This is a genomic window from Gluconacetobacter diazotrophicus PA1 5 (assembly GCF_000021325.1).
GTDB classification, from domain to species: Bacteria; Pseudomonadota; Alphaproteobacteria; order Acetobacterales; family Acetobacteraceae; genus Gluconacetobacter; species Gluconacetobacter diazotrophicus.
Genome location: NC_011365.1, coordinates 2520004 through 2575459, shown reverse-complemented (window position 1 = coordinate 2575459; position 55456 = coordinate 2520004). Strand labels below are relative to the sequence as shown.

The window sequence follows — 55456 nt, the reverse complement described above, 5'->3', positions numbered from 1 at the left end:
TGGGCCTAGCACTACAGTTGCGTTTTTGCCCTGAGGCGCGAGAGGTATGCTGCGGCCTGATGAGCACGTCGAAAGAACGACCATCGGAGGATATGCTCGATGGAGGCGCGGCTTCGGGTAATTTTCACGGCGAGGCGGCGGATTTCCTGGATTGACCAGCGGATGAGCGGCCGCGTTTGTGCAACTGGCTTTTTTTGAGCGCCATGGCGTTGGCCTGGGACCGCACAGCGGCCATCATGGCGTAAGCCAGCATGACCAACGAGACGTGACGGTGCCAGCCATGCCAGGAACGGGTTTCATTATGGTCGAGTCCGAATTCGTTCTTGGCGGTCTCGAACCCTTCCTCGATTCGCCAGCGCGTGCCCTCGACACGCACCAAGATCTCAAGCGGTGTTCCCTGAGGGCACCAGGTCGTGAAATATGCCAGATCGCCATCGGAGGGATTACGCCGGACCAGCAGCCCACGGGTCCATATCCCGGTTGAGATACCTGAATATTCGGAGGCCTCGAGATCGGCCATCGGGCAATACAGCCAGTCATACAGTCGTTCGCCCTTGGTGCCGCGTCCGGCGGAACAGCGGACCCAGGTCTCGTCCGGCAGGGTCTTGATGATTTCGCGCGCCTCGCCGGACCAGTGGATGTCCGGACGCCAGGAATGGAACCAGTGATTGGCGTTGACGCCAAGGACGAAGCCTTTGCCTGCGCGGCGCAAAGCCATTTCCAGTTCACCGACGCCATAGACGCTGTCGCCAGCCACCCACCGGAACGGCACATCGGCCGCAAGCGCCCGGCCGATCATCGCGGTGGCCAGGGACGGTTTGCTGGCAAACGTGACATCGCCCGGCACATGGGCCGCCGCCAACCGCTCAGGCTTTTCAGTCCAGGCTTTCGGCAGATACAAAGCCCGGTCGAGAAAAGCATGCCCCTTGTCAGAGACATAGGCTGCGAACACGCCAATCTGGCAATTCGTGATCTTGCCGGCAGACCCGGTATATTGCCGTCCCACTCCGCATGATGCAGAGCCCTTCTTGAGGAAACCAGTCTCGTCGACCACCAGTACCGCGTCGGCATCCCCCAGATGCTCGACAACATGATCGCGCACGACGTCCCGCAATGCATCGGCGTCCCAATGCCCGCGTCCAAGCAGGGCCTGCTGTCGCCATGGCCCCGGATCGCCCGCAGCTTCAGCCCGCATCCAGCCGGTCTTGCGCGGCTCGTTGCCCAGTAGTGTTTCCAGAAACCGGCCTGCCGATGCCGCCACCCGCTCCTGGCCGAATACCGGGCGCATTCGCTCCTTGGCGTCCCGCAGCGCCTCCAGCGTCAGAGCCAGAACATCCTCGACCGAAGCTGCGCTATTCATCTCGTTCAGAATCATGGTTACCCATAGATTCAGAACTCTCAGAAAAACGCAACTGTAGTGCTAGCCTATCTGGCCGCGTTCCAGGTCGACGAACATATCGCGGCCGGCAAGCTTGTTCCGGTGCTGGAGGCGTTCCACAGTCCGGCCCTTGTGGATACGCATGCGGTCTATCTGGGCCATCATGGGAAATTGCCCGCGCGGATCAGGGCGGTGCTGGACTTTTTGCAGGAAAACATGCGGATCGGGAACGGCGAAGGAATGGTCGCCGAGCATGGCCGCGTGGCGGCATCATGGATGGCCGACGGGTAGCATCCATCCCCTGTATCATGCCAATGTCATCATTGCGGTATCGATCGGCCGTTTCATTTCGCGCAGCGACTGTTAGGTGACATGGTAAAATATCTCGACGGCATCAGGGTCGCGGGGCGCGTTCCGGCTCTTCTGAAGATTCTCGATGTCGTGCAGCACACGACGTCCCTGCGCTTCGCCGCGGTCGCACGCGTCACGCCGGAATACTGGCTGGCCTGCGCCGTACGGGACGGCGTCGATCTGGGGCTGGAAATCGGGGACGAACTGCCCCTGGAAACGACGATCAGCCATGACGTCCTGCACCGGGGGGAGGCCGTCGTGATCAACCACGTCGATGCCGATCCGGCCTACGCCCGCCATGTATCCCCCCGGCAGTATCATTTTCAAAGCTATATCGTGGTGCCGGTCCGCCTGCCCGACGGCACGTTCTTCGGCACGCTGTGCGCGGCCGATCCGGCGCCGCATGACCTGGACCGGCCCGAAATCCTTGCCATGTTCCGGCTGTTCGCCGACCTGGTGGCCTTCCATGTCGATGCCAGTTCCCGCCTGGCCGAGAACGAGGCGATCCTGTCGCACGAGCGCACCCAGTCCGAACTGCGGGAACAGTTCATCGCCGTCCTGGGTCACGATCTGCGGAACCCGTTGATGTCGATCGAATCCGGGACACGCATGCTGCTTCGCTACCCGGAACGGGCGGCCGAGCTGGTGCCCCATATCCAGAAGAGCACCGCCCGGATGGGGGCGCTGATCAACGACCTGATGGATTTCGCCCGGGGGCGGCTGGGGGGCGGCATTACCCTGCAACTGAAGGTCGAACATGCCTTGCAGGCCATCCTGGAACAGATCGTCCAGGAGGTTAAGACCACCCGGCCGGAACGACGTATCGAGACCCGATTCCAGATGGAGCATGCCGTGACATGCGATACCGTCCGCCTCGCCCAGTTGTTTTCCAACCTGCTGAGCAACGCCGTCACGCATGGAGACCCGGACAAGCCGATTGTCGTCAGGGCGAGCACAAATGAAAAATTCTTTGAATTGTCGGTATCCAACGCGGGGAAACCCATTCCGCCGGAAGCCCATGAGAAGCTTTTTCATCCGTTCTTCCGGGGAGGCGACCGGCCGAGCCAGCAGGGACTGGGTCTCGGCCTCTATATCGTATCCGAAATCGCCAAGGCCCACCGCGGAAGGCTGGCCGTTACATCGGGCAATGACGAAACGTGCTTTACGTTCCGCCTGCCTTATGTATTTTCCGTTACTGATCGGAGCGCTTGAAACAGCATCCGAAGTATCCGTCCTTTCCCGAGAGGCGTGATGGCCCGTTATTCCCCGCACATCCCCCCGCGCATCGTCATTGCCGAAGACGAGGTCCTGACGCGCCTGGCCGTCGCGACCGAATTGCGGGACAATGGCTTCGAGGTGCGCGAGGCGTCCAACGCCGAAGAGGCGCTGACCGTCCTGGAATGCACGACGACGCATATCGATGCCCTCTTTACGGATATCGATATGCCGGGGTCGATGAACGGCCTGGAACTGGCGCTGCGCGCCCGCCAGAGCCGGCCCCGCCTGGGGGTTCTGGTGACATCGGGAAAGCACATGATATCGGACGATTTCGTCCTGACCCGCAGCCGGTTCGTGCCCAAGCCCTACGACATATCGGAAATTCCGCGGATTCTTAACGACCTGATCGAACCCTAGAACGCCCTCAGCCGCCATGTTCCGGCAGGGTCAGCGGTTCGGGCAGGTCCTTCGGCGTGTTGCCCGGCTTGGGGGGCGTTTCCGCGTCCGGGTCGGGCACGGCCTCGGGCGGTGAGCCCAGGCCGGGGGCGGGATGGCGCTTTTCGTCGCCGTCGTCCCGCCGGTCGGCCTGTTCCGGTTCGTGCCTCATGGTCGTGTCCTCCGTCGTCATGAATCTCGGACGAAAACGGACCGCCTGCCATGAGGTTGCAGCGACAACCGCAATCCGCCCGTGCCGGCGGCGGGACCCTCGAAGCGGTGGCTCAGAACACGTAGCCGACCCGGGCATAGTAATATCCGCCTTCGTAGCCGCCCGGGGCGGTCATGGGATAGGCGATCGTTCCCTGGGTCTCGGCCACGGTGCTGCGCTTGACGTGGGTCGGGTATTTGTTGAACAGGTTGTTGGCCCCGACCGTCAGGGTGAAGCCCCTGCCCACCCGGGCGCTGAATTCGACGTTGGTCTGGACCTGCGGACGGATATGCGTCCATGTCGATGCCGGATCGCCGCTGTAGTTGATCCATTCCACGCCGGCATAGCGCTGTTCCTGCACGTATACGCTGTAGCGCCCCCTGGACCAGTCCAGCGCGAAGGATTCCTTGTTCTTGGGCGATGCGCGCAGCAGGTTGTTGCGCGACAGGCTGTCGAAATAGGTCTGCCCCAACTGGCCGAGGATCGCGGGCGTGCTGGCGTAATGCGTGACTTCCGTGTCCGCGGCGTTCGCCATCACGGTGCCGACCAGCTTGCCCCAGGACGGATCGACCGGGAACTGGTAGCTGATCTTGCCGGTAAAGCCGTTCGTCGTCGTATTGCCGATATTGGTCATGTACGTGACGTAGATCTTGTCGGTCGGGCTGGAAGTGATTCCCTGGCTGTAGAGGAACTGGTTCATCAGCGGCCCGGAAAATTCGGTCGTGCTTTCGATCCGGTCGTTGATGTCGATCCGGTAGCCGTCCAGCGACAGGTGCAGCGAATCCAGCGGCGTCCAGTCGAAGCCGATATTGTAGCTGCGCGAGGATTCGCCCTTCACGCCGGTCGCGCCGAGCAGCCTGGCGGTCGGGTCGAAATCGGACAGGTTCTCGGTCACCTCGCCCGGGCCGGTCGAGGTCGCGTTGTAATGGACGGCGCCGAGCGTGGGGGCGCGATAGCCGGTATTGACGTTGGCGCGCAAGGCGAAACGACGGCTGAAATTATACCGCGTTCCGATCGACCCGGTCGGCGCGGCGCCCAGGTCCGAATAGCTGACGGCGCGGCCGCCGATCGTCCATTCCCATTTCTTCGTCACGAAAATGTCCAGGCCGACATGGCCGTCGAAGATGTCGCGCGACCAGTTGCCCGCGTTCACGGGTTCGAAGCCGGCATAGCCGACGGCGCCCGAACTGGGCTGCACGCCGGTCTGGCCGATCAGGACCGGCCCGGTGGCCCAGGATTGATAATCGCCCTGTCCCAGCTGATAGGTATCGTGCCGGTATTCCAGTCCGAAATCCAGGACGGCGGGCTTCGGCAGCGCGGCGCTGCGGAATTCCTTGGAGAATTTGGCGCCGCCGATCAATTCGGACGCGACGATGGTACCCTGGTGGAAATTCGTCTGGCTCTGGGCGCCGAAGGTGGGATTGAGGTCATTCTCCACGTCCTCGTTCACCTGCTCGCGCCCGAACGAGGAATAGGTGTTCCAGCTTACGCCCAGCGGCAGCACGCCCCGCAGGCCGCCATTCACCTGGAAATCGAGTTCATCGAACGTTTCGATCGGGGCGAAGCCGTTCGGGTAGATCGCGCGGACGTTATTGTTGTTGGCCGGGCCGCGTGGGAACCCGACCCGGTCCGTGGTCCGGTGGCCGAGCGTTCCGGTCAGGTAGGCGTCCACGCGATCCGTGACGGGAACATGGCCGTTGAAACTGAAGACTTCCGCAAGGGACTTGCTGAGCCCTTCGACGCGGTTCACGTCCTGCCCGACCTTTTGCTGCAATGCGGCATCCTGCGGCCCATAGAGGGTGGCCGTGTTCAGGCCGTCGCGATGGGTGGGCAACTGGTTCAGGACCTGCCAGGCGATATCGATGCCGCCGCCCCGGTGGCCGATGGTCCGCTCGATGTCGCCGTAGCCTTCGATGGCCTGCCCGTCACCGCGATAATAGCCGCTGTTCATCAGGTTGGCGGTGCCGCCGTTGCGCGCGCCCGATTTCAGGACGATGTTGACCGCGCCGCCCAGCGCGTCCTGCCCGTACAGGGCGGTGGCGCCCTCGGTGATGATCTCGACATGGTCGATCGCGCTGAGCGGGATCAGGCTGAGGTCGGCGGGTTCCGTGCCCTCGGCCGGCCCGTCGCCCCAATTGCCCAGCGCACTGATATGCCGGCGTACCCCATTGACCAGCACCAGGGTTTCGTCCGCGTTGAGGTTGCGAAGGATGACGGTCTGCGTCGGGGTTGTCGAATACGCGCCGCCGCCGCCGCCCGGTGGCGCGTTGATTTCGGGCGACGTCATCTGCAGGGCTGAGATCACGTTGGTCTGGCCGGTCTGCAGCAGTTGCGCGGCCGTGACGACGGCGACGCGGACCGTGCTGTTGGTCAGCGTCGCGACGCGAAAGGCCGGCGAGATCCTGTCGGCGGCACCCGTCGCGACGATTTCCTCGCCGGCGCCGACATGGGCGAGGCCGGAACTGGCGCCGGCCGTCTTCCCCGGCGGTACCGCCACGCCGCGCACCGCCTTGCCCGCCGTGGATTTCGAGGGGGTCTTGGAGGTAGGCTTCGAGGATGCGTCGGGGCCGGCTTCGGTGGTGGCGCCGAATCCCTTGACCGGTGCGACGGACAGCAGCAGGGCCGCCATCAACGTGATGGCATGGTCCGAATAGACCGCCACCGGCCCCCTGGCCGCTGCCGCGTTCCGGGGGAAGAAACCGCTCCGCATCATCTCGATCGCCTCATCAACGGGATTCCAAATCAACGATAATTTTTAGTTGTTTTATTTATTCACAATCATGTCTCTCATGACGTTATCGTTCCGTCAATAAAATACTTTATGTTTGTTTGATTTTTGTAATCACGCTATATAATGTGTATATAGAGGCTTCAGTCGGGGGAGAGGACATGTCTTCGGGACCAATCGTCGATCTGGCGCATGTGCCGGACGTTATCGATCATATCGTGGGAATTCCGAAAGGATCGTGGCTGGACGCCCTGCGGGAGCGGCGGCGCGTGTTGCGCGACAATGCGCAGCGCAGCGCCCTGGTGCTGTTCGCGCCCGAGGATGCGGGCGAGGTCTCGGTGCTGGAACGGCGCGGCCTGGCCGTGTTCGTGGCCGGCCTGCACGGCCATCGGCCGGTCCATGATTTCTATGCCGCCGTGCTGCGCGGCCTGCCCGGGGGCGCGGCCCACCTGGCCGCGATCGAGGCGCTGCTGGACCGGGCCAGGACGCGCGGCCCCTATGGCCATTATCCGGCCGGGACGCTGTCGGCGGAAAACCTGTCGGGCATCGTCTTCGATGCGCCGGCCGAGGGACTGGGCGCGCGGCTGGCCGCCGCCTTCAGCCACGCGCACCTGCTGGTGTTCCACCCGCGCGACGCACGGCAGGCGGCGATCGAGACATTGCGTGATGCGGGCTGGACCGATTCGGGAATCGTCACCCTGTCGCAGCTTGTCTCGTTCCTGGCCTTCCAGATCAGGGTCATTCACGGACTGTCCGTGCTGAAGGATGCCGGCCCGGCGCCGGCTGCCCACAAGGAGAACGCATGATGAGCGACGCACGACACACCCGACGGGCGCAGGGCGTGGGCGAACCGGCGGAATTCACCTTCGCCGAACTCGACTGGACCCCATGGCTGGACCCGCTGCCCGAAAGCGAACTGACCGAGCGGCACCGCGACGGGCTGGTCGATGCCGCGCGTGCCAAATCGCCCTATTTCATGCTGCTGGCGCGCGATCCGGACATTCTTGGTGCGCGGACCCGCAGCGACAAGGACATTTTCTACAATACCGACGGCGGCCTGCCGCGCCGGGAACGGGAACTGGCGGCGGTGGCGGTGTCGCGCTTCAACGGCTGCATCTTCTGCGCGTCGGTCCATGCGCGCTTTTCCGAACTGCAGGGCGGCGACCATGAAACGATCGCCGCCCTTCTGCGCGACGGAACGCTTCCGGCGGACGCGCCGGCGCCATGGCTGCTGACGGCCGAAACCGCGGAACGGCTCTCCGCAACGCCGGTTGAATTTTCCGCAGTGCATGTCGCGGCCCTTCGCGAGGCGGGCTTCGATGACGCCGCCATCCTCGACCTGATCAATTCCGCATCCTTCTTCAACTGGGCCAACCGGCTGATGCTGTCGCTCGGCTTCCCGTCCGGGAAGACGGGGTCCGACCGGGACGCCTGATCGGCGTACCCGGATCGGGGCGGCCCCGCGATTACCGCGCGGGCCGCAGCCCCAGGGCCGGCGCGACCGCGCGCGCGATCAGTTCGATCGACCGCAGCGTTACCGCATGGGGCGGATCGATCGGATGGACCTGGAAGGCGATTTCGCTCGCACGTCCCAGGACCGTGTCGGCCGACAGCGACCGGACGACGTCGTCCGGCGTGCCGACATGCAGGTCCAGCGCCCGGATCAGCGCCTCCGGCGTATCCGGCACCGGGGCGTCCTTCCACGCGGCCGCGCGGGCCTCGGTGGCGAGGAAGCGGCGCGCGCCGGCCAGGGCCAGGTCCAGGGCCGTCTGGCGGTCGTCGGCCACCAGCACGCTGCGCGACGCCAGGACCCGGGGCGCGGTTCCCGACGGCAGGGCGGCGAGGTAGGCATCGACGATCGGGGTCTGGATATCGGACAGCGGGATATGGCCCCCGTCCCCGGCCGCGCCGTCGGGGCGGGGCTGGGTGCGGGACAGCATCAGCCCGTCCCCGGCGCGCGCCGCGCGCGCGCCCCCGTGGGTGGAGAACGTGGCCTGCCAGATGCGCGCGCCGATCGCCTGCCCCGGCGGATACAGCACCGCGCCGCCGCGAAACGGCTGCCCGCGCAGGGCATCGCGCACGATGGCCAGGTTGTCCTCCATGATCGGGGTGCGCCGCGCGCCGTCGAGGCCGAAGGCCTCGAAGCTTTCGGACGTGCCGCCGGGGCCGACCCCGAATTCCAGCCGGTTGTCGCTGAGAAGATCGAGAACGATGGCGTCTTCCGCGACCCGGATCGGGTTTTCCATGGGCAGCGTCACGATGCCGGTACCCAGCCGGATCGTCGCGGTCTTCGCGGCGAGGTTGGCCAGGAAGACGAAGGGGGACGGCAGGCCGCCCTGGTCGGGGTGGAAATGGTGCTGGGCGACCCACGCCGTGGAAAATCCGTACCGTTCGGCATGCATGATCTGTTCCGTCGCCAGCCGGTAGCGCGTCAGGGCGTCGCCGTCGTCCAGAAGACGGGTGAAGAAGGCGAAGGTGGGGGCGCTGGATGCGGTCATCGCGTCATGTCTCCTGCAGATGAAGGGATGCCGCGTTTCCCTGGCCGGGAATGGCGGCGATCAGGATTTTGGTATAGGCGTCGGAGGGGGCACCGAAGACGGTCTCCGCCGGGCCGCTTTCGACCTGCCTGCCGTGGCGGATCACCGATACCGTGTCGGCGATCTGGCGAACCACCGCCAGGTCGTGCGAGACGAAGACGTAGGTCAGGCCGAGATCTTTCCGAAGTTCGACCAGAAGATCCAGAATCCGGGCCTGCACCGTCACGTCGAGCGCGGACACGACCTCGTCCAGGACCAGGATGCGCGGCGCGATCACCAGCGCCCGGGCCAGGGCCACGCGCTGGCACTGGCCGCCGGACAGTTCGGCGGGCCGGCGGTCGAGCAGGGTGCGCGGCAGATGGACGCGGTCCAGCATCGCCGCCGCATGCGCGCGGCGTCCGGCGGGGGCACCGATCGCGAAATTGCGTAGCGGTTCCGCGATGATGTCGCGCACGCTCTGCCGGGGATCGAGGGACGCCCAGGGATTCTGGTAGACGAGCTGGACATGGCGCAGCATGGCGCGCCGGGCCGGCCCGCGCGCATGGGCGATATCCTGGCCCTCGATCAGGATCGTGCCGGATCGGGGCGCGAGCAGGCCGGTCAGGCAGCGCAGGATCGTCGTCTTTCCCGACCCGGATTCACCGACGATGGCGTGGGTCGTGCCGGCCCGCACGCCAAACGAGACCGAATCGACGGCCAGGCGTGCCGGGTGCCGGCCGGCGGGATAGGACACGGACAGGCCCGACACCTGGACCGCGATGGCGGTGTCCGTCGGCGGCGGCGCGGGCGGGGCCGGGCGGCGCGCGAACACCGGCAGGTCGGCCATCAGGCGTTTCGTGTATTCCGACCGGGGGGCGGCGAAGAGGGCCGGCGTGTCGCCGCCCTCGGCGATCCGGCCGTCCTTCAGGACCACGGTGGCGCGGGCGCGGTCCTTCGCGATGGCCAGGTCGTGGGTGATCAGCAGGATGGACGTGCCGTGTTCCGCCCGCAGGCTGTCCAGCAGGTCGAGAATCTGCCGCTGCACCGTCACGTCCAGCGCGCTGGTCGGTTCGTCGGCCACGATCAGGTCCGGGTTCAGCGCGACCGCGGCGGCGATCAGCACCCGCTGGCGCATGCCGCCGGACAGTTCATGCGGATACTGCCCGTAGCGGAGCACGGGGTCCGACAGGCCCACGCGCTCCAGCAGCGCCAGCACGCGTTCGCGGATTTCGCCGCGCGGCAGGGCGGTATGCAGGCGGAACATCTCGCCGATATGGGCGCCGATGGTGGCCACGGGATCGAGCGAGTTGGACGGGTCCTGCGGCACGAAGCCGATGCGCCGCCCGCGCATGGCGTCCAGCGTGCGCGGCGGCCGGCCGGTCAGCGTGTCGCCCAAAAGCCGGATGGCCCCGGATTCCAGGCGGGCGGATCGGGGCATGAGGCCGATGATGGCGCGGGCGATGGTGGATTTTCCCGAGCCCGATTCCCCGATCAGGGCGGTCGTCTCCCCCCTCGCCGCCTGGAACGATACGCCGTGCACCACCGTTTTGCCGTGGTAGGCGATACGCAGGTCCTCGACCTCCAGCACGGTATTCATGGGTATCGGGCTCATGGGCGCGGGCCGGACGGATCGGCCAGGGTGCGGCTGATCCGGTTGACGGCCAGGGCGACCAGCAGCACGGCGAGGCCGGGGAAGGTCGTCATCCACCATGCCGTGGTCAGGTAGTCGCGGCCTTCCGCAATCATCAGCCCCCATTCCGGCGCCGGCGGCGGCGCGCCGTAGCCGAGGAAGCCGAGGGTGGCGATCGACAGGATCGCGGTGCTGTAGCGCAGCACCGACAGGCCCAGGATCGACGCCGCGCAGTTGGGCAGGATGTGCCGCCACAGCAGGCCGGCGAAGGTGGCGCCGCTGCCGCGCGCGGCCTCGACGAACGTCATGGCGCCGACCCGCGTCACGTCGGCCCGCACGATGCGGGCGAAGCCGGCGATCTGGCCGACCCCCACGGCAATGGCGGCATGGAACGTGCCGAACCCAAGCAGGATCACGATGGTCAGCGACATCAGCAGTTCGGGGATCGCCATCAGGACGTCCATCAGGCCGGTCAGCGCGGCATCGATCCGCCCGCCCGCGGCACCCGCCAGGGCGCCGATGAAGGTGCCGCACACCAAGCCCGTCGCCACCGCCAGCAGCGCGGCCGGCAGCGTATGATGGGCGCCGTAGACGATCCGGGCGAACACGTCCCGCCCGAGCTGGTCGGTGCCGAACCAGTGCGCCCCGCCGGGCGCGCGCAGATGTTCGACCGCGGCCCCCGCCGTGGCGCTGTAGCGGGTGAACAGGGCCGGGTCGGCCACCATGGCCAGCAGCAGGCCCAGCAGCAGCCAGGACGCCGCCAGCGCGGCCCCGGGTCGCGCGGGCACCCTCATGGCGCGCGGGTCCGATGGCGCAGGGTCGGGTTCAACACCGGATACAGCAGGTCCACGACCAGGTTGATGCTGACATAGGCCGCCGCCGAGATCATGACCACCGCCTGCAGGACCGCGAGATCCTGCCCGGCGACGGCCTGGCGGGTCAGCTGGCCGATGCCGTCCAGCCCGAAGATCGTCTCGGTCACCACCGCGCCGGCCAGCAGTTCGCCGAAGACGAGGCCGCCCATCGTCAGGAAGGGCAGGATCGCGTTGGGAACGATGTGCCGCCAGAACACCCAGGCCAGGCTGGCCCCCTTGGCGCGGGCGACGGTGGCGAACGGCAGCGCCCCGGCCTCGTCGATGTGCCGCAGCAGGATCTGCGCCAGCGGCGCCGCGATCGGCAGGCTGACGGCCAGGGCGGGCAGGATCATCCCCTTCCACGGTCCCACGCCGATCACCGGGATCAGGTGCAGGCGGAACGACACGACCTGGATGACCAAGATACCCGACCAGTACAGCGGCATCGCGCCCCACAGGCCGGGCACGGCCCGGGCCAGCCGGCGCATCCACGCCCAGGGCAGCAGGTTGGCGGCCACGGCGACGGCGAAGGTCCACAGCACCGCCGCGACGAAGCCGCAGACGGCCAGGCGGAGCGTGACCGGCAGCGCGTTTTCCAGCAGGGACGCGACCGGCACGCCAAGCTGCACCGAATAGCCGAAATTTCCGCGCAGCATCTGCCCCAGCGTGTGGACATATTGCGCCAGCGGCGACGTTCCGACGCCGTAGGATAGGCGGATCGCGTCGATCTGCGCGGGCGACAGGCCGAGTTCGGGGTCCATGAAGCGGATCATGACGGCATCGCCCGGCAGCACCTGCAGCAGGATGAAGGTGAGCGTGAACGCGCCCCACAGCACCAGCAGCGCGTGGCCGACGCGGCCGGCCAGGCGCGCCGCCATGCCCCCGCCCACCAGGCCGGACCACGCCATCGGCAGGACGCGCGTCATCGCCGGTCCAGCCATATGCCGTAGAAGCTGGGGCGGCCCACGGCCTCGAAGCCGACGCCGTGGACGCCGGGCGCCCCGGCATAGACCTGGGGTTCCTCGAAGATCGGGATCGTATAGGCGTTTTGCACGATATACTCCTGAACGTCGCCCAGGTGCCGCAGCCGGTCCTGCCGGTCGGTGTCCGAGGCGACCTGCAGCAGCATCGCGTCCAGCCGGTCGTCACGGAATGCGCGCACCTTGGCGCTCTGGCCGCCCTTTTGCAGAAGCGTGTCCCGGTTGGACGGGAAGAATTCGCTCTTCATCACGTCCGGGTCCGCGCGCCCGACCTCGGACACCGTGACGGGGGTGCGCGTCGGGTCCAGATTGTCGAGGATGACGCCCGCCGCCGAACCGGACATGACGGTCAGCTGGACGCCGACCCTGCGCCATTGCTGGGCCAGCAGTTCCAGCATCGTCCTGTTCTGGGGATGCGGCTGCGAGATGTGGATGCCCAGCGCGAGCGTCTGCCCGTCCCGATGGCGCAGCCCGTCCGGCCCCAGGCGCCAGCCCGCTTCGTCCAGCAATTGGGCGGCGCGCCGCGGATCGAAGCCCAGCCGGTCGGACAGGTCGCGGAAGCCGGCGGCCCGGGCCGACAGCACCGACCGCGCGAGGGGGTAGTTGGCGGAATAGAGCGTGGTGACGATTTCCTGCCGGTCGGTGGCGTGGAGCAGGGCCTCGCGCACCCGGATATCCGCCACCAGGGGATTGTCCGGCCGGAAGGCGATCCCCGTGTTCACCCCGCGCGTCGAGGGGGCATAGAGGCGATAGCCGGCCAGGGTGACCTGTTCCTCGTCATAGGCCTCGACCTGGCGGATCAGGTCGGCCTGGCCCGCCAGCAGCGCGCCGACGCGGATACTGTCCTCGGGCGTTACCAGGATCTTCACGCCGTCCAGCCACGCGCGCGTCTGCCCCGCGCGCGAGGCCGGGGGCCAGGCATAGTCGCGCCGCGCCACCAGATCGACCTCCTTGCCCGGAACGTCGCGGACGATCACGAACGGGCCCGAGCCGACGACCTGCGTGCCGACGCCCAGTTGGTCGAACGGATGCGCCAGGGTGGCGGGCGAGACGATCCCCGAGCCGATGACAGACGTGCCTTGGAGAAAGCCCGGCGACGGACGGGTGAAATGAAACCGGACGGTCAGCGGGTCGAGGATTTCGGCATGGTCGAAATTGTTAATGACCTCGGAAACCGGGAAATGAAGCGCCGGGTTTCCCTTGCCGTAGGTTTCGTAATTCAGGGCGACGGCCCGCGCGTCGAGCGGAGTGCCGTCCGAGAACGTCACCCCCGGGCGCAGGTGGAAGGTGTATTCGGTATCGTCGGCGTTGCTGGACCAGGATTGCGCCAGCCAGGGCTCGATTTCCAGCGTCTGCGGGTTCTGCCAGGTCAGCCGGTCGGTGACCTGGTCCAGGATTCCGCCGTTGGGATAGAAGCCGGCCGCCGGGGGATACAGGTTGGTATGCGCCTGGGGGTCCAGATAGATCAGTTCCCCGCCCCGAAGCGGGCCCTGCGCGTGCGCGGACGGCAGGCCTGCCGCCGCGACGGCCGCAACAGCGAAAAGCACCGGAAAGCAATCGGGTCTCAGCGTCGGCCTCCTGGGCGGGAACGGGGCAGGAACGGGCGTCCGGCGGTCGGCGCGACCGCACATTTCATATTTCACACAAAAAACATGATGGCCAGGATTTTAACGCCAGTAAATGCATAAAAATCATATTTATACATTTTTCATAGTGATATATTCGGCCGCCGGGCCAGCGTTCACCCTTCTTGCGGATCGTCCCACAGGGCGCGTACTGCTTCATGCAAAAAAACCGGCCCCGGATCGATACCGAATTCCCTTTCTATATCCTCGATGCGCTTTTCAAGAACAAAAAGAAAAATCCTGTACTGATGCGCCGCATGCCCTTCATCTCCCTGGTATCCCAGGTCGTTTTCGCAGAACGTTCCTGACTGGCACAGTGCGACGTCGAAACTGTATTAGCCGCGGCAGACCATCGGGCGTTGATCGTATATCGAGCATGCACCATCAAACAGAAAAGGACAGAACGTCACGTCTGTCAGAAGTCTCTGATGCAGCATCTCCAGACGTTCCGGGGTGAAGGTGCGTCGTGCGTAATCCAGTGCGAGTCTCGCGAAAATCGGGTTGACCTGAATGAGGCTTCTGCAGCAGGTGTCGCAGCCACTGCGGCACGCCACGGGGCTGACCTTGCATATACTGTTGAGACCGTCGGAAACTTCGGTGCAAATATCTAGAAGAGTCCTGGAAAGTTTCAGGATATCCGAAGGCTGCGCGGCAGCGGCGAGACCATTCCTGAACATGCTGTCTGCTTCAGCCATCCTGGCCCGCATATAGGCGAGTGCGGAGCTCTCGGATTGGGATGTCGATGGGTGATGCATGAAGTGACCTGTCCCGGAATTTTCATTCAGCCATAAGGAGAATCCTGATGGAGATTATGCCGATGGGCATAACGTCGGGCAACAGGGGCCGCTTCGGCCGGGCGCAAGGCCACGCAGGTTATCCCCCCTGGTGGAGCGCGAGGCGGGACCGACGGGGAAGGGTCGCGGTCGGGCGGAAAGATCCGCTGGACCCTGGGATCGGAAATCGTCACCCAGTTCGCCGCCCATGCGCGCCAGCCGGACCATACGTTCCGCGTCGATGCGAAGACCGGCGCGGTCGAGGCCGTCCTGTCACAGACCGACGTGCCCAGCCCCAACGGCCTGTGCTTTTCGCCGGACCTGCGGACGCTGTACGTCGTATCCAGCTTGCCCGACCCCGGGCAGACGGCGCCGCTCGGGTTCGCGAGAGTGTTCTGCCACAATCCGGCGGGCAGGCTGATCGGGCGTATCCGCCTGCCCGATCGCTGTTCGAACGTGACCTTCGGCGGCCCCAAGCGCAACGAGCTGTACATGTGCTGCGGGCCGCAGCTTTTCCGGCTGCGGCTTGAAACCCAGGGCGCCGGGTTGGCATAACGGATCGGGGATTTTCCTGTTTCGTCCTTTTCAGGACAGGACCTTGCGCAACGATGCCTCGATCTGTCCCCCGCAATAGGCATCGCCGTAATCCTGCCGCGCCCGGGCGGCCAGCCGGGCCAGCGGCGGCAGGTCCGCGACCCGTCGCGCCAGCGCGGCCGTCATGGGCGCGGATGCGTCGAGGATCGCGCCGATCGGGGGGAAGCGGTCCGCCATGGTGGCCCACAGGGTGGCCGTCACGACATCGGCGATGCCCGGCACGTCACCGCCCAGCAGGAAGCCGGATTCGGCCGTCAGGCCGTGCCGCCGTCCGGTTTCCTCCCATAGCGACATCCATTTTTCCAGGCGGGGGATGAAATCCTGCCAGCGTTTTTCGGCCCACATCTGGCGGCCGCCATCCAGCGTGATCTCGTCGATCACGTCGTTGGCGTCCGCGACGACCTTCATCGTCAGGGCGCGCAGCGACGGGCTGGAGGGCAGGAGGTCCAGCGTTTCGCCCAGATAGAGGATGATGGCCGGCGTCTGGGCAAGGGCGACATCCGCCTTTTTGTCGATCAGCAAAGGCGGTCCCATGAAGGGGACCGGCATGTCGCGCACCGTGCCCTCCATCAGGTGCGCGATCGCGGCGTCCCCGCCCTCGGTCCAGCTTCTGCCGGCATGGGCCAGGACGGCGCGCACGAACTGGCCCCGGAACGGCACGGACCAGTAATAGAGGATGTAGTCGGACATGGCGCGGGCTCCGATCAGGCGGCGGGCAGGTACTCCCTGGCCGCCGCCACGATATCCTCGACCCCCAGGCCGACATAGTGCAGGACGTCGTCGGCCGACCGGCCGCTCTTGGGAATCCGCGTCACGGTCAGCGGGTGGATCGGGGGGGCGTCCGGGATCGTGCCCGCGCCTTCGGCCAGTTCGCTGCCCAGGCCGCCGACGTAATTGTCCTCGACGGTCACGACCTGGCCGCCCTTCCCGGCCAGGGCCAGGATGGCGGGCACGTCCGCCGGCAGGGAATAGGCGTCCACCACCGCCGTGCGGACGCCGTCCTGTTCCAGGATCCGCGCCGCCTTCAGGCAGCTATGCACCATGTAGCCCGATGCCACGAACACCAGCGCGGCACCGTCGCCCGCCGGGTCGGCCTGCCGCACGACCTTGTGGCCGCCGAGGGGGAATTTTTCCCCTTCGGGATAGAGGATCGGCAGGTCCCCCCGCACCGCGCGCAGGTAGCAGGCGCCGGAGGATTCGGCCATGGCCAGGACGAGGGCATAGGCGCTGACCCCGTCGCTGGGCGTCAGCACCCTGACCGCCGGGTTGCCGCGCTTGTCACCCACATGGGCGAAGGCGCGCATGAAGGCCACGTCCGCCAGCGCCATCTGGCTGGGACCGTCCGAGGCCAGGGTCACGCCGATATGGGTGCCCACCAGCTTCAGGTCGGCGCCGCCGATGATCGCCATTTCGATCTGGTCGAAGGCCCGTTCCAGGAAGCGGCCGAACGTGCTGACGAACGGGATCTTGCCGCCGCCGGCCAGCCCCGCCGCCGCCGAGACCATGTTCTGTTCGCCGATCCGGGATTCGAAATACCGGTCGGGGAAGGCGTCGGCGAAATCCTGGGCGTAGGTCGAATTCTTCACGTCGGCATCCAGCGCGACGATCTGGGGGTTGGCGGCCCCCAGCGCCTTGAGCGCGGTCCCGAAGGCGCGGCGGGGCGACATCATCTTCTTGTCGCGCAGCGCGGCGGCGATCGTCCCGTTGTCATGCGCCACCGTGCCCAGCGATGCCGGCGCCGCGACGGGGGCAGGCTGGACCGGAACGTCGGGCGGGGGCGTGATCCGCAGCAGTTTTTCAACGTCGTCCGGAAAGACGCTGTCCACGCCGTATTCCCGCGCCATGTGGTCCAGCGCCGCCAGCGCGGCGGTGAGCTGGTCCTGCTTGACCGGCGTTCCGTGGTGGCCCATCCCGCCCAGGTCGGGAACGCCCCAACCCTTGACGGTGCGGGCGACGATACAGAGCGGCCGGCCCTTGGCCAGGGACGCGCGGTTGCGCAACGCGTCGTCGATCCGGGCCGGATCGTGCCCGTCAATGGCCAGGGCGGTCCAGCCGAAGGCCTCGGCCTTGTGCTGCAGGTGCACCCAGTCCTGCGCGGGCGAGACATAGTCGCTCTGCGCCAGGGTGTTGCAGTTGAAGATCGCGACGACGTTGGTCAGGCCGTGGTCGGCGATGAAATCCATCGCTTCCCAGATCTGCCCCTCGCGCGATTCCCCGTCCCCGATGATGCAGTAGATCGTCTTGTCGATCCCATCCAGGCGGGCGGCGGCGGCCAGGCCGGCCGCGACCGACAGCCCCTGCCCCAGCGAGCCGGTGGCCGCGTCGAAGAAGGGAAAACCGATTTCGGGATTGGGATGGCCGTCCACGGGGCTGTCGATGTCGCGCAGCGCCATCAGGTCGTCCTGCGTCATCGGGCGGGCATTGCCGTGGGGCGTGATGGTCACCCCCAGGTCCGCGCAGGCCGCGTAGATGATGGGCACCGCATGACCTTCCGACAGGACCAGCCGATCGGACCCCGGGGCCCGGGGATGGGCCGGGTCCCATCGCATGATGCGATACAACAGTTCCGTCACCAGGTGGGTCAGCGACAAAGCCGTGGTCGGATGGCCGGCTTTTGCGGCGGTGGTGGCGCGAACGGACAGTTTTCCCAACGCGATGGCCTTGGCCTGCACGGCCTGCTCGACTGTCAGCATCTGGTGTCTCCTGTGTGCTGCACACGCGCCGGACCGGGTCCGGACGGCATTCATCGGCCACGGTCGCGTGGCCGGCACGGGGACGGACGCATCCCCCCGGATGTGTCGAGTTGGAACGACAGGCGCCCGCGGAAGGTTTCCCTAAAAATTGGGGAAACGGCGCACGGACACGGGGCCGGCCGAGACCGGCATGCGCCGGAGATCGCCGTCGCGCGATGTTTTTCCCACCGGCGGCAGTTTCAATGTCATTTGCCGCTTTGTCTGTTGACGAGATGAGAGTCCCGGACGTTATCTTTCCACTGTGATAGATATTTTTCGTTGCCCCGGTTTCCCTATCTTCTATTTTATTCCTGATATTCTTCTCTGGAAAAAAGAAACGTTCCATGTTGTCATTTCCAATACGATGATGACGTGGCCTCGACGAGAGGTTTGGAACTCCGCGTCAGTCATGGGGTGGTAACGCGTTACTTTTATGCTGCCGCGAGGAATGAGGAAGGGACAGCGCCCCGTTTTCCCGGCTCATGCGGCTTTTCTCCTCCCGGCGGGGTGGGAGCCCGTCAGTGACGTTACGTCATGACGATTTGTGGCATATATATTCGTGGCTCGCTCGCGGCGGCGGGAGCGGTCAGGCGGCCACGTCGGCCAGCAGGACGACCGCCGGTGCGTCCGCGATGACGGTCACGTCCGTCAGGCCGGTCAGGGCGGCGGCGTCCCCGCCGTGCAGAAGGCTGTCCTGGATGCGCACGTCGCCCGAGACCACCACAAGATAGAGGTCGCGATCGGGATCGGTGCGGTAGGCCGCGCCCTCGCCGGCCGGGATCGCGGCGTGCAGCAGGCGCGCGCAGGCGCTCAGCGCCACCGGGGCGCCGTCCGCGATCGTTTCCACCTCCTCGGGGTCGTCTTCGGGGAAGCCGGAGGCGATGATCCGGAATCCCCCGTCCTCCAGCCTGGGGAACGCGGCGCGGACCTCCTGCGCGGGGGTCGTGCCCTCGATGTCCGAGAGCAGCCAGAACTGGATGAAGGACGCGCCCTGGGGGCCGGCCTGCCAGTCCACGGTCGCGCATCCCCTGCCCGTGCCGGCCAGGTGCAGGCCGCCCGCGCAGACATCCTCGCGCGGGAATCCGTCCATGTGCGCGACGGCCGTTCCGGATTGCAGCCAGGTCAGGATATCCACGCCCTGTTCCGGGCCCAGGCGATACCGGCCGCCGGGCGCCACGGTGCCCAGGTTGACGGCGCGCAGGCGGCCGTCATGCGTCCGGGCCGGGTCCTGCCAGTCGGCGAACGCGAAATGGCACCGGATGGCCAGGCCGTCGGACCGTGCCGTGCCCAGCGTGTCCGACCGTCGGATCGTGATCATGTCCTCGTCCTCTACGCAGGGGGCCGGTGATTCGGCTTTTCCGGATACAGCCCTTCCCATCCCCCGCCGACCGCGCGGTAGAGGTGGGTGACCGACCCGGCCACGGTGGCCGTCGCGTCGGCCAGGGCGCTCTGGGACGACAGGAGCGCGTTCTGCAGGGTCAGGACGTTCAGGAAGTCCGACGATCCCTGGACATATTGCGCCCTGGCCGTGTCCACCGCAATTTCGTTCTCCCGCACCGCTTCGGCCAGTTCGTCGCGCCGCTGCTGCGCGGCCGTGAAATCGGCCATCGCGTCGTCGATTTCCTGCCACGCCTTCAGGACCGTCCGCTGGAACATCGTGGCGGCTTCCTGCTGCTGCGCGCGGCGCAGGCGCAACTGCCCCGTCAGGCGGCCGCCCTCGAAGATCGGCAGCGTCGCGGTGGGGCCGAACCCGTACTGGCGCGACGCCCAGGACCCCAGGCCGCTGAACTGCAGCGCCTGGACGTCGAGGCTGCCGGACAGCGTGATCCGGGGGAAGAAGTCCGCGATCGCGACGCCGATGCTGGCCGTCGCCGCGTGCAGGCGGTCGGCGGCCATGCGGATATCGGGCCGGCGCTCGGCCAGTTCGGACGGCAGCCCGACGGGAATGGTCGCGGGCACCGACGGGATGTCGCGCGCCGGCCCCAGTTCGGCGTCCAGCGCCCCGGGCTGGCGCGCCACGAGGAAGCTCAGGGCATTGAGCAGGTGCGTCGCCTGGGCCTTGAGGGGGGCCAGGCGGGAGGTGAAGGTGTGAAGCTGGCCGGTCGCCTCGGCCACGTCCAGCCGGGTCGCCGCGCCCTGCTGGAAGCGCATGCCGGTCAGCTTCACGCTGTTGGCGGCCACGTCGATATTATGGTTCAGGATGCCGATCTGGGTCTGGACGGCGCGCAGGTCGATATAATCCTGCGCGGTCTCGGCCATCAGGGAGACGAGGATGTCGCGGCGCATCTCCTCGGTCTCGTGCATCGCCGCCGTCGCGGCTTCGACCTGGCGGCGGACATGGCCCCAGAAGTCGACTTCCCACGAGGCGCTCATGCCATATTGCGGCAGGTTGAACGAGGGATTGCCGACGCTTCCCGGCAGGGCGGTCGGTCCGAACCCCTGGGTGCCGGACGCCACGGACCCGGCCCCTTCGCGCTCCATGGTGCCGAGCAGGCCGAGAATGCCGTTGGTGCTGGCGCGCTCGCGGGCATAGGACGCGTTGGCTTCGGCGTGCGGAAACTGGGCCGCGCGGGCGATCCGCCGCTCGGCCTCGCTTTGCATGAACCGCAGGCCCGCCGCCCGGAGGTCGAGGTTGGAGGCCGCGACCTCGGCTTCCAGGCGGGTCAGGATCGGGTCGTTGAAGAGCGTCCACCATGCCGGATCGACCGAGGCCGTCGTCACGCGGCTTTCCGCCGGGGGCTGGGTGGACCGCCATCCGGACGCGGCCGTGACCCGCGGCTTGTGGAAATCCGGCCCGACCGTGCACCCCACGAGCGCCAGGCAGGAGAAGCCTGCGAGAAGACGACGCGTCATGGCGTTACTGCCAGGCATAACGGGCATCATTGGCGTGCGGGCCTTCGGGCTTCGAGGAGGTGTCGATGTTCGCTTCGACCGACATGCCGACCCGCACCTTCGCCGCCAGGGGCTGGCCGGGATCGAAGGTCAGCTTGACGGGGATGCGCTGGACGACCTTGGTGAAGTTGCCGGTCGCGTTGTCCGGCTGGATCGGCGCGAAGGCCACGCCGGTCGCGGGGGCCAGCGAGTCCACGTGCGCCTTCAGGGGCTGGCCGGGGAAGGTATCGACCCAGATGGTCGCGCGCTGGCCGGTCTGGACCCTGGTCAACTGCGTTTCCTGGAAGTTGGCCAGCACATAGGCATCATGCGTCGGCACCACGGCCAGGATGCCCGTGCCGGGATGCACGTAATTGCCCACGCGCACCCCGCGTTCGCCCACCACGCCGTCCATCGGGGCCGGAATGGTGCAGTAGGACAGGTTCAGCTGCGCCTGCCGCTCGTCGCCCTGCGCGCGCAGCAGGGCGCCGCGCGCCCGTTCGATCTGTCCCTTCAGCACCGCGACCTGCCGGATGGCGGCATCCACGCCCGCCTGGTCGCGGGCGATGGCGGCCTCGGCCTCCTTTTCACGCGCGTCGGACGATTGCTGCTGTTCGATCGTGCCGGCGCCGCCCGAGGACAGGTTGCGGTAGCGGACGGCGTTCTGCCGCGCGAACAGCAGGGTGGCCTGGTCGGCCAGCACGGCGGCGCGCGCCTGGGCGATCACGGCGTCCTGGCGGGCCAGTTCCGCTTCCAGGTTGGCGACGTCGCCCTGGGCGGCCTGCACGGTGCCCGTCGCCACCGCCAGGGCGGCGCGGTAGTCGTCGTCCTCGATATGGGCCAGTTCCTCGCCGGCGTGGACCACCTGGTTGTCCTGCGCGATCACCCGGTCGATCCGCCCCGCCACCTTGGGCGCCACGGTCGGGAAATCGGCCGTGACATAGGCGTCGTTGGTATACTGGTTGACGCCGTCGCCGTTGACCAGGCGCGTTCCCCCCCAGGCGGCGAGGGCGAGCACGCAGGCGGTGCATCCCGCGTAGAGAAGCGGTTTCTTGTAGATCATGATCGGTCGTTCCGGATTAGCGGGCGGGAGTGTTCGGCGACGGCGCGCGCGGCGGATAGACCCGGCGCGGCAGGATGAGGTTCATGACCGCGTAGCCGAGGCAGACCCAGATCAGCACGAAGTAGATGTCGGCCAGCGCGAGGACGAGCGACTGCTCGTGCACGAAGGTATGAAAGACCTGGAGCGTGTTGCGCGCGACATGCGCGCTGTCGGGCGACGTGGCGGCAAGCTGCCGGTTGACCGGATCGCCCATCCCCTGCAGCGCCAGGCCGTGCGTGCCGTGATGGTCCAGCAGCATGGTGGAATGATATTGCTCCCGCCGCCGGGTCAGGGCCGCGAACACGGCGTATGCCACCGCGTTGGCCAGGCCCTTGAGCATGTTCACCATGCCCGAGATGAACGGACCGTCGGCGGGCCCCATCGCGAGGGTGGCGAGCATCAGCGTGGGAATGACGGTCATGGGCTGGCCGAAGATCTGCAGGACCTGCAGCGCGTAGAAATTGTCCCGCACCCAGTCCACGGTCAGCCACGTGCCCAGCCAGGCCGCGCCGGCCAGGCAGAGCATTCCGCCCGAGAGCACGTAGCGGCAATCCACCCTGCGGCTGTTGCAGATGGCCGCGATCAGCGGAAGCATCAGGAGCTGCGGCAGCGCCACGACCAGTGAGACGGGGGCCGCCTGGATCGGGCGATAGCCGCGCACGGCCTCCAGGTAGATGCCGGGGATTTCGCCCATCATGGCGCAGATGGCCAGGATGCCGACCAGCGACAGCAGCGAGGCCTGGATGTTGCGCGACCGCCAGTACTGCACGCGGAAATACGGGCTGGGATGGTACGCCTCGTTGATGACGAAGACGATGAACGCCGCCCCGCCCCAGAAGGACAGGTTGGTGATGACGGGCGAGCGGAACCAGTCCAGCCGGTCCCCCTGGTAGAGCACGATGACCAGCGCGCAGATGGCGGGCAGGCCGACCAGCAGGCCGAGCCAGTTGAACTTCTGGAACCGTTCGAAATGCATGGGATCGCGCGGCAGCCCGTACGCGATCATGGCGATCGACAGCGCGGCAAGCGGGATGATTTCCCAATAGAGCCAGTGCCAGCCGACACGTTCGAACCAGAAGGCCTCCAGCGGCAGGCCCAGGTTGGGGCCGAAGGTCGCGCTCATCGCGTAGCCGCCGATGCCGAACACGCGGATTTCCGGCGGCAGGTATTTCAGCATCACCGTCATCAGCACCGGCGGCAGGCACCCGGCCATCAGCCCCTGGAAGGCCCGCAGGATGCACAGCGACGTGACATCGGGCATGAACGGCGCCGGGATCGCCAGCAGCGCCATGACGGCCGTCACGAAGATCGAGAAGCGGTAGATGGAAAACGTCATGTAGAACCACGGCGTGAAGGCCATGGCCGCGATGTTGAAGGATTCGTAGATGGCGATCAGCCACGTTCCCTCATCGTAGCCGATGTGCATGGCGCCGCGGATATCGGTCAGGCCGATCTCGGTCACGTGTTCGTTGAAGCCCGCCACATGCACGGCCAGCAGCATGCCCAGGCAGCCGATCACCGTGCGCACCCCGAAGGGTGGGATATAGGACGGCCGGGGGGGCGAGGCGTGGATGACCGGCTCGCCAGCCGATGGCACAGGAACGACGTTATTCATGAAAACCGATAATCCCGAGCCGGAAGCCGCGGACAACCCCCGTTTCCCGCAAGAGACGACTTCGATTTCCGGAAGCGAGACGCCCGGTTCCCGCAGCGGTTACGGTCCGTTCCGCCCGCACCCGGCCGGGTGACGGACGGCACCGGATCGCCCGTTTGGCGTCGGGATTCGCCACGCCTGGCCGCCGATACTCCTTTCGTGACTGGAATCGGTATTTTCCGGACCGGCCGGCATTCCGATCTGGTCTACGCTATTTACCCTCAGGACTGTTTCGAAGCCCCAGCGCACCGGAGCAAGACCATGATCCCGGCCTGTCCATCCAACAGCCGTTCGGGTTCCGCGCGGCCGTCCCTTGCCGTGAAGGCGCTGCGCATCCTGATCGTGGAAGACGAGATGCTGATCGCGATGCTGATGGCCGAGCTGCTGAGCGGGCTGGGGCATACGGTCATCGGCGTGGAGATGACCCAGTCCGGCACCATCGCCGCCGCCGCGGGCGACCGGCCGGACCTGATGATCGTCGATGCGCGCCTGCGGGAAGGAAGCGGGATCGCGGCGGTCGCGGAAATCCTTCGCGGCGGGTTCATTCCCCATATCTTCGTCAGCGGCGATTCCCTGCGGGACCAGGTCCTGCATCCTTCCGCGATCGTCGTCGAGAAACCCTTCGACGATATCGACCTCGTCACCGCCATCGACCGCGCGGTCGCGACGGGCTGTTCCTGACTGCGCGCCGGACGTCAGCCCGCCCGAACAGTCAGGGAAACAATCAGGGAATAAGCCTGCGCGCGCGCATGGCGTCCAGGTGGGCGATCAGCACCGCGTCCGACCGGCGGTGCATGCCGGAGAAGCCCGCCTGCCGCGCCCTGGTCACGTCGAAGATCGCGTCCGTCTCGACATGAAAGATGAAGTCGCCGAAGCCGCCCGGCGCGAGCCGGTCGGGGTCGGCTTCGGCCAGGCCATGCCGGGCCGCGACCTGCGCCCAGACGGACCGGGCCGCTGGCACCGGCGATCAGGACATGATGAGCGCTCATGGTGTCCCCTCGGAAAGATCCGCTGTCAGTCACCGGATTCGCCCAGCGTGGGATAGTCCGTATATCCCCGCGCGCCCTCGCCATAGAACGTGGAGGCATCGGGCGGCGTCAGGTCCGCACCGATTTTCAGTCGCTCGGGCAGGTCGGGGTTGGCGATGAAAGTCTTCCCGAAGGCCACCGCGTCGGCCCGGCCCTCTTCGATGGCGGCCTCGGCGGATGCACCGGTGAAGGCCTCGTTGGCGATATAGACGCCACCGAATGCCTTCTTCAGTTGCGGGCCCAGGCTGTCCGGCCCCTCGGCCTCGCGCGCGCAGATGAAGGCGATGCCGCGCCGCCCGAGTTCGGTCGCGACATAGCCGAAAGTGGCCGCCGGATTGCTGTCACCCATGTCGTGCGCGTCGCACCGGGGTGCCAGATGCATGCCCACGCGCCCCGGGCCCCAGACGTCGATGGCGGCGTCGGTCACGTCCAGCATCAGGCGCGCCCGGTTCTCGATCGAGCCGCCGTACCGGTCCGTGCGGTGGTTGGTGGAATCCTGCAGGAACTGGTCGAGCAGATAGCCGTTCGCGCCGTGGATCTCGACGCCATCGAAATTTGCTTCCTTCGCCAGTTCGGCCCCGTGCCGGAAGGCCGTGACGATCCCGGGGATCTCGTGCGTTTCCAGCGCGCGGGGCGTCACGTAAGGGCGTTCGGGGCGGAGCTGGCTGACATGACCCCTGGCCGCGATGGCGCTGGGCGCGACGGGCAGGTCGCCATCGAGGAACACGGGGTCGGAAATCCGGCCCACGTGCCAGAGCTGGAGGAAGATGCGCCCCCCGACCGCATGCACGGCGGACGTGACCTTCTTCCAGCCCTCGACATGCTCGGGCAGCCAGATGCCCGGGACCCCGGCATAGCCGATGCCCTGCGGGGACACCGGCGTCGCTTCCGACAGGATCAGGCCCGCCAGCGACCGCTGGACGTAGTAGGTGGCCATCAGGTCGTTGGGGATATGCGTCTCGCCGGCGCGCTGGCGTGTCAGCGGCGCCATGATGACCCGGTTGGGCAATGTCAGGTCACCGACCCGCAGGGGCGTAAACAGAGAAGCCAATAGTCATCTCCCGGACAGATATGAAATCCTGAAAAAGCATGCGCCTGCCCTTCCCGCGCTGCAAGCAGGCGCCCGCCCCTGTCGGGGCGATGCTCAGCTCAACTCAGCGCAGGCCGCCGGAGGCGATCAGCGTTTCGCCGGTCAGCCACCGTGCGTCATCGGACGCCAGGAAAACCGCCAGCGGCGCGATATCCTGCACCTGGCCGGTGCGGCCCAGCGGCGTCTGCGCGATGATGGCCTGCTCCATCTCCGAGCCGACGACGTTCGCGGTCTGCGTCCCTTCGGTCTGGACCAGGCCGGGATTGATGGCGTTGACCCGGATCTGCCTCGGCCCCAGTTCGCGCGCCAGCGAACCGGTGATGGCGTCGATCGCGCCCTTGGTCCCGGTATAGACCGCCGAATGGGGCGGGGTGATGCGCGAGACGACCGAACTGATATTGATGATGCTGCCGCCCGCGCCCAGATGGCCGACCGCGGCCTGGGTCGTCAGCAGCGTGCCCAGCACGTTGACGTTGAACTGCCGGTGGAAATGCTCCTCGGTGATCTCCTCGATCGCGCCGAATTCATAGACGCCGGAATTGTTGACCAGAATGTCCAGACGGCCGAACTGGCCGATCGCGGCGTCGACCAGGCCCTGGGCGTCGGCCTTGCGCGAGACGTCGCCCTGCACCGCCACGGCCTTGCCGCCCGCGTCCGTGATCGCCGCGACGACCGTATCGGCCCCCGACTTGCTGGAGGCATAATTGACGACGACCGCGGCGCCTTCGGCCGCCAGCGCCTTGGCGATGCCCGCGCCGATCCCCTTGGAGGCGCCGGTGACGATCGCGACTTTTCCTGAAAGCTTGCTCATGGTGCTGGACCTGTCTGCTCGGGCGGGAACGACGCGCGTTCCTCATGCCCGGATTGCGGAAACGAAAGGCTTACAATTTGGAGTGACTGCTCCAAGATACGGGATATGAGGGGCGCGAGTCCGCGTTCAAGGATTTATGGAGCGATGACACCAAAAAAAATCGACGGTGAACGGCGTGGCCGCGGCCGGCCGCAATCCTTCGACCGGGACCAGGCCCTGTGCGCGGCCATGCGCCTGTTCTGGGACCGTGGCTATGAAGGCACCAGCTTCGACGACCTGACGGCGGCGATGGGGATCAGCCCGTCGAGCTTCTACAACGCCTTCGGCAGCAAGGAGCAGTTGTACCAGGAGGCGACCGAGGCGTACCTGACCGCCTCGCGCGCGTGGTTCCTGGACATCCTGCAACAGGACGCCGACACGCGGACCGTTTTCCGGCACCTGATGGAAGCGGCGGCGACCGAGTTCACGCGCGAGGACCTGCCGGCGGGGTGCATGATCTCGGTGTCCGGTACCCAGTGCGCGCCCGGCCAGGCCCGCCTGCGCGACCTGATGGCCCGCCAGCGCGCGCTGTCCGAGGCCGCGATGGCCGACCGCCTGCGCCAGGGCGTGGCGGATGGCGACATGCCGGCGGATACGGATGCCGCGGGGCTGGCGGCCTTCTTCAGTTCGCTGGCACGCGGGATGGCGGTGCAGGCGCGCGACGGTGCGTCGCGGGACAGGCTGCTGGACATCGCACGGATCGGCATGCAGGCTTGGCCCACGCGACAGGACACGGTCCTTGTCCCACCCGTGGCGCGTTCATAACTCCATAGGGCAGAGGATCATCCAGCGGGGACGCACATGAAGATCGGCATTATCGGCGCCGGCCACATTGGCGGCGCATTGACCCGGCGCCTGACGGCGCTGGGCCATACCGTTCTGGTCGCCAATTCCCGGGGCCCGGAGACGCTGCGCGACCTGGCGGCGGAAACCGGGGCGACCGCCGTGACGCCGCGCCAGGCGGTGACGGGCGTCGACGTGATCGTGGTGACGATCCCGGAGAAGAATATCCCGGATCTGCCGCACGACCTGTTCACGAACGTGCCCCGCGCGGTGCCGGTCATCGATACCGGGAATTATTACCCGCAACAGCGGGACGGCAGGATCGCGGCGATCGAGGCTGGCGGCCTGGACGAATCCTGGCGGCAGCAGCCTGGCACGCCGGTCTATGCCGCTGATCTGGACGCGGCGGGCGTAAGGCGGGCGCTGTCCGCGGCACGGTCCGAACGCACCGCGCAATGGAAAGCCCGATGACGCCGGTGCCCGAGCCGATCCGGCAGATCGGGACGATCGGCAGCTATCATGCCCATGTCTATTTCGACGGCCCGGACGGGCGCGCGGCCGCCGAGCACCTGCGCGCCGCCATCGCCGACCGCTTCGCCGTGCGGCTGGGGCGCTGGCATGAGGTACCGATCGGCCCGCACACGCTGCCGATGTATCAGATCGCCTTCGACACGGCGCTGTTCGCGACGCTGGTGCCATGGCTGATGCTCAATCACCAGGACCTGAGCATCCTGATCCATCCGAACACCCGGTTCCCACGCCGCGACCATCTCCGCGATGGCATCTGGCTGGGTCAACCCCGCGCCCTGCTGGGCTCGCGGCTGCCGGAAGACGCGGCCGAGGCGGATGGCGCCGGCACTCCCGATACAACGCCAGGCGGGGCGACGCCGATCTGAGCATGGGCAATGGCGATGCCACTGGCCGGCCTGCGCGCATCGCTGCCCCGCGTTCGCGGCCCTGTAATCCGCGTGCCCGCGCCCCCATGTCTGAAACTGGAAATCCATGACCGGAACAGGACGGAATCGACATGACCGACAGGCTTCCCCATGAAACCAGCAGCTTGCACGCCCTCGCCGAACGGGCGGTCAAGGAGCCCAAGCTGCTGACGAAGGCCGAGGTGACGGAACTGGCGGATTTCGTGCTCAAGGGCGGCGAACATGCCTCGGAGCAGGAACGCGAGATCGCGAAGAAGGCGCGGCACAATCCCGAGGGGATGGAGAAATCCGACATCGCAGCACTCGCCCGCCAGATTCTGGAGCGGATATAGGAGCGCGAGCATGACCACGCATCATGAGCCCTCCGCCGCCGCTCTCGCCCAGCGCTGACGGAGCGGTATGTCCAGACCCCTGATCACCCTTGGTATTGTCCTGGTGCTCGCCGGCCTGCTGTGGCCTGTCCTGTCACGGCTGCCGCTCGGGCGGCTGCCGGGCGACATCGTGATCCAGAGGCCGAATTTCACCTTCTACGCGCCGATCGCGACCTGCATCGTGATCAGCGCGGTTCTTTCCCTGATCTTCTGGCTGGTCCGGCGATAGGCGGGACAAGCCCCGGCTTCCGCTTCCTGCGTTCAGGAAGGCCGTCGTCAGGAAGGCAGGCGCAGGGCTGTCGGCTTGTATGGCCGACCTGAATCATTCAACAGAGATGAATGGCTGAATCAGTTGCTGCGCGCGTTGCCTCTCTCCGACGTTTCCTGGGCTCTCCCTCCGGTGGGGCATGCGTCCTGCTGCTCGCGTCCCTTGCAGGCTTTGTCCTGGCAAACTCGCCGTGGGCGGCGGGTTATACCGCCCTTACGACAACGCCCCTGACGCTTTCCGTCCTTGGGAAACGGGGACCGGACACGATCGACGCATGGGTCTCCGACGGGTTCATGACCCTGTTTTTCCTGGTGGTCATTCTCGAAATCAAGACCGAAATCGTCACGGGCCACCTCTCGTCACCACGGCGCGTCGCCCTTCCGCTGATCGGCGCGCTGGGCGGAATGATCGTACCGGCCCTGACATACCTGCTGGTGACATGCGGACATCCGGAAGCGACGCGCGGCTGGGCCATCCCCGTCGCGACCGATGCAGCGTTCACGTTGCCGATCATTCTGGCTCTTGGTCGGCATGTCTCGGCCGGAGCCAGGGCCTGGCTGATGGCGCTCGCGATCTTCGATGATGTGCTGGGCATCGTCGTCATCGCCGTGTTTTACGGGAATGCCCTGTACTGGCCGGCACTGGCGGCGGCCGTGGTTGTCACGGCGGCGCTGATCGGGGCAAACAGGATCGGAATCAGGACAGTGTGGGGTTACGCCACCGGCTGCATCCTGCTGTGGATCGCTCTTCTGGGGTCCGGCCTGCATCCGACCCTTGCCGGGGTCATAACCGGTCTGTGCCTGCCCGCAACGGCCCTGGGACGGAACGTCGGACAGGCGACACCTCTCGACAGAGCGGCATCCGCACTGACACCTGTCGTCACATGGGTAATTCTGCCGCTTTTCGGCTTCATGAACGTGGGTGTCTCACTCAGGGGTATCCATCCCGACATGATGGTGGACGCTGTTCCATTGGGGATCATGTCGGGACTGCTCATCGGCAAACCTGTCGGCGTCTTCAGCGCGACACTGCTTTCGACCCGGCTGAGGATCGCCACGCTTCCGGCAGAAACGTCGATGGGAAAGGTGTTTGGCCTTTCGCTCCTGTGCGGCATCGGATTTACGATCAGCCTGTTTATCGCGAACCTGTCATTTCCCGACTCTGGTCTTGTAATCCCTGCCAAGATGGGAATCTTCGCCGGCTCGGTCCTCTCCGCCCTGGCGGGATGGCTCTGGCTGCGTTTCTCGCCTGAGCAATGATCGCAGATCGATTACTGCGCCGTCTTGAACACATCCTGGAAAATGAGCGGTCCCCAAACGCGGCCGCGTGCATGCACCAGCGCGCCACCTTCATAAAGTTTTCCCAGAGTGACGGGTGCGAACCCGAGTTGTCTGGCCAGGGCCGCCACGGGAGCGGTCGCGTCCGCGTCGTCGCTCGATAGAAAGACGACCCGGTGGCCGCCCTCGACGACCGGATCGGTCGCCAGGGTGGCGGCAATCAGATGATTGAACGCTTTCACGAACCTGGCGCCGGCGAACGCCTTCGCGGCGAAGGCGGAGGACAGGAGGCCATCCATCTCCTCGAGGGGAGCCAGCGAGTTCATCGCGTCGATGACCGTCTTGCCTTTCCAGTCCGGCAGGGCCCTCGCGACCTCGGGGTGCTGCTCGAACGGGACGGCCAGGATGATCATGTCGGCTTCGAGCGCATCCCGCAGCGACCTGGCGACGACCGTGGGACCGATTGCCCGGGCCTGCGGCGCCAATGCTTCGGGCGGCCGACGGCTCGCGACGGTCACGTCGATGTTCCTGCGGGCGAAGGCGTGGGCAAGGGCCTGGCCTATCCTACGTGTTTGGTCCCGGGATTTGGTGGTGCATTATTTTCACATGAGTGGAAGGATGCGCTATGGGCCAGGTTCACCACGGAAGCGCCACGACGACAGCGGCAGTCCGTCGAGCGATACAACATAGTCAAGAGAGCCTGAGGGTTCTGGCGAAACGCTACGGGATCAACCCGAAGACGGTCGCCAAATGGAAGGGGCGGACCGATACGTCGGATCGACGCACCGGTCCGAAGGTCGCATCCTCAACCATCCTGTCGACCGAAGAAGAAGCGATCGTTGTGGCCTTCCGTCGCCATACCCTGCTGCCTCTTGATGATTGCCTTTATGCGCTTCAGGCGACGATCCCGCATCTGACGCGATCTTCCCTGCACCGTTGTTTTCAGCGCCATGGGATCAGCCGCCTGCCCGAGACCGAAGGCGACAAACCGAAACGGTCGAAGTTCAAGAGTTGTCCGATCGGCTATTTTCACATCGACATTGCTGAAGTCCGCACTGAAATGGGGCGCCTTTATCTTCTGGTGGCGATCGACCGGACCTCGAAATTCGCTTTTGTCCAATTGCACGAGAAAGCGACACGTCGCGTTGCCGGTGACTTCCTGCGTGCTCTGGCCGCTGCGGTTCCCTACCGCATCCATACCGTGCTGACCGATAACGGCACGCATTTTACCGATCCGGCCGGCAATGGATGGACACCCGAAGACATCAAGGCCATGCGGGCGGATGGTGTCCTGTTCCGGTGCCACTCTTTTGAACTGGCCTGTGCTGATCTCGATATCGAGCATCGACTGACAAAGCCGCGACATCCCTGGACGAATGGCCAGGTCGAGAGGATGAACCGCACGATCAAGGACGCCACCGTCAAGCGCTTCTACTACGAAACACATGACCAGTTGCGTCAACACCTCGCCGACTTCGTTACCGCCTACAATTTCGCCCGCAGGCTCAAGACCCTGCGCGGCCTCACTCCATATGAATTCATTTGTCAGCAGTGGGAAAAAGAACCATCACGGTTCATACATAATCCGCACCACCAAATCCCGGGACAAAACACCTACCGAATCCTACAATCGCGTAGCGCATTGTGCTTTTCCGATCCATGTTCATATTGATGCTGCGGACAGGCCGACCGTGCAGCGCGGAAGTCGTTCCACCATGGACACGCCCGTCCCCGCCGGTCGGCCGCTTTCCGCGATCCGGCGCGCGTTCAGATGGCCGAGAAGCCGCCATCGACAGACAGTTCCACCCCGTTCACGAAGCTGGAATCGTCCGAAGCCAGAAACAGCGCGGCTGCCGCGATTTCCTCGGGACGACCCATCGTTCCCCGCGGGATCAGGGATTCGAACATCCGCTTCGCGTCCTCGGTCAGAACCTGGTCCTGCATCGGTGTGGCGATCGGCCCCGGGTGCAGCACGTTCACCCGGATGTTCCGGCCCTTCAGTTCGTTGAGCCACCCGCGTGCGAAGGCGTGCAGCGTCGCCTTGCTCGCCGCATACACGCTGTAACCGGGGAAACCTTTGATCGACGCAACCGACCCGGTCATGAAGATCGACCCGCCGTCGTTGAACAGCGGCAACGCCTTCTGGACCGTGAACAGCGTGCCGCGCGCATTCAGGTTGAAGGTTGTATCGAAATGCTGCTCGGTAATCTCGCCCAGCGGCGCGGCTTCGCCCGTGCCGGCGCTTGCATACAGCACGTCGATCCTGCCCTTTTCCCGCCTGACCGTATCGAACAGGCGGTCGAGGTCGTCGAGATTGGCCGCATCGCCGCGCACGCCGGTCACGTTCCGGCCGATCAGCCTGACGGCCTCGTCCAGCACCTCCTGCCTCCGGCCCGTGATGAACACATAGGCGCCTTCTTCAACGAACCGCCTGGCGCTCGCCAGCGCCATGCCGCTCGATCCGCCTGTGATGACTGCAACCTTGCCTTCGAGCTTTCCCATGACTTTTCCTTTCAGGCCCGTCTTCGATCGTTCGGGGAAGTCCCCGAGACCCTCGACATAGGTCTGCCGGCGTCAGGCGTTGAGTGCGGAAGCGCGCACATCGGTGGTGCGAAATCGATCCGGCCGGACGATTGACGTCGGTCGGACGATCGGTAGTCGCCGCTTGAAAGCCGAGGCAAATTCGTCGCTAACCGCTATGATGACGGCGCGTCATGTCGCACGATGTGGCGGATATGGGTTTTGGAAGGCGCACCGTGCGGTGCCGGAGTGCACCATGATCGATTGGGACGATGTTCGCTACTTCCTGGCCGTCGCGCGCGGTGGCTCGGTGCGGGCTGCCGCCGGGCATCTGGGGGTAAACCATTCAACCGTGTTGCGGCGGATCGCTCAGCTTGAAGAGAGGCTCGGGACGCACATGTTCGAAAAGCTGCCTGCGGGCTATCGCCTGACGGCGGCGGGCGAGGAGATCCTCGAGTTCGCGAACCAGATGGAAGCGTCGTCGCACCAACTGGAAACGCGCGTTTTCGGTCGCGACCAGAGCGTGCGCGGGCTTTTGCGCGTGACGCTGCCTCCGTTCCTCGCGACACATCTGCTGATGCCGGATCTTGCTGATTTTTCCCGCATGAATCCGGATATCGAGATGGAGATCCTGCCGACCGGCGCGGTCGCGAACCTGACGAACCGGGAAGCCGACGTTGCGATCCGTATCGTGCTGGACCGGGAAACACTGCCGCCCAATCTTCACGACCTGCCAGGCCCCGAATTGTCCAGCGGCATCTATATGGCACGCGATCGCCTGACCGCGTGGCGTGCCGGTGTTGCCGATCCTGTCCGCTGGATCGTCATAAACACTGATGGACTTCCGGGTTGGGCCCGCGAAGGAGAGATTCACACGACAGGGGCTCCGTTCAGGACGCCGGACGCTGAAACGCAGATCGTCGCAACGCGGCAAGGGATCGGGATGACGAAACTGCCGTGCTTCGTCGGCGATGCCGACCCGCTGCTGGTCAGGGTGCCGGGCACCGAGCTGCACGGGCATGGAACGCTCTGGCTTCTCACGCAGGGGGAGACACGCAAGACGAAGCGCGTGCGGCTCTTCACTGAATTCATATCCCGCCGGCTCGCCGCGTACGCTCCGCTTCTCGGCAGCGAATGATGGAGCGAAGACGGCTTTGAACGCGTGTAGGTGTCGGCCCGGCTATATCCGGGAAGGCGCCCGCACGGTGCGGTCGTTGGTCACATTGCCGGTGTTGAGGGTCGTGTTCGGTTCCAGCAGGACGACATGGCATTCATCGCCCAGGGCCTCGGGACAATGCTCCACACCATGCGGCACGATGATGAATTCCCCGGCTTCGATGTCGATGTCACGGTCCCGGAAATGCATGCGCAAGGTCCCGGAGACGACCAGGAACAGTTCGTCCTCATGCTCGTGATGATGCCAGTCGAACACGCCCTTGAATTTCGCCAGCTTGATCTGGGCCGTGTTGATGTCACCGGCCACACGGGGGCTCCAGTAGTCGGAAAATGTCGCGAAGGCCTGGGCCAGGTTTATCTTTTCCATTGGGCGGTTCTCCATCAGGACGAGAATAAAATGGTCTGGATATGGCCGATCTGTCCCGCCAGATCGGGCGATGCCGGAAAGGCGCCGTCGAATGCCGCCGTGCCGACCGTGAAACCGGCGGCCCCTGCCGAGGCGGCGGCCCGAATCCGTTCCGCCCGATCGAGCGAGCCGGCGACGATGACGGGCTTGTCCGCCACGGCTTCGCAGACCCGTCGCATCAGGTTCGGCACCTCCCCCGCGAACCGATAGGCCAGCAGATCCAGCCCATGCACACCCGGCCGGGAGGCGAGATCGACGGCGCTGCGCACGATTTCGGCCTCGGTTCCCTCAAGGATGCTGGGATGCCCGGTGATTCGGCCGGGAAAGGGGTAATAGCGGATCGTCGTGCCGTCCAGCAGCGGCAACACGTCATCGACATGCGTGCCGCCCAGCAGGTAATCGACGCCCAGGGCGATGCCGGCCCGCACCGAGCGCAGCTCGCTCTCGCGATCGAGCGAGACGACTTCCAGATAGATCTTCGCCCCCGCCTGCCGGATCGTGCGTGCAAGAACCTGGAGCGCCGCGAAGGGCAGGCCGATATCCTTGAACCCGATATGGCGGACCCCCGCGGCTCGGGCGGTCTGCACCAGATCGGCCGCATTCTCCACCGTCCGGTCATGGCGGGTCAGCATGAAGATGAAATCGGGTCGGATCATGTCGCGGCTCCGGTGAGGCGAAGGGCGTAATCGAAAGCCGTCTCCAGGCTGGACGGATCGGCAACGCCGCGTCCCGCGATATCGAAGGCGGTGCCGTGGTCGGGGCTGGTGCGGATGAAGGGCAGGCCGAGCGTGATGTTCACGCCCTGCGCCAGGCCCATATATTTCACCGGAATCAGCCCCTGGTCGTGATATTGCGCCACCACGACATCGAAGCGCCTCTGCCGCGCCTGCATGAACACCGTGTCGCCGGGCCACGGGCCGGACGCATCGATGCCCTCGCTCCGCGCCTGTGCGATGGCGGGCGCGATGATGCGGGTTTCCTCCTCGCCGAACAGGCCGCCTTCCCCGGCATGGGGATTGAGGCCCGCCACGGCGACGCGCGGGCATTCGACGCCCAGCGCGCGTGCGCCCGCGTGGGCGAGGCGGATCGCCGCCATCTGTGCGGATTGATCGGCGCGGCGGATCGCGTCCCGCAGCGAACAATGGATGGTCACCAGCACGACGCGGATATCCTCGTTCGCCAGCATCATGGCGACACGCGCGCCGCCGGCCTGTTCGGCGAGGATTTCCGTATGGCCGGGGTACGGCAATCCGGCGGCGGCGAGCGCTTCCTTGTGGATCGGCGCGGTGACGATGCCCCGGATTGCGCCATCCCTGGCCAACCGTATGGCGGTGCGGATTGCCGCATAGGCGGCGCGGCCGCTTTCGGCGCTGACACGGCCTATGGGCGGCAGGGCCACGCATTCCGATGACGCCAGGACGTTCAGCACCCCGTCATCGAACCGGGCTTCGGCCGGCGTCGCGATGCGGCGCATCCGCGCCGCCGGATCGCGCGCGGCCAGGGCGTGGCGCATCACCAGCGGATCACCGACCACGATCCAGCATCGTTGCGCCGGCCGCCGCAGGAACATCCGGGCCGCGATCTCCGGCCCGATCCCGGCGGGATCGCCCATCGTGACGGCCAGCGGCCGGGTGTGGCAGGAGGAGGGTGCGGTCATGATGGTGAGAATAGCGGAACGGTTCCGGAGGAAAATCGATATGAACTGACCTGTTCCGGTGATAAAAACTGACCAATGAAGCGATCCGACATCCCGTCGCTGGACGATCTGCGCGCCTTCGCGGCGGTAGTGCGCCTGGGCTCGGTCCGGGCGGCGGCCATGGAACTGGCCCTGACGCATGGGGCGGTCAGCCGCCGGGTGTCCAAGCTGGCCGCCGAACTGAAACTGCGATTGCTGGAACCGGACGGGCGCGGCGTGCGGCCGACCCGGGACGGCGAGCGGCTTGCCCGCGCGGCGAGCGACGCGCTGGGCGGGATCGCGGCGGCGCTGGCCGAGATCAGGTCGCCCTCCACCGCGCCGCCGATCGTGCTGTCCTGCGAGCGGTCGCTGGCGATGCGCTGGCTGATCCCGCGCCTGTCGGACTTCCAGGACCGGCATCCCGGCATCGACGTGCATCTTTCGACCGGTGGCGGGGCGCTGGATTTCGCGCGGGAACGGATTACGCTGGCGATCCGGCGCCTCGATTTCCCGCTCGATCCCGACTGGGCCGTCACCACGCTCGTGCCGGAAACGGTCGGGCCGGTCATGCGGCCCGACATGGCGGAGCGGTTCCGCAGGGGCGACTACCTGGCGCTGGGATCGCGCACCCGGCCCGAGGCATGGAGGCACTGGCTGGCCTCCCGGCCCGACAGTGCGGCGCCCCGCGATACACGCCTGTTCGACCATCATTTCATGATGCTGGAAGCCGCCGCCAGCGGCCTGGGTGTCGCCCTGTCACCCCGGATCATCGCGGCGGACGATGTCGCGACCGGTCGATTGCTGGCGCCGGCCGGATTCGATGCGGACGGAACGTCCTACGGGCTGATCCGGCCCAGGGGGATGGACGTGACGGAACAGGTCGAGGCGCTGGAACAATGGATCGTGCAGCAGGCGGGATAATTCGCGCCCTACTGGTATCTGATCCGGCCCGCCGTCACCGCCCGATGCCGGGTATTTTCGCGATTTCGCTGCCGAGAAAATCGGCGCAGAGACGCACCCGCGTCAGGCTCGCCCGTTCCGGTGCGATCAGCATGCTCAGGGGAGCCGGAGGAAGCCTGTAGTTCGGCAGCACGAGGTCCAGCCGGCCGTCCTGTAGGCAGTCCTCCACCAGCCACCGATGCGCCGGGCCGAAACCGCGCCCCGCCAGGAAAGCCTCTCGCGCCGCGAGTCCATGATCGACATTCAGGCGACCGTGGAACGGAACGACGTGATGCTTGCCCTTCGGAGCCTGGAGGACCAGCCGGTCGGAACCGTGAACCCGGGAGAGGCGGACGCCTTCCCGATCGCGCAGATCCTCGGGCCGCTTCAGTGGGCCGTTGCGATGCAGCCAGTCCGGCGCGGCCACCAGCACGCGCTGGCTTTCACCCAGCGCCCGCAGCTTCATCGAACTATCGGTCAGCGGCCCGAGGCGGATGGCGATGTCGACGCCCTCGCGCACCAGGTCGACACGTTCGTCGGTCAGGCTGAATTCCACCCGTATCCCGGGATTCTGGTCCTGGAAGGCAAAGATCAGCCGGCTGACATGCAGGACGCCGAGCGCCGCGGTGCAGGAGATGCGGACCGTGCCCGCTGTTGCCTGGCGTGTCTGCCGCATTTCCTGGCTGGCCTGTTCGACCAGGCACAGGATGTTCAGGCATTGCGCGTAATAGCGCGTGCCCTCTTCGGTCAGCGCCGTGCGGCGGGTGGTGCGGGTGAGCAGCGAGACACCCAGCGCCTCTTCAAGCTCGCGCAGATGGCGGGTGATCGTGGATTGGCCTGCGCCGGTTTCCCGGGCGACCGCCGCGAGATTGCCGCGTTCGGCAATGCGGACGAACGTCCGCATCCGGTCGAGCGAGACATGCGATTGTTCCATTTTCCGGCACTGTCCCTTCCGCTCAGGCCATATGGGAAGACAATAGCCTATCCCCTATCCTCGGAAAGTCGCCCATTCTTTCCGCCTGCATGAGGAAGCCCCATGAATGTCCTGATCGTCTTCGCCCACCCGGAAAGACACTCGCTCAACGGCGCCCTGCTCGACGTCGCCGTCGCCGAACTGGCGGCCCAGGGACATGAGGTGCGGGTGTCGGACCTCTATGCCATGCATTGGAAGGCCGCAGTCGACAAGGACGATTTTCCTGCCCTGTCGTCGGACGGACCGCTGAAGGTCTGGAAAGCGTCCCATGACGGGTTCGCGGCGGATGCGCTGACGCCGGATGTGAAGGCGGAACAGGAGAAGCTGCTGTGGGCCGATATGGTCATTCTGCAGTTCCCGTTATGGTGGTTCGCCATGCCGGCCATTCTCAAGGGCTGGGTGGACCGCGTCTATGCCTCCGGCTTCGCCTATGGGGTGGGCGAACACAGCGACCGGCGCTGGGGCGACCGGTATGGCGAAGGGGTCATGGCCGGCAAGCGTGCGATGCTGATGGTCACGGCCGGAGGGTGGCCGGAACATTATTCGGATCGCGGGATCAACGGCCCGATCGACGATCTGCTGTTCCCGATCAACCATGGAATCCTTTTCTATCCCGGTTTCACCGTCCTGCCGCCCTTCGTGGCCTATCGTGTCGATCGGATGGACGAGCCGAAATTCACGATTCTGGCGGACCAAGTGCGCGAGCGGATGAAGACACTGGAGACGATCGCACCGATTCCCTACCGCAAGCAGAATGACGGCGACTACCAGATCCCGACCATGGAACTGCTGCCGGAACTGGCACCGCCGGGTGCGCGCGGCTTCGAAGTGCATCTCGCGCCTGAACGCGACTGACGTCGCGGGCATGACTCCATTGCCGGATCGCGACCTGTATCGTGACCAGCGTTCGAGATGCGGCTTATCCCGCCGTGGGACGGCTCTAGAAAGGCGCGAGTCCCCGCTACGTATCGGGCCGATTTGACTTCCTCGAAAATCACGCCGCATGGTATTGCTGTGACCTGCCGGTATAATTGAGTGGAATAAAGCCCATGATGCCGAAGAAGCGTTCTTTCGCGACTGCGTGCGCGGCCATGGTCATGTCGACGAACCTTCTGGGCCACCCGGCGGCCGACGCCTGCACGCGCCTCGTCTATCATGGCGCGCATGACGAGGTCATCACGGCACGTTCCATGGACTGGAAGACCGATGTCGGAACCAACCTCTGGGTCTTCCCCCGCGGCATGAAGCGTTCGGGGGAAGCGGGGCCGAACTCGGTCCGATGGACGTCGAAATACGGCAGCGTCATTGCCTCGGGCTATGACATTTCCACCACCGACGGCATGAACGAAGCAGGACTTGTCGCCAACGTGCTGTGGCTGGTCGAATCGTCCTATCCGAAATATGACGGCAGGACCCCAGGCCTGTCGCTCGCGGCCTGGGCGCAATATGTGCTGGATAATTTCGCCACCGTGCAGGAAGCGGTCGATGCGCTGGCAAGGCAGCCCTTCACGATCGTCACCGCCACCGTACCGGGTGAAGGCAGGCTCGCCACCCTGCACCTCTCGCTCTCGGATGCGTCCGGCGACAGCGCAATCATCGAATATATCGACGGCAAGCAGGTCATCCACCACAGCCGCGCCTATCAGGTGATGACCAACTCCCCGACCTTCGAAAAGCAGCTCGCGCTGAACGAATACTGGACGCAGATCGGCGGCACCGTCATGCTGCCCGGCACCAATCGCGCCTCGGACCGGTTTGCACGCGCTGCCTTCTATGTGAACGCGATCCCGAAGACCGAAAGTCCGGTCGATGCCATCGCCAGCGTCTTCAGCGTGATCCGCAATGTCTCCGTTCCCTTTGGAATCACCACGCCCGATCAGCCCAATATCTCCTCGACGCGCTGGCGCACGGTCGCCGACCAGAAGCGCAAGCTCTATTTCTTCGAATCGGCACTCACGCCCAACGTCTTCTGGGTCGACCTGAAGAAACTGGATTTCTCGGAAGGAACCGGGAAGGTGATGAAACTCGATCTCGGCCCCGATCAGACGCATATCTATTCCGGCATGGCCAACGACCGGTTCGTTGAAACCAGGCCTTTCAGGTTCCTCGGGCTCTGAGCGCGGCACGGCACAGGTGCCCCGTCCGGTTAGATCGAATATTTTATGTCTGACCAAGGAAATATATCGTTTTCCATCCCATATGACACCGCGTTATCGTCCGTGCCTGGTCCGCCGTGAACAAGGATAGATCGACATGAACACCATCGCGACAGGCACCGGCGCCATCCCGCCCTTCCATCTTGCCTTTCCCGTCCGCGACATCGCGGAGGCCCGCGCGTTCTATGGGGAGCTTCTGGGCTGCCCGGAGGGCAGGAGCGCGCCCGACTGGGTCGATTTCGATTTTTACGGTCATCAGATCGTCGCGCACCTGGCGCCGGCCGAACTGACGCCGGCGCAACGCAACGAGGTCGACGACCATGCCGTGCCCGTACGGCATTTCGGCATCGTGCTGCCGATGCCGGCCTGGAATGACATGGCGGACAAGCTGCGCGCGGCCGGCACCGCCTTCATCGTGGAGCCCTATATCCGCTTCAAGGGACAGCCGGGCGAGCAGGCCACCATGTTCTTCCTGGACCCCAGCGGCAACGCGATCGAAATCAAGGCATTTGCCGATATCGGGCAGCTTTTCGCCAAATAGTCCCTGGCGGCATCGGCGCCGATCAGGCGCCGGACGCTTGCACGCGGTGCGCCGGCGCCCGCCCCGCCAGCGCATCGACGACCTGCCGGGCGCAGAGCATCGCGGTGCGGCGCAAGGCCTCGTCCGTCGCACCGCCCAGATGGGGCGTCAGGACCAGGCCGGGTGCCGATAGCACCGGGTCATGCGCGGGCGGGGGTTCTTGCGCCAGAACGTCCAGCGCCGCCCCGGCCAGCGTTCCGGCCCGCAGGGCCGCGACCAGGGCGGCACCGTCGATCGCGGTGCCACGGCTGGTATTGACCAGCAGCGCACCCGGCTTCAGCAGGGCCAGGGCAGCGGCGTCGATCGGGGCGGCCCCCGCAGCGTCCGCCGGCCGATGCAGGGAGACGACGTCCGCGCTGCGCAGCAGCGCCTCCACCCCGTCCGCGCGCATGACGCCGGCCTGCGCGAAGATCGCGTCCGGTACGTTGGGGGACCAGGCCATCACCCGCATGCCGAAACCCGCCCCCGCCATCACCGCCACATGCCGCGCGATCGCGCCGAAACCGATCAGGCCAAGGGTCTTGCCGGCGAGTTCGATCCCGCCGGCCGCATAGCGGAAGTCCCACTGCCCGTCGCGAACGGCGCGGTCGGCGACGGGAATGCGCCGCGCGGCGGCCAGGATCAGCCCCATGGTCAGTTCCGCGACCGAGCGGCTGTTCGTATTCGGCGCGTTGGTCACCCAGATCCCCCGTGCCGCCGCTGCGGCAACCGCGATCCTGTTGGTGCCCGAGCCGTGACAGGCGATCAGACGCAGGTTGGGCGCGGCACGGATGGCGGCTTCATCGAATCCGAGATCGCGGGTGATGACGGCCTCGGCATCGCCGATTTCGGCCGCTGCCACCTCCATCGTCGCGCGGCTGGCATAGCACGTGGCGATGCCCGCGCCGTTCAGATGCGCTACCGCGTCGGGGTGGATCGGCTGGGTGATGAAACAGGTGGCCACGACGTCAGGCGTCCATTCCGGCGGCCGCGGGCACAAGGGGAAGCCGGATCGACCCGTCCGCGATCGTCAGTTCGGTGCCGAAGGGGCGGGACAGGGCCGCAAAGGCCTCGAGAATACGCGTGGCCTCGGCCCCCTGGGCCAGCATCGGCGTCCCGCGACGATGGGCCGACCGTCCCAGCCCCAGCGACACCGGATGGATGTCGATCCCCGACAGCGTGCCCCCCTCGTAGGCGCAGACCGGTACCACGCTGTCCCAGAAGCGCTGGTCCGCGGGGAAACCCTTGCGGTCGTTTTCGCTGCGCCCCTTGTAGAGGCGATGCGGCGTGACGTCGGACGAGCAGCGATAGGCGGCGTAGGAATCCATCGGCAGGCGTGCGACGAGTTCGTTCTGGCCGATGAAATTGCCCAGGCCGTGAAAGATCGGGCGGCCGCGATACAGTTCCAGCCCGCGCAACAGATGCGGGCCGTGACAGACGACGACATCCGCCCCCGCATCCACCGCCGCGTGCGTGAAGGCACGCAGGAAATCGTCGGGAATTTCGACATCGGGGATGCCGTCGGCATTATATCCGCTTTCATGCGCATGCACGCTGACGATCACGACGTCCGACACCAGCCGCGCTTCGCCGATCCAGCGCGCGATGTCCGCGACATCCGCCGCGTCGGCCTCCGTACGGGTGCGGACCGTGTCGGACGCGGCGAAGCATACGCCGTCGAAGGACAACGTGCCGGGCGCGGGCGGAAATGCGAATCCCAGCCGGATCTTTTCGTCCAGCACATGCCGAAGGCCCAGCCGCTCGTAGATCCGGGTCAGATCGGCCAGGTCGTCCGCCGTCACGTGATGCGTGCGCTTGAAATGCAGCGGATTGACACCTGGGCGGCCCGGCATCAGCGCCGTCTGTGCCGCTGCCTCCTGCCCCCGGGCAAAGGTGGACACGCAGGACAGCAGGGCGACCGTGCCGGCCGGCCGGGTGCAATAGACCGGTCGCCGCGCCTCTTCCAGGTTCGCACCGATCCCGGCATGGAGCAGGTCACGCCGGTCGAGCGCCGCCAGCATGGCCCGCAGGCCCGCGACACCGTAATCGAGACTGTGATTGGTCGCGGCCGCGAACAGGTCGAACCCGGCGTCGCGCAGTTCGTCCAGCACCCAGGACGGCGCGCCGAAATGCGTGCCACCATGGTCCAGGGACGGGTCCCCCATGAAATCGTTCGATACCAGCTCAAGGTTCGTGAAACTGACGTCACAGCTCCGGATCAGGTCGAACAGCGGCCGGATTTCGGCATCCTGCGTGCTGTTCAGGCGCCGAAAGAGAATCGAATCACCGGTCAGGCCGATCTTCATCATCATCCTTGCTCCGCATGCCGGTACAGCAGCCGTTCGAGCAGCCGCGTCGCCAGGGCGAAATCCTCGAATTCCATGGCCTCGTAGGGGTTGTGGCTGCCGTTGGCGTTCCGGACGAACAGCATCACCGTGGGTACGCCCTGCCCGGCGAAGATCGCGGCATCATGCCCGGCACCACTGGGCAGCGTCACCGCCGGGATACCGGCCTTTCGCGCCAGGGCGACGGCTTCGGCCTGCAGCGTCGCGTCCATTGCGGCCGGCGCGCTCTGCGTGCGGGCGCCGAGATCGATCTGGACACCATACTCGTCCTCGACAGCCCGGGTGTGCGCCAGCAGGGCCGCCTCCATACGCTCGAGCAGGCCATGATCGCGCGAGCGGATATCGATACTGAGATCGACCCGTCCGGCAACGGCGCTGAAATTCGCCTGGGCGGCATCCGTATGACAGACGCCGAAGGTCAGCGTCATCTCGCCGCCTTCGGCTTCGACCTTGCGCCACTCGGCCTGCATCACCGTCATCAGCGTCGCCGCCGCCATGACCGCGTCGGCGCGGAACGCACGCGGCGTTGCGCCGGAATGGGCATAGCGCCCGTGGATGGTCGCCGCGCGATAGCGCACGCTGCCACAGATGCCCGTCACGATGCCGACCGGCACGCCGGCCGCCGGCAGGACCGGCCCCTGTTCGATATGCAGTTCGACGAAACACGCCAGGTCGGACGGCCGCAGCACCGGCGCGGTACGGATGCAATCGGGCTGCCCGCCCGAGGCGCGCATGTGATCGGCCAGGGTCTGTCCATCGTCACGGCGAACCGCCGCCAGCGCGCTGTCCTCGAGCAGTCCGAAGGCGCTCTTGCTGCCGATATACGAGACCGGGAACCACACGCTTTCCTCGGCCCGGGTGACGATCAGGACCACGTCGCGCGCCGGCACGTATCCTGCGTCCACCCAGCCGCACAGGCAGGAAAAGCCCGCCAGCACGCCGGCCGCGCCATCGTAATTGCCGCCGCAAGGCACGGTGTCGAGATGCGATCCGGTCATCACCGCCGGCAATGTCCGGTCGCGGCCCGGCAGGGTGATGAACAGGTTGCCGGCCCAATCGCGGCGCACCAGCAGGCCGCGTGCCCGCGCCATGTCCGCCAGCAGCGCATGCGCCTGGTTTTCGCCGTCGCCGTACGACGCACGGGTCATTCCCAGCCCGTCGAAGCCGATCGTGTGCAGACGGGCGAATAACGCGCGTGCGTCGTCCAGCGCGGGTGGCATGACGGTCATGGAGCCTGCTCCCCGGCCCGTGCGTCGGACGGAAGCTCGTCCCCCGGGCAGGCCTGCACCAGATGGGCGATCAGGGCGTCCAGGGCGGGAGAGGTCCAGCTCAGCATCGTCAGCACCCCGATCTCGCGCAGGATCGTGTGTTCCCCCAGCGGGACCACACGGATATTCGGCATGGCGCGCACAGCCAGGATGTACGGAACGATGGCAACGCCCATGTCACTGGCGACCATCTGCAGGATGGCATGGACTTCCTCCGTCTCGATCGCCGTGTTCGGTACGATGCCCTGCGCCTGCAGGAAGCGATCGACGGTCCGGCCGCCGAACGACCGGCGGTCGTATCGGATGAAGGGCTGGCTGATGATGATCTGCCGCCAGTCGTCCGGCGGCAGGTGCGCCGGAACGACCAGTACAAAATGCTGCCTGACCAGCGGATGCCAGCCCAGATGCGGCATCAGCCCGAAAGGCGGCCGCACGATGATGACGGCATCGAGCTCGCCGGCATCCAGGCGATCCATCAGCCCCATCGACACGCCCGGCACGATATGAAGGGTAAGCGCGGGATAATTCACCCTGAGACTGGCCACCGCCGGGGCCAGAATCGTCGTATGGGTGGTGGAAATGGCCCCGACACGCAGCCGTCCATGCACGACGATATCGGCGGCGGGGTCCCGCATCTTGTCGAACAGGGCGAGAATGTTCTCGGCATGGCCAAGGGACAGGTGCCCGGCCGCACTGAGGGTCACCGATCGCCCGGTGCGCTCGAACAGGGCATGGCCCAGTTCCTGCTCCAGCCGCCTGATCTGCGCGCTGACGGCGGATTGCGTCAGCCCGACGCGCTCCGCGGCGGCGGCAAAACTTCCCAGCCGGGCGGCTGCGGAAAACGTGCGGAGTTCCGAGATCATGGGACAACCATCAATTATTTTGTCTCTGACATCAATAATAATGCGATATTTTTGTCTCTCAGTTTCGTTCTACATTTTATACAAAGAGAGGGTCAAGGAGATTGCGCATGCCCGGCCATGGCGGCCCTTACCGATTTTCCTTATTAAATCATAAATTTCCGAAGACCTGTTATCTGCGTCCGCAAAAAAAGTTTCCCCGGGCCATAAAAATCTTGAAGAGCCATTTAGTTTCGTGCTCGTTATGTGTGTGATTTAGATATGTTCGCAGATCATTGCGGGCAGTCTGCCGCCTACACATTTAGGAGGCCGTGACGATGCCAAAGCATTCCGGGGCGAAGACTTTTCTTCTCGGCAGCGCCGCGATGGGCGCGCTTCTGCTGCAGGGCGCCTTCGGCCCCGCCTATGCAGCCACGACATCGCCCGATCCGTCCGAGGTGACACAGCCCCGCAAGCCCGCGCGGCACAAGCCCGCCCCCGCCACGCATGGCGCCCCCGCGCAGGGCGCCACGCAGCGGCAGGCCGCCGATAAAGCCGCGGCCAGCAGCGCGCTGAAGACGTCGTCCGAGGATATTACCGTCAGCGGCACGGCCGCGCCCGGCAACAATGTGCTTTCGACCTCGACACGACGCCACAGCACGACGCAGGTGACGGTCATCAGCGCATCGGACCTCAAGGCCACGGGCCAGACCAACCTGATCCAGGCATTGTCGCAGATGATGCCATCCGTTTCGGCGCCCCCGCTGCCGGGCGTGGGCAACAATGCGTTCGTACAGACGATGCAGTTGCGCGGCCTGTCCGCCGACCAGACGCTGATTCTGGTCAACGGGCACCGCCGGCATCTGGGCGCCAATTTCAATGCGAACGCCGGACCGAACTGGGGCACGGAACCCGCCGATATCTCCCTGATTCCGGTGGGCGCGGTGGACCATATCGAAGTCATTACGGAAGGGGCGACCGCGCTCTACGGCCAGGATGCTATTGCGGGCGCGGTCAATATCGTCCTGAAGGAAGATACGCAGGGCCTGTCGGCCGATTTCAAGAACAGCGGCTATTACGCGGGTGACGGACAGGCCCTGGACGGTTCGATCACCAAGGGGTTCGCGATCGGCCGCCACGGCGGTTACCTCGACCTCTCCGCCCAGATCACCCATCAATTGCCGACCTCGCGCACGGGCGACTACATCAACCCCGCGACGTATCCCAACGACCTGTATTATGCGCTGCCCGGCGGCCAGGTCGATCCGCGCGCCGCGGCGCTGGGCCGCAACATCCAGCGCATCCTGGGCATCCCGAAGCAGACGCGCGAGTCGATTTCCGCCAATATGGGCATTCCCATTACCGACAGCATCAAGTTCTATTCGACCGACACCTATGGTCACCGACGCGTCAACGCGGCCGAGAATTTCCGGTCCGCGGCGGACGACCTGACCGTCAACGCAATCTGGCCGAACGGCATGCAGCCCTATCTCGACCTGGAGGAAAACGATTTCGAGGTCGATAACGGCTTCAAGGGCACGACGGCCGGATTCAACTGGGACACCTATGTCAATTATGGCCGCGACATCCAGCGCTACTGGATGCAGGACACCGACAATCCCACCTATGGCGTGAACAGCCCGACGAAATTCGATACCGGTTCGGCCGTGACCAGCCAGTTGACGGCCGGCTTCAGGGCGTCACACGCGCTCCGCCTGGGCTTCCTGCCCAAGCTGGCCAATGTGGAATTCGGCGCGGAATATCGTCGCGACATGTTCGCCATGGGGCCGGGCGTCTACGAATCCTATGGCGACGGCGGCGTTCCGATCCTGGAAGGGCCGAACGCCGGCAAGACCGCCAATCCGGGGTCGGCCGACCACGCGGGCAATCCCCCGCTGGCCGTCACCAACCAGAACCGCGACGTCTATGACGGGCACGTCAATCTGGATTTCTACGTCCTGCCGCGTTGGGAATGGACGTTGGGCGGCCGCGCGACCAGCTATAACAACCTGGCCACCGTGACGACCGGGTCGGTCGGCACGCGCTATAATTTCTCCGACCGGTTCGCGCTGCGGGCCAGCATCAACACCGGCTATCGCCCCCCCACGCTCGGTCAGGAATATTATTTCTACTCGGCGCCTTTCGCGACCTATTCGATCGACCAGCTTCCCAGCAACAGCGCGCCGGCCCGCGCCCTCGGCGCCCACGCGCTGAAGGGCGAGTATTCCCGCAGCTACAGCGTCGGCGTCGATGCGACACCGGTCGACAACTGGCATGTGACGGGAAATCTCTATTACATCGCAATCAACGACCGCCTGGCGAGCACCACGACACTGGGCGGCGCGGGTGTGGGCGCATTGCTGGCCAGTGCCGGCCTGGGCAATGTAACCTATGCCTCGTACTATACGAATCCGGTCAATACGGCGACCTACGGCGGCGATATCGCAACCGACTACTCCCTTCCTACCAGGCGGCTGGGGACGTTCCGTTTCGCGTTCAGCGTCAGCCTGACCGACAACGAGATCCGCAGTTCCAATGCCGTGCCCCAGGTTCTTCAGAGCATGAATCTGGCCTATTTCAATCAATATGCCCGGACCGTCCTGCTGCATTCGGCGCCCAAGAACCGCGAGAACCTGAGCATGAACTGGAGCCGGGGCAGATGGTCGGCCTTCGTTCAGGAATCGCGCTACGGCTCTCTGATCTATGCGGCGACACCCAGCCTGCCGACCAATCTGTGGCTTGTCCAGCGGCCCGCCTTCATCACCAACATCGAAGTTTCCTACAGGGTCCTGCCGCAATGGACCGTCGCGGTCGGCGCCAACAACCTCGGCGACAAATATCCCACGCGCCTGAACCCGAAATCGATCGCCACGTCCTTCAACGCCTATAAATATTCGTTCTTTTCGCCCTACGGCTTCAACGGTGGAATGTACTATGTGCGAACGGGCCTGAATTTCTGACCGGCCGCGCTCATCCCCCCGGTCGGATTTTCAGTTAGGCCCCCACACGCAGTTTACAGGATAGCGCCCCTTGCTGAATATCGTCCGCCCCGATGTCGTGACACCGCGTCCTTTCCGCTACGTGATCTATGCGCTGGCGGTTGCGATGTGCGTCATCTGCTATGGGGACCGGGCGGCGCTTTCGGTCGGAATGCCGTCGATCGCCCATGAATTCGGCCTGACGCCGGGCGAAATCGGCTGGGTGCTGTCCAGCTTTCTCTGGTCCTATTTCATCCTGAACCTGCCCAGCGCGATCCTGCTGGACAGGCTGGGTGCGCGCACCGTCGGCGCCCTGGCGGTGGCGCTGTGGTCGATGGCCATGATCCTGGGCAGCATGGCCGCCACCATTCCGGCCTTCATCGCCACACGCGTGCTGCTGGGAATTGGCGAGGCACCGACCTTCTCCCTGGGCAACAAGGTGGTGCGGGCCTGGGCCCCCCCCACCGAGCGCGGCCTGATGATGACGGCCTTTATCTGCGGCATTCCGATCGGCCTGGCATCCGGCGCCGCGGCGGGCGCATGGCTGATCGCGCGTTTCGGCTGGCGGCCCGCCTTCGGCATCCTGGGGGCGGGCGGCCTGCTGTGGTCGGTGGCGTGGTGGCTCGCCCATCCCGCGCAGGTGGAACGGACCCGGACGATGCGGCACGGGATCCTGTCCGTGCCGACATTGTTCGCCTCGTCCTCGTTCTGGGGGGTCGTCATTGCCCAATGCTGCGCCAATTACGCGAACTTCCTGCTGATGTCGTGGCTGCCGCTGGTGCTGCGGCAGGTGCTGCACCTGGACATGGTGCAGGCAGGGACCGACACCGCCTATTGCTATTGCGGGGCCGCGGTCCTGTCGCTTGCCGCGGGCAAGGCCGGCGAACGGCTGATGGCCGGGCGGCCGCTGGTCCGTGGCGCGCGCCGCCATGTCGTGGCCGTCTTCCTGGTCCTGGCCGCGCTGATGGGATTGCTGCCGTTCTGCACCACCGCCGGCACGATCATTCCCCTGCTGGCCGTGTCCATGGCCTTCATGGCTGCGGGTACGGGGGCCAACATGGCGCTGCTGGCCGATCTGGTCGTGGAGCACGACCTGCTGGGATCGGTCACCGGCCTGACATTGACCTTCAGCAACGGCCTGGGAATCGCCGCCCCCATCATGACGGGCTACCTGCTGCAGGCCACGGGCAATTTCCACGGCGTCTTCTACATCACCGCCGGCATCATCCTGTGCGGCGCGGCGGCGGCGCTGACGATGCCGCGCCGCATGATCCATGCCCGGCCCGTCGCGCGGGGCGCGGCAGGATGATCCGCCTGAGCATGGCCGGCACCGGCGCCATCCTGCTGGACGCCGCAGCAGGCCCGTTCGACGCCGCGACGCAGCGCCGGATCTGGGCGGCGGCGCGCGCCCTGGCCGGCCAGCCGTCGGTCGTGCAGGCGGTGCCGGGGGTCAACAACCTGCTGGTCACGTTCGATGCGCTCCGCACCGAACCCGATGCGGTCGAAGACCTGATCCGCCGGACCTGGGCCGCCGCCGCCGCCGAGGAGATCCCGGCGCGCGAGATCGAAATTCCCGTCACCTATGGCGGCGCCTTCGGCGAGGACCTGGCCCTGGTGGCGGCGCATGCCGGCCTGTCGGAGGAGGAGACCATCGCCGCGCATCTGGCCGGGCGCTACAGCGTGGCCGCCATCGGGGCGATGGCGGGCTTTGCCTACATGACCGGGCTGGATTCGCGCCTGGCCGTGCCGCGTCGCGACACGCCCCGGCTGAGCGTGGAGCGCGGGGCCGTGGTGGTGGGCGGGGGCCACGCGGGCGTCATGCCCTGCACCGCGCCCTCCGGCTGGCACATCATCGGGCGGACGACCCTGCCGCTGTTCGACCCGCACCGCCCGGATCCGGGCGTCCTGCGCATTGGCGACACCGTACGCTTCACGAGGGTCGCATGATCGAAATCCTTGCCAATTCGGCGCTGAACACCATTCAGGACCGGGGCCGTCCCCGGGCCATGACCCTGGGTGTCGCGCGGGGCGGGGCAATGGACATACTGGCCCTGGCCTGCGGCAACATGATGCTGGGCAACGAGCCGGACGCGGCGGGAATCGAGATCGCCTTCTTCCCGTTCCGTCTTCGTTTCCTGGATGATCGCGCCTTCGCCGTCACCGGCGCGCGCGGTCCCGTCCGGCTGGACGGTATCGACCTGCCGCCCGACTGGGCCATGATCGCGCGGGCCGGGCAGACGCTGCAATGCGACGCCCCGACCACGGGATGCCGCACCTATCTGACCATCGCGGGCGGGATCGACGTGCCCCTGGTGCTGGGCGCCCGTGCCACCGACCTGAAGGGCGGGTTCGGCGGGCTGGAGGGGCGCGCGCTGCAAAAGGGCGACCGGCTGCCCTGCGGCGTACCCGCGACGCCCGGCGTGCCGCCGCACGGCTACGGCCTGGCGGTCCGATGCCCCATGCCCGACGCCGACGCCACCCGCGTGCGCGTGCTGCCCGCCGCCGAATATGACGATTTTACCGCCGAGGCGCGGCATGCGTTCTTCCAGACCGCCTGGCGGCTGACGCCGAGCGCCAACCGCATGGGCTATCGTCTGGAGGGCACACCGTTGGCCCAGCAACGGCCGCTGAACCTGTTTTCGCACGGGATCGTGCCGGGAACGGTCCAGGTGCCACCTGCCGGACAGCCGATCGTCCAGATGGCCGACGCCAACACCTGCGGCGGGTATCCGAAGATCGCCACCATCATCGAATCCGACCTGCGCCTGCTGGCCCAGACCCGCGTGAACGGCAGCATCCGCTTCGTCGAGACCACGCGCACGGACGCCGTCGCCGCGCTGCGGGCCGAGGCCCGGGACCAGGCGCGCCGCGCGGACGCGTTCGCCGATCTGCGCCGCATGCTGATGCCGGCATGATTCCACAGGAGACCGTCCCCATGACCGACCGCAAGACCATCGACCTGAATGCCGACCTGGGCGAAAGCTTCGGCCACTACACGATCGGCAATGACGCGGCGATGCTGGACGTCGTGACGTCCGCGAACGTGGCATGCGGCTTCCATGGCGGCGATCCGGAAGTTATGGCCGCGACCTTCCGCGTCGCCCGGGACAAGGGCGTGGCCGTCGGGGCCCATCCCGGCTTTCCCGACCTGTGGGGGTTCGGGCGACGCGTCATGCCGTTTTCAACCGGCGAGATCGAGCGGATCGTCGCCTATCAGGTTGGTGCCGCCCAGGCGCTGGCGGCCTATGCGGGGCATCGCATGACCTATGTGAAGACGCATGGTGCGCTGGGCAACCTGACCGAGCGGGACCCCGCCGTGGCCGAGGCCGTGATCGAGGCCGTGCGGCGCATCGACCCCACCCTGCCGCTGATGGCCATCGCCCTGAGCCATCTGGAACGGATCGGCCGCGAACGCGGCATGACGATCTTTTCCGAGATTTTCGCCGATCGCGCGTACACCGAGGACGGGCACCTGGTCTCCCGCAAGGAACCGGGTGCCGTGCTGCACGACGCGGATTTCGCGGCCGACCGCATCGTCCGCATGGTGCGGGCCGGCGCCATCGAAACCGTGTCGGGCCGGATGCTCCCGACCCGGATCGATTCAATCTGCGTGCATGGCGACAATGCCGAGTCCGTCGCGGTCGCCCGCACCGTGCGCGCCCGGCTGGAAGCGGCGGGCATCACATTGCGCGCGCTGACCTGAGAAGCCCCGATGACCGTCGATCTGGAGCGCATCACGATCCTCATGGACCGGATGCACGCACTCGGCATTGCCGAGCTGGAATACACCCATGGCGACGAGCATGTCCGCCTGGTCCGGGACACGTCCCCCCCGGCGTCCCCGGCACCGGGGACAGTGCCTGCCGCGACGCCGGACGTGCCGCCGTCCCCCCTGCCCGCCCCGGCCCCCACATCCTGCACGATCACGGCGACGATGCATGGCCAGTTCTACGCCTCGCCCACGCCGGGGGGCGCCCCCTTCGTCACCGCAGGCTCGGTCGTCGCGCAGGAACAGCCCCTCTATATCCTGGAGGTGATGAAGACCCTGACGCGGGTCGAGGCCGAATTCCCCTGCACGATCGTCGCGATCCTGTGTGAAAACGGCCAGGCGGTGGAGCCGGGAACCGAACTGTTCACCGTGGAGCGCCGGGATGCGTGACGTCCGCACCGTCCTGATCGCCAATCGCGGCGAAATCGCCCTGCGCATTGCCCGCGCCTGCCGCCTGCTGGGGCTGCGCAGCGTGGGCGTATATTCCGAAGCCGATGCCGGCCTGGCGCATCTGCGCCTGGTCGATCAGCGGATCTGCATCGGCCCCGCATCGGCGACACGGAGCTATCTGGATGCCGGGCGGATCCTGCGCGCCGCCGCATTGACGGGGGCGGACGCGATCCATCCCGGCTATGGCTTCCTGTCGGAAAATGCCGATTTCGCCGAAGCGGTGGAACGCGCGGGCCTGGTCCTGGTGGGACCGCCCGCGTCCATCATGCGCATGATGGGCGACAAGATCGCCGCCAAGCGGCAGATGCGCGACAGCGGCGTACCCTGCCTGCCCGGCTCGGACGATGCGCTGCCGGACGATATCGCCGAGGCCGTGCGGATCTGCGACGGCGTGGGCTATCCGCTGATCGTCAAGGCGGCAGGCGGCGGCGGCGGGCGCGGCATGCGCGTCGTGCGCCGGCCCGAAAACGCGCGGGAGGCGATCGAAACCGCGCGCGAGGAAGCCGGACGCGCCTTCGGCAACCCGTCGATCTATGCCGAGCGATTCCTGCAGCACCCACGTCATGTGGAAATCCAGGTCCTGGCCGACAGGGCGGGCCAGGCCGTCTGGCTGGGCGCGCGGGACTGTTCCGTACAACGCCGGCACCAGAAACTGATCGAGGAAGCGCCCGCCATCGGAATTCCGCCCGACCGTATCGCCGACCTGGGCGAGCGCTGTGCCCGCGCCTGCGTCCGGATGGGGTATGTCGGAGCCGGCACGTTCGAATTCCTCTACGAGGACGGCGCGTTTTCCTTCATCGAGATGAACACGCGCCTGCAGGTGGAACACCCGGTGACCGAAATGACGACCGGCATCGATATCGTGCGCGAACAACTGCGTATCGCCATGGGACATCCCCTGTCGTTCGGCCAGTCCGATATCGAAACGCGCGGCCATGCCATCGAATGCCGGATCAACGCGGAACATCCGGAAACATTCGCCCCCTGCCCCGGCCTCGTGCGGACATGGCGCCCGCCGGGCGGCCCCGGCGTGCGGGTCGATACGCACCTGTATGACGGATACACGGTACCGCCGCAGTACGACTCGCTGGTCGCCAAGCTGATCGTCCATGGCGCGGACCGCGCCGATGCGCTGGCGCGGATGCGCGCGGCGCTGGACGAGATGATGGTCGAAGGCATCACCACCACCGCCCCGCTGCATCGCCGCCTGATGGACGCCGCAGATTTTTGCGCCGGCGGCGTCTCCGTCCATTATCTGGAGGCACTGGCGGCCGAAGGGGCCACGCCATGACGATCCTGGACCAGTTGCCCGCGCTGGTCGCGGCCATGCGGCGCAATGCCGTCCGAAGCCTGACGGTGGGCGACGCCGGGACCAGGCTGACCCTGCGGCTGGCCGAGGCGGCGACGCAGACGCCGGTCGTCCCCGCAGCCGCCGGGGCGCCCGCCGTGACGCGGGCCCTGAGCCCGGAGATGGGCATCTTCCGCCTGGGGGCCGAAGGCGCGCAAACGGGCGCGACGGTCGCATGCGGGGCGATTCTGGGCTTTGTCGAGATCGGGCCGGCCCTCCTCCCGATCCCGTCGCCGGCGGCCGGGACGCTCAGCGCCGTCCTGGCCGAGGACGGCGCGCCCATCGGCTTTCACGCCCCGGCCTTCGAGATAACCGATGCCTGAGCGCCGCGTCCTAGAGCGACGAGGCCGAGCGCGACGCCTGTTCGTAGAATCCCGTCAGCACGCGCAGCGCCTTCGCGACCTCGCCGATCTTCACGCCGCCCGGCCGCCGGTCCGGGGGGATGAGTTCCAGCAGGCAGACCTTGCGGATACGGGCGTAATCCTCGCAGACCGTCCGCCCCTTCTCCGTCGCGCCGACGAAAACCTCCTTGCCGTCGCGGCGGCGGGTGATGAGGCCCAGCCGGTCCAGCTTCTTCATCGCATAATTGAGGTAATGGCGTTCGGACAGATTGAGCGTGAACATCAGGTCCGAGATGCTTTTCTGCCGATGGCGGTGATTGACGCTGTGCAGGATCAGCGCGTCCAGCGGGGACAGGTCGGGCAGGTTCGCCGCCGCCATGCCGCGCACCACCCAGCGCTGGAACGCATGATTGACGACCGTCAGCGCGAATTCGAACTCGCTGAGATCTTCGTTTCCAGGACTGGCGAGATGCGACGACGACACGATAAAGGCGCGTTCCATGGCCAGGGCCAACGCTTCGGACGGCTGTTCCGCGCGCGCGCGGCGGCCGGGTTTCGTGTTCGTCATGAGGCATCTCGCTCCCGTCTATTCGGCGCCGGACCGTGGCGGCGCAGCCTGATCCTAACCTGAACCCGGAGGCAGGGCATGTCCCCCAAGATGCAAATTCGCCTGGCCGCCGATATTGGCGGAACGTTCACGGATATCGTGCTGGAAACCCCGCGCGGGCGCCTGACGCGCAAGGTCCTGACGACGCCGCATGCGCCCGAGGAAGGGGTGATGACCGGAATCGGCCTGATCCTGGGCGATGCCGGGCTGGCCTTCGCCGACGTCACGGTCTTCGTCCATGGCACGACGCTGGCGACCAACGCCATTATCGAACGGCGAGGCGCCCTGACGGTACTGATCGGCACCGAGGGATTTCGCGACATCCTGGAAATCGGCACGGAAAGCCGGTTCAACCAGTATGACATCATGATCCGGAAGCCGGCGCCGCTGGTTCCCCGTACCGCGCGCTTCACCGTGCCGGAGCGCATGGACGCACGGGGGCGGGTCCAGAGGCCGCTGGACGAGGACGCGCTGCGCGCGCTGGCGCCGCGCCTGCGCGCCGCGGGGGCCGAGGCGATCGCGATCGCCTTCATGCATTCCTACGCGAATCCGGACCATGAGCGCCGCGCCGGCGAGATCCTGGCCGAGGCGCTTCCGGACATTCCGATTTCGCTTTCCAGCGCCGTCTGCCCCGAAGTGCGTGAATATGAGCGCACCTCCACCACCGTCGCCAACGCCTATGTCCAGCCGCTGATGGCCGGCTATCTGGGCCGGCTGCGACAGGCGCTGGATGCGCAGTCGTTCCGTGGGGCGCTGTATCTGGTGACGTCGGGCGGCGGACTGACGTCGCTGGAGACGGCGCGGCAGTTTCCGGTGCGCCTGGTCGAATCCGGTCCGGCGGGCGGCGCGATCT

58 protein-coding genes (2 of these 58 running past the window's edge) are annotated in these 55456 nt (G+C 66.3%); 29 read left to right on the top strand and 29 right to left on the bottom strand.

The window, feature by feature from the left end:
- Positions 1-155 carry the final stretch of a LysR family transcriptional regulator gene (locus GDIA_RS11720; RefSeq protein ID WP_211205822.1) on the top strand. Its footprint begins 712 nt before the window's first position, so 155 of the gene's 867 nt are visible here — the last part of the coding sequence; its start codon lies beyond the left edge, outside the window; the stop codon is at positions 153-155.
- On the opposite strand, the gene GDIA_RS11715 is transcribed toward GDIA_RS11720, so the two are convergent.
- Positions 125-1375, bottom strand: a complete 1251-nt coding sequence (locus tag GDIA_RS11715) for an IS701-like element ISGdi12 family transposase (protein WP_012553139.1) — start codon at positions 1373-1375, stop codon at positions 125-127. The genes GDIA_RS11720 and GDIA_RS11715 overlap by 31 nt on opposite strands.
- A 42-nt stretch (positions 1376-1417) precedes the next feature.
- Here GDIA_RS11715 and GDIA_RS11710 point away from each other — a divergent pair, with 42 nt between their 5' ends.
- From GDIA_RS11710 to GDIA_RS11700, 3 genes are all read left to right on the top strand, one after another.
- Positions 1418-1669: a type 2 periplasmic-binding domain-containing protein gene (locus tag GDIA_RS11710; RefSeq protein WP_043458920.1), complete on the top strand. Its 252-nt coding sequence runs from the start codon at positions 1418-1420 to the stop codon at positions 1667-1669.
- Between the two features lie 81 nt (positions 1670-1750).
- A complete protein-coding gene (locus GDIA_RS11705) occupies positions 1751-2941 on the top strand; it encodes a GAF domain-containing sensor histidine kinase (RefSeq protein WP_012554246.1) in 1191 nt (396 codons plus the stop codon).
- A gap of 39 nt (positions 2942-2980) precedes the next feature.
- On the top strand, positions 2981-3364 hold the full coding sequence (locus GDIA_RS11700) for a response regulator (protein WP_012222494.1): 384 nt from the start codon (positions 2981-2983) through the stop codon (positions 3362-3364).
- Positions 3365-3371: 7 nt separating this feature from the next.
- Here the strand turns inward: GDIA_RS11700 and GDIA_RS11695 are convergent, their stop codons facing one another.
- Together GDIA_RS11695 and GDIA_RS11690 are read right to left on the bottom strand one after the other, a co-directional pair.
- Positions 3372-3554, bottom strand: a complete 183-nt coding sequence (locus GDIA_RS11695; protein WP_012554245.1) for a hypothetical protein — start codon at positions 3552-3554, stop codon at positions 3372-3374.
- 112 nt (positions 3555-3666) lie between these two features.
- Positions 3667-6306: a TonB-dependent receptor plug domain-containing protein gene (locus GDIA_RS11690; RefSeq protein WP_012554244.1), complete on the bottom strand. Its 2640-nt coding sequence runs from the start codon at positions 6304-6306 to the stop codon at positions 3667-3669.
- 176 nt (positions 6307-6482) lie between these two features.
- Between GDIA_RS11690 and GDIA_RS11685 the strand changes: the two genes are divergently transcribed.
- Positions 6483-7127 carry a CMD domain protein gene (locus GDIA_RS11685; protein WP_012554243.1) on the top strand — a complete coding sequence of 215 codons (645 nt, stop codon included), beginning with the start codon at positions 6483-6485 and terminating at the stop codon, positions 7125-7127.
- Complete coding sequence (locus tag GDIA_RS11680; protein ID WP_012554242.1) at positions 7124-7756, top strand: alkylhydroperoxidase domain protein; 633 nt, start codon at positions 7124-7126, stop codon at positions 7754-7756. Before GDIA_RS11685 ends, GDIA_RS11680 begins: the two co-directional genes overlap by 4 nt.
- A 31-nt stretch (positions 7757-7787) precedes the next feature.
- Here the strand turns inward: GDIA_RS11680 and GDIA_RS11675 are convergent, their stop codons facing one another.
- The 6 genes from GDIA_RS11675 to GDIA_RS11650 all read right to left on the bottom strand — a co-directional run bounded on the left by GDIA_RS11675 (position 7788) and on the right by GDIA_RS11650 (position 14621).
- Entirely contained in the window at positions 7788-8819 is a 1032-nt protein-coding gene (locus tag GDIA_RS11675; protein WP_012222489.1) for a putative FMN-dependent luciferase-like monooxygenase, read from the bottom strand.
- A 4-nt stretch (positions 8820-8823) separates the two neighbouring features.
- Positions 8824-10449: a dipeptide ABC transporter ATP-binding protein gene (locus GDIA_RS11670; protein WP_012222488.1), complete on the bottom strand. Its 1626-nt coding sequence runs from the start codon at positions 10447-10449 to the stop codon at positions 8824-8826.
- Positions 10446-11261, bottom strand: a complete 816-nt coding sequence (locus tag GDIA_RS11665) for an ABC transporter permease (RefSeq protein ID WP_012222487.1) — start codon at positions 11259-11261, stop codon at positions 10446-10448. The genes GDIA_RS11670 and GDIA_RS11665 overlap by 4 nt, the downstream gene beginning before the upstream one ends.
- Positions 11258-12247 carry an ABC transporter permease gene (locus GDIA_RS11660; RefSeq protein WP_012554240.1) on the bottom strand — a complete coding sequence of 330 codons (990 nt, stop codon included), beginning with the start codon at positions 12245-12247 and terminating at the stop codon, positions 11258-11260. The genes GDIA_RS11665 and GDIA_RS11660 overlap by 4 nt, the downstream gene beginning before the upstream one ends.
- The gene (locus GDIA_RS11655; RefSeq protein WP_231854180.1) at positions 12244-13848 is read right to left on the bottom strand and encodes a TIGR04028 family ABC transporter substrate-binding protein; all 1605 of its coding nucleotides are present in this window, start codon (positions 13846-13848) and stop codon (positions 12244-12246) included. The genes GDIA_RS11660 and GDIA_RS11655 overlap by 4 nt, the downstream gene beginning before the upstream one ends.
- 413 nt (positions 13849-14261) lie before the next feature.
- Complete coding sequence (locus GDIA_RS11650; protein WP_244410084.1) at positions 14262-14621, bottom strand: YkgJ family cysteine cluster protein; 360 nt, start codon at positions 14619-14621, stop codon at positions 14262-14264.
- Positions 14622-14984: 363 nt separating this feature from the next.
- On the opposite strand from GDIA_RS11650, the gene GDIA_RS19680 reads away from it, so the two are divergent.
- Positions 14985-15254, top strand: a complete 270-nt coding sequence (locus GDIA_RS19680; protein ID WP_049762922.1) for an SMP-30/gluconolactonase/LRE family protein — start codon at positions 14985-14987, stop codon at positions 15252-15254.
- A 30-nt stretch (positions 15255-15284) separates the two neighbouring features.
- Here GDIA_RS19680 and GDIA_RS11640 read toward each other — a convergent pair whose 3' ends face one another.
- The 6 genes from GDIA_RS11640 to GDIA_RS11615 form a co-directional block, all read right to left on the bottom strand.
- Positions 15285-15983, bottom strand: a complete 699-nt coding sequence (locus tag GDIA_RS11640) for a glutathione transferase, Atu5508 family (RefSeq protein WP_012222481.1) — start codon at positions 15981-15983, stop codon at positions 15285-15287.
- Between the two features lie 14 nt (positions 15984-15997).
- A complete protein-coding gene (locus tag GDIA_RS11635) occupies positions 15998-17986 on the bottom strand; it encodes a transketolase (protein ID WP_012554238.1) in 1989 nt (662 codons plus the stop codon).
- Between the two features lie 625 nt (positions 17987-18611).
- Positions 18612-19343, bottom strand: coding sequence for a pirin family protein (locus tag GDIA_RS11630; protein WP_012222477.1), 732 nt, complete (start codon positions 19341-19343; stop codon positions 18612-18614).
- An 11-nt stretch (positions 19344-19354) separates the two neighbouring features.
- The gene (locus GDIA_RS11625) at positions 19355-20878 is read right to left on the bottom strand and encodes an efflux transporter outer membrane subunit (RefSeq protein ID WP_012222476.1); all 1524 of its coding nucleotides are present in this window, start codon (positions 20876-20878) and stop codon (positions 19355-19357) included.
- 4 nt (positions 20879-20882) lie between these two features.
- Positions 20883-21959, bottom strand: coding sequence for an HlyD family secretion protein (locus GDIA_RS11620; RefSeq protein ID WP_012222475.1), 1077 nt, complete (start codon positions 21957-21959; stop codon positions 20883-20885).
- Between the two features lie 16 nt (positions 21960-21975).
- The gene (locus tag GDIA_RS11615; protein WP_012222474.1) at positions 21976-23613 is read right to left on the bottom strand and encodes an MFS transporter; all 1638 of its coding nucleotides are present in this window, start codon (positions 23611-23613) and stop codon (positions 21976-21978) included.
- A 300-nt stretch (positions 23614-23913) separates the two neighbouring features.
- On the opposite strand from GDIA_RS11615, the gene GDIA_RS11610 reads away from it, so the two are divergent.
- Positions 23914-24333: a response regulator gene (locus GDIA_RS11610; RefSeq protein ID WP_012222473.1), complete on the top strand. Its 420-nt coding sequence runs from the start codon at positions 23914-23916 to the stop codon at positions 24331-24333.
- Positions 24334-24376: 43 nt separating this feature from the next.
- Here GDIA_RS11610 and GDIA_RS11605 read toward each other — a convergent pair whose 3' ends face one another.
- The 3 genes from GDIA_RS11605 to GDIA_RS11595 all read right to left on the bottom strand — a co-directional run bounded on the left by GDIA_RS11605 (position 24377) and on the right by GDIA_RS11595 (position 26581).
- The gene (locus tag GDIA_RS11605; RefSeq protein WP_012222472.1) at positions 24377-24613 is read right to left on the bottom strand and encodes a hypothetical protein; all 237 of its coding nucleotides are present in this window, start codon (positions 24611-24613) and stop codon (positions 24377-24379) included.
- Positions 24614-24666: 53 nt separating this feature from the next.
- Entirely contained in the window at positions 24667-25731 is a 1065-nt protein-coding gene (locus tag GDIA_RS11600) for an alkene reductase (RefSeq protein WP_012222471.1), read from the bottom strand.
- Positions 25732-25834: 103 nt separating this feature from the next.
- Entirely contained in the window at positions 25835-26581 is a 747-nt protein-coding gene (locus GDIA_RS11595) for a glucose 1-dehydrogenase (protein WP_012554236.1), read from the bottom strand.
- 144 nt (positions 26582-26725) lie between these two features.
- Here GDIA_RS11595 and GDIA_RS11590 point away from each other — a divergent pair, with 144 nt between their 5' ends.
- The 6 genes from GDIA_RS11590 to nhaA all read left to right on the top strand — a co-directional run bounded on the left by GDIA_RS11590 (position 26726) and on the right by nhaA (position 30236).
- Complete coding sequence (locus GDIA_RS11590) at positions 26726-27385, top strand: TetR/AcrR family transcriptional regulator (RefSeq protein WP_012554235.1); 660 nt, start codon at positions 26726-26728, stop codon at positions 27383-27385.
- A gap of 36 nt (positions 27386-27421) precedes the next feature.
- Positions 27422-27874, top strand: a complete 453-nt coding sequence (locus GDIA_RS11585) for an NAD(P)-binding domain-containing protein (RefSeq protein ID WP_012554234.1) — start codon at positions 27422-27424, stop codon at positions 27872-27874.
- Positions 27871-28299 carry a DOPA 4,5-dioxygenase family protein gene (locus tag GDIA_RS11580; protein WP_012222467.1) on the top strand — a complete coding sequence of 143 codons (429 nt, stop codon included), beginning with the start codon at positions 27871-27873 and terminating at the stop codon, positions 28297-28299. Before GDIA_RS11585 ends, GDIA_RS11580 begins: the two co-directional genes overlap by 4 nt.
- A 131-nt stretch (positions 28300-28430) precedes the next feature.
- Positions 28431-28670, top strand: coding sequence for a hypothetical protein (locus tag GDIA_RS11575; RefSeq protein WP_012222465.1), 240 nt, complete (start codon positions 28431-28433; stop codon positions 28668-28670).
- Between the two features lie 67 nt (positions 28671-28737).
- A complete protein-coding gene (locus GDIA_RS11570; RefSeq protein ID WP_012222464.1) occupies positions 28738-28938 on the top strand; it encodes a DUF2905 domain-containing protein in 201 nt (66 codons plus the stop codon).
- A gap of 110 nt (positions 28939-29048) precedes the next feature.
- Positions 29049-30236 (top strand): Na+/H+ antiporter NhaA, encoded by a 1188-nt coding sequence (gene nhaA / locus GDIA_RS11565; protein WP_012222463.1) that lies wholly within the window; start codon positions 29049-29051, stop codon positions 30234-30236.
- A gap of 11 nt (positions 30237-30247) precedes the next feature.
- On the opposite strand, the gene GDIA_RS11560 is transcribed toward nhaA, so the two are convergent.
- Positions 30248-30772 carry an NADPH-dependent F420 reductase gene (locus GDIA_RS11560; protein WP_012222462.1) on the bottom strand — a complete coding sequence of 175 codons (525 nt, stop codon included), beginning with the start codon at positions 30770-30772 and terminating at the stop codon, positions 30248-30250.
- Positions 30773-30879: 107 nt separating this feature from the next.
- Here GDIA_RS11560 and GDIA_RS18625 point away from each other — a divergent pair, with 107 nt between their 5' ends.
- The gene (locus GDIA_RS18625; RefSeq protein ID WP_012222461.1) at positions 30880-31926 is read left to right on the top strand and encodes an IS481-like element ISGdi9 family transposase; all 1047 of its coding nucleotides are present in this window, start codon (positions 30880-30882) and stop codon (positions 31924-31926) included.
- 95 nt (positions 31927-32021) lie between these two features.
- Here the strand turns inward: GDIA_RS18625 and GDIA_RS11550 are convergent, their stop codons facing one another.
- Positions 32022-32756 carry an SDR family NAD(P)-dependent oxidoreductase gene (locus GDIA_RS11550; protein WP_012222460.1) on the bottom strand — a complete coding sequence of 245 codons (735 nt, stop codon included), beginning with the start codon at positions 32754-32756 and terminating at the stop codon, positions 32022-32024.
- 274 nt (positions 32757-33030) lie between these two features.
- Between GDIA_RS11550 and GDIA_RS11545 the strand changes: the two genes are divergently transcribed.
- Positions 33031-33912: a LysR family transcriptional regulator gene (locus GDIA_RS11545; RefSeq protein ID WP_012554233.1), complete on the top strand. Its 882-nt coding sequence runs from the start codon at positions 33031-33033 to the stop codon at positions 33910-33912.
- 42 nt (positions 33913-33954) lie between these two features.
- On the opposite strand, the gene GDIA_RS11540 is transcribed toward GDIA_RS11545, so the two are convergent.
- The 3 genes from GDIA_RS11540 to pdxA are packed head-to-tail and all read right to left on the bottom strand — an operon-like array spanning position 33955 to position 36013.
- Complete coding sequence (locus GDIA_RS11540) at positions 33955-34317, bottom strand: cupin domain-containing protein (protein WP_012222458.1); 363 nt, start codon at positions 34315-34317, stop codon at positions 33955-33957.
- 14 nt (positions 34318-34331) lie between these two features.
- Positions 34332-35012, bottom strand: a complete 681-nt coding sequence (locus tag GDIA_RS11535; protein WP_012222457.1) for a hypothetical protein — start codon at positions 35010-35012, stop codon at positions 34332-34334.
- Positions 35009-36013, bottom strand: a complete 1005-nt coding sequence (gene pdxA, locus GDIA_RS11530) for a 4-hydroxythreonine-4-phosphate dehydrogenase PdxA (protein WP_012222456.1) — start codon at positions 36011-36013, stop codon at positions 35009-35011. Before pdxA ends, GDIA_RS11535 begins: the two co-directional genes overlap by 4 nt.
- 75 nt (positions 36014-36088) lie before the next feature.
- Here pdxA and GDIA_RS11525 point away from each other — a divergent pair, with 75 nt between their 5' ends.
- Positions 36089-36952: a LysR family transcriptional regulator gene (locus GDIA_RS11525; RefSeq protein WP_012554232.1), complete on the top strand. Its 864-nt coding sequence runs from the start codon at positions 36089-36091 to the stop codon at positions 36950-36952.
- 34 nt (positions 36953-36986) lie between these two features.
- Here the strand turns inward: GDIA_RS11525 and GDIA_RS11520 are convergent, their stop codons facing one another.
- Positions 36987-37904: a LysR family transcriptional regulator gene (locus tag GDIA_RS11520; protein ID WP_012222454.1), complete on the bottom strand. Its 918-nt coding sequence runs from the start codon at positions 37902-37904 to the stop codon at positions 36987-36989.
- Between the two features lie 102 nt (positions 37905-38006).
- Here GDIA_RS11520 and GDIA_RS11515 point away from each other — a divergent pair, with 102 nt between their 5' ends.
- The 3 genes from GDIA_RS11515 (at position 38007) to GDIA_RS11505 (ending at position 40640) form a co-directional block, all read left to right on the top strand.
- Positions 38007-38798: an NAD(P)H-dependent oxidoreductase gene (locus GDIA_RS11515; protein ID WP_012222453.1), complete on the top strand. Its 792-nt coding sequence runs from the start codon at positions 38007-38009 to the stop codon at positions 38796-38798.
- A gap of 242 nt (positions 38799-39040) precedes the next feature.
- Positions 39041-40060: a linear amide C-N hydrolase gene (locus GDIA_RS11510; protein ID WP_231854178.1), complete on the top strand. Its 1020-nt coding sequence runs from the start codon at positions 39041-39043 to the stop codon at positions 40058-40060.
- Positions 40061-40196: 136 nt separating this feature from the next.
- A complete protein-coding gene (locus GDIA_RS11505) occupies positions 40197-40640 on the top strand; it encodes a VOC family protein (protein WP_012222451.1) in 444 nt (147 codons plus the stop codon).
- Between the two features lie 22 nt (positions 40641-40662).
- Here the strand turns inward: GDIA_RS11505 and GDIA_RS11500 are convergent, their stop codons facing one another.
- Genes GDIA_RS11500 through GDIA_RS11485 form a run of 4 tightly spaced genes read right to left on the bottom strand, consistent with a single transcriptional unit; the run spans position 40663 to position 45134 of the window.
- Complete coding sequence (locus tag GDIA_RS11500; protein ID WP_012222450.1) at positions 40663-41622, bottom strand: NAD(P)-dependent oxidoreductase; 960 nt, start codon at positions 41620-41622, stop codon at positions 40663-40665.
- Between the two features lie 4 nt (positions 41623-41626).
- Entirely contained in the window at positions 41627-42964 is a 1338-nt protein-coding gene (locus GDIA_RS11495) for a CapA family protein (protein WP_012222449.1), read from the bottom strand.
- A 2-nt stretch (positions 42965-42966) separates the two neighbouring features.
- Positions 42967-44232: a Zn-dependent hydrolase gene (locus GDIA_RS11490; protein ID WP_012222448.1), complete on the bottom strand. Its 1266-nt coding sequence runs from the start codon at positions 44230-44232 to the stop codon at positions 42967-42969.
- On the bottom strand, positions 44229-45134 hold the full coding sequence (locus GDIA_RS11485) for a LysR family transcriptional regulator (RefSeq protein ID WP_012222447.1): 906 nt from the start codon (positions 45132-45134) through the stop codon (positions 44229-44231). The genes GDIA_RS11490 and GDIA_RS11485 overlap by 4 nt, the downstream gene beginning before the upstream one ends.
- Before the next feature lie 314 nt (positions 45135-45448).
- Here GDIA_RS11485 and GDIA_RS11480 point away from each other — a divergent pair, with 314 nt between their 5' ends.
- The 8 genes from GDIA_RS11480 to GDIA_RS11445 all read left to right on the top strand — a co-directional run bounded on the left by GDIA_RS11480 (position 45449) and on the right by GDIA_RS11445 (position 53978).
- Complete coding sequence (locus GDIA_RS11480; protein ID WP_012554229.1) at positions 45449-48070, top strand: TonB-dependent receptor plug domain-containing protein; 2622 nt, start codon at positions 45449-45451, stop codon at positions 48068-48070.
- A gap of 70 nt (positions 48071-48140) precedes the next feature.
- Positions 48141-49397 carry an MFS transporter gene (locus GDIA_RS11475; protein ID WP_012222445.1) on the top strand — a complete coding sequence of 419 codons (1257 nt, stop codon included), beginning with the start codon at positions 48141-48143 and terminating at the stop codon, positions 49395-49397.
- Complete coding sequence (gene pxpB / locus GDIA_RS11470) at positions 49394-50035, top strand: 5-oxoprolinase subunit PxpB (RefSeq protein WP_012222444.1); 642 nt, start codon at positions 49394-49396, stop codon at positions 50033-50035. Before GDIA_RS11475 ends, pxpB begins: the two co-directional genes overlap by 4 nt.
- Entirely contained in the window at positions 50032-51003 is a 972-nt protein-coding gene (locus GDIA_RS11465) for a 5-oxoprolinase subunit C family protein (RefSeq protein WP_012222443.1), read from the top strand. Before pxpB ends, GDIA_RS11465 begins: the two co-directional genes overlap by 4 nt.
- Before the next feature lie 20 nt (positions 51004-51023).
- Positions 51024-51791, top strand: coding sequence for a LamB/YcsF family protein (locus GDIA_RS11460; protein ID WP_012222442.1), 768 nt, complete (start codon positions 51024-51026; stop codon positions 51789-51791).
- A 9-nt stretch (positions 51792-51800) separates the two neighbouring features.
- Positions 51801-52247: an acetyl-CoA carboxylase biotin carboxyl carrier protein gene (locus tag GDIA_RS11455; RefSeq protein WP_012554228.1), complete on the top strand. Its 447-nt coding sequence runs from the start codon at positions 51801-51803 to the stop codon at positions 52245-52247.
- The gene (accC, locus tag GDIA_RS11450; RefSeq protein ID WP_012222440.1) at positions 52240-53598 is read left to right on the top strand and encodes an acetyl-CoA carboxylase biotin carboxylase subunit; all 1359 of its coding nucleotides are present in this window, start codon (positions 52240-52242) and stop codon (positions 53596-53598) included. The genes GDIA_RS11455 and accC overlap by 8 nt, the downstream gene beginning before the upstream one ends.
- Positions 53595-53978, top strand: a complete 384-nt coding sequence (locus GDIA_RS11445) for a biotin/lipoyl attachment domain-containing protein (protein ID WP_012222439.1) — start codon at positions 53595-53597, stop codon at positions 53976-53978. Before accC ends, GDIA_RS11445 begins: the two co-directional genes overlap by 4 nt.
- 10 nt (positions 53979-53988) lie before the next feature.
- Here GDIA_RS11445 and GDIA_RS11440 read toward each other — a convergent pair whose 3' ends face one another.
- Positions 53989-54564: a winged helix DNA-binding protein gene (locus GDIA_RS11440; RefSeq protein WP_012222438.1), complete on the bottom strand. Its 576-nt coding sequence runs from the start codon at positions 54562-54564 to the stop codon at positions 53989-53991.
- A 78-nt stretch (positions 54565-54642) separates the two neighbouring features.
- On the opposite strand from GDIA_RS11440, the gene GDIA_RS11435 reads away from it, so the two are divergent.
- Positions 54643-55456: the beginning of a hydantoinase/oxoprolinase family protein gene (locus GDIA_RS11435; RefSeq protein WP_012222437.1), read on the top strand. 1280 nt of this gene lie beyond the right edge of the window; the window shows 814 of its 2094 coding nt (coding positions 1-814); the start codon lies at positions 54643-54645; the stop codon falls past the right edge of the window.

Bases quoted from the DNA above. Each gene is read 5' to 3' on its own strand.
- GDIA_RS11480 (WP_012554229.1), top strand. From the start codon at position 45,449: ATGCCAAAGCATTCCGGGGCGAAGACTTTTCTTCTCGGCAGCGCCGCG.
- GDIA_RS11615 (WP_012222474.1), bottom strand. From the start codon at position 23,613: ATGAATAACGTCGTTCCTGTGCCATCGGCTGGCGAGCCGGTCATCCAC.
- GDIA_RS18625 (WP_012222461.1), top strand. From the start codon at position 30,880: ATGGGCCAGGTTCACCACGGAAGCGCCACGACGACAGCGGCAGTCCGT.
- nhaA (WP_012222463.1), top strand. From the start codon at position 29,049: ATGGCTGAATCAGTTGCTGCGCGCGTTGCCTCTCTCCGACGTTTCCTG.
- GDIA_RS11550 (WP_012222460.1), bottom strand. From the start codon at position 32,756: ATGGGAAAGCTCGAAGGCAAGGTTGCAGTCATCACAGGCGGATCGAGC.
- GDIA_RS11585 (WP_012554234.1), top strand. From the start codon at position 27,422: ATGAAGATCGGCATTATCGGCGCCGGCCACATTGGCGGCGCATTGACC.
- GDIA_RS11490 (WP_012222448.1), bottom strand. From the start codon at position 44,232: ATGACCGTCATGCCACCCGCGCTGGACGACGCACGCGCGTTATTCGCC.
- GDIA_RS11610 (WP_012222473.1), top strand. From the start codon at position 23,914: ATGATCCCGGCCTGTCCATCCAACAGCCGTTCGGGTTCCGCGCGGCCG.
- GDIA_RS11675 (WP_012222489.1), bottom strand. From the start codon at position 8,819: ATGACCGCATCCAGCGCCCCCACCTTCGCCTTCTTCACCCGTCTTCTG.
- GDIA_RS11700 (WP_012222494.1), top strand. From the start codon at position 2,981: ATGGCCCGTTATTCCCCGCACATCCCCCCGCGCATCGTCATTGCCGAA.
- GDIA_RS11665 (WP_012222487.1), bottom strand. From the start codon at position 11,261: ATGAGGGTGCCCGCGCGACCCGGGGCCGCGCTGGCGGCGTCCTGGCTG.
- GDIA_RS11685 (WP_012554243.1), top strand. From the start codon at position 6,483: ATGTCTTCGGGACCAATCGTCGATCTGGCGCATGTGCCGGACGTTATC.
- GDIA_RS11630 (WP_012222477.1), bottom strand. From the start codon at position 19,343: ATGATCACGATCCGACGGTCGGACACGCTGGGCACGGCACGGTCCGAC.
- GDIA_RS11715 (WP_012553139.1), bottom strand. From the start codon at position 1,375: ATGATTCTGAACGAGATGAATAGCGCAGCTTCGGTCGAGGATGTTCTG.
- GDIA_RS11620 (WP_012222475.1), bottom strand. From the start codon at position 21,959: ATGATCTACAAGAAACCGCTTCTCTACGCGGGATGCACCGCCTGCGTG.
- GDIA_RS11580 (WP_012222467.1), top strand. From the start codon at position 27,871: ATGACGCCGGTGCCCGAGCCGATCCGGCAGATCGGGACGATCGGCAGC.
- GDIA_RS11680 (WP_012554242.1), top strand. From the start codon at position 7,124: ATGATGAGCGACGCACGACACACCCGACGGGCGCAGGGCGTGGGCGAA.
- GDIA_RS11575 (WP_012222465.1), top strand. From the start codon at position 28,431: ATGACCGACAGGCTTCCCCATGAAACCAGCAGCTTGCACGCCCTCGCC.
- GDIA_RS11705 (WP_012554246.1), top strand. From the start codon at position 1,751: ATGGTAAAATATCTCGACGGCATCAGGGTCGCGGGGCGCGTTCCGGCT.
- GDIA_RS11670 (WP_012222488.1), bottom strand. From the start codon at position 10,449: ATGAGCCCGATACCCATGAATACCGTGCTGGAGGTCGAGGACCTGCGT.
- GDIA_RS11625 (WP_012222476.1), bottom strand. From the start codon at position 20,878: ATGACGCGTCGTCTTCTCGCAGGCTTCTCCTGCCTGGCGCTCGTGGGG.
- GDIA_RS11505 (WP_012222451.1), top strand. From the start codon at position 40,197: ATGAACACCATCGCGACAGGCACCGGCGCCATCCCGCCCTTCCATCTT.
- GDIA_RS11440 (WP_012222438.1), bottom strand. From the start codon at position 54,564: ATGACGAACACGAAACCCGGCCGCCGCGCGCGCGCGGAACAGCCGTCC.
- pxpB (WP_012222444.1), top strand. From the start codon at position 49,394: ATGATCCGCCTGAGCATGGCCGGCACCGGCGCCATCCTGCTGGACGCC.
- GDIA_RS11595 (WP_012554236.1), bottom strand. From the start codon at position 26,581: ATGAGCAAGCTTTCAGGAAAAGTCGCGATCGTCACCGGCGCCTCCAAG.
- GDIA_RS11445 (WP_012222439.1), top strand. From the start codon at position 53,595: ATGACGATCCTGGACCAGTTGCCCGCGCTGGTCGCGGCCATGCGGCGC.
- GDIA_RS11690 (WP_012554244.1), bottom strand. From the start codon at position 6,306: ATGATGCGGAGCGGTTTCTTCCCCCGGAACGCGGCAGCGGCCAGGGGG.
- GDIA_RS11460 (WP_012222442.1), top strand. From the start codon at position 51,024: ATGACCGACCGCAAGACCATCGACCTGAATGCCGACCTGGGCGAAAGC.
- GDIA_RS11525 (WP_012554232.1), top strand. From the start codon at position 36,089: ATGAAGCGATCCGACATCCCGTCGCTGGACGATCTGCGCGCCTTCGCG.
- GDIA_RS11640 (WP_012222481.1), bottom strand. From the start codon at position 15,983: ATGTCCGACTACATCCTCTATTACTGGTCCGTGCCGTTCCGGGGCCAG.
- GDIA_RS11695 (WP_012554245.1), bottom strand. From the start codon at position 3,554: ATGAGGCACGAACCGGAACAGGCCGACCGGCGGGACGACGGCGACGAA.
- GDIA_RS11485 (WP_012222447.1), bottom strand. From the start codon at position 45,134: ATGATCTCGGAACTCCGCACGTTTTCCGCAGCCGCCCGGCTGGGAAGT.
- GDIA_RS11660 (WP_012554240.1), bottom strand. From the start codon at position 12,247: ATGACGCGCGTCCTGCCGATGGCGTGGTCCGGCCTGGTGGGCGGGGGC.
- GDIA_RS11515 (WP_012222453.1), top strand. From the start codon at position 38,007: ATGAATGTCCTGATCGTCTTCGCCCACCCGGAAAGACACTCGCTCAAC.
- GDIA_RS11510 (WP_231854178.1), top strand. From the start codon at position 39,041: ATGTCGACGAACCTTCTGGGCCACCCGGCGGCCGACGCCTGCACGCGC.
- accC (WP_012222440.1), top strand. From the start codon at position 52,240: ATGCGTGACGTCCGCACCGTCCTGATCGCCAATCGCGGCGAAATCGCC.
- GDIA_RS11540 (WP_012222458.1), bottom strand. From the start codon at position 34,317: ATGGAAAAGATAAACCTGGCCCAGGCCTTCGCGACATTTTCCGACTAC.
- GDIA_RS11535 (WP_012222457.1), bottom strand. From the start codon at position 35,012: ATGATCCGACCCGATTTCATCTTCATGCTGACCCGCCATGACCGGACG.
- GDIA_RS11520 (WP_012222454.1), bottom strand. From the start codon at position 37,904: ATGGAACAATCGCATGTCTCGCTCGACCGGATGCGGACGTTCGTCCGC.
- GDIA_RS11635 (WP_012554238.1), bottom strand. From the start codon at position 17,986: ATGCTGACAGTCGAGCAGGCCGTGCAGGCCAAGGCCATCGCGTTGGGA.
- GDIA_RS11545 (WP_012554233.1), top strand. From the start codon at position 33,031: ATGATCGATTGGGACGATGTTCGCTACTTCCTGGCCGTCGCGCGCGGT.
- GDIA_RS11570 (WP_012222464.1), top strand. From the start codon at position 28,738: ATGTCCAGACCCCTGATCACCCTTGGTATTGTCCTGGTGCTCGCCGGC.
- GDIA_RS11590 (WP_012554235.1), top strand. From the start codon at position 26,726: ATGACACCAAAAAAAATCGACGGTGAACGGCGTGGCCGCGGCCGGCCG.
- GDIA_RS11465 (WP_012222443.1), top strand. From the start codon at position 50,032: ATGATCGAAATCCTTGCCAATTCGGCGCTGAACACCATTCAGGACCGG.
- GDIA_RS11650 (WP_244410084.1), bottom strand. From the start codon at position 14,621: ATGGCTGAAGCAGACAGCATGTTCAGGAATGGTCTCGCCGCTGCCGCG.
- pdxA (WP_012222456.1), bottom strand. From the start codon at position 36,013: ATGACCGCACCCTCCTCCTGCCACACCCGGCCGCTGGCCGTCACGATG.
- GDIA_RS11455 (WP_012554228.1), top strand. From the start codon at position 51,801: ATGACCGTCGATCTGGAGCGCATCACGATCCTCATGGACCGGATGCAC.
- GDIA_RS11495 (WP_012222449.1), bottom strand. From the start codon at position 42,964: ATGAAGATCGGCCTGACCGGTGATTCGATTCTCTTTCGGCGCCTGAAC.